This window comes from Roseicella aerolata (assembly GCF_020523605.1).
In the GTDB taxonomy this organism is placed as follows: Bacteria; Pseudomonadota; Alphaproteobacteria; order Acetobacterales; family Acetobacteraceae; genus Paracraurococcus; species Paracraurococcus aerolatus.
Genome location: NZ_JAJAQI010000042.1, coordinates 1 through 48833, shown reverse-complemented (window position 1 = coordinate 48833; position 48833 = coordinate 1). Strand labels below are relative to the sequence as shown.

General features: G+C 70.7%; 48 protein-coding genes. 28 read left to right on the top strand and 20 right to left on the bottom strand.

What is annotated here, in order from left to right; genetic code table 11:
• Positions 1 to 253: 253 nt before the first annotated feature.
• Positions 254 to 1336: an energy transducer TonB gene (locus LHA35_RS22125; RefSeq protein ID WP_226612115.1), complete on the bottom strand. Its 1083-nt coding sequence runs from the start codon at positions 1334 to 1336 to the stop codon at positions 254 to 256.
• On the bottom strand, positions 1333 to 2220 hold the full coding sequence (locus tag LHA35_RS22120; protein ID WP_226612113.1) for a cation diffusion facilitator family transporter: 888 nt from the start codon (positions 2218 to 2220) through the stop codon (positions 1333 to 1335). Before LHA35_RS22120 ends, LHA35_RS22125 begins: the two co-directional genes overlap by 4 nt.
• Positions 2221 to 2480: 260 nt before the next feature.
• Here LHA35_RS22120 and LHA35_RS22115 point away from each other — a divergent pair, with 260 nt between their 5' ends.
• A complete protein-coding gene (locus tag LHA35_RS22115) occupies positions 2481 to 2672 on the top strand; it encodes a hypothetical protein (RefSeq protein ID WP_226612112.1) in 192 nt (63 codons plus the stop codon).
• Between the two features lie 122 nt (positions 2673 to 2794).
• Here the strand turns inward: LHA35_RS22115 and LHA35_RS22110 are convergent, their stop codons facing one another.
• From LHA35_RS22110 to LHA35_RS22100, 3 genes are all read right to left on the bottom strand, one after another.
• A complete protein-coding gene (locus LHA35_RS22110; protein ID WP_226612110.1) occupies positions 2795 to 3571 on the bottom strand; it encodes an NUDIX hydrolase in 777 nt (258 codons plus the stop codon).
• 7 nt (positions 3572 to 3578) lie between these two features.
• Positions 3579 to 4571, bottom strand: a complete 993-nt coding sequence (locus LHA35_RS22105; protein WP_226612108.1) for a Bug family tripartite tricarboxylate transporter substrate binding protein — start codon at positions 4569 to 4571, stop codon at positions 3579 to 3581.
• Positions 4572 to 4677: 106 nt separating this feature from the next.
• Positions 4678 to 5265 carry a calcium-binding protein gene (locus tag LHA35_RS22100; RefSeq protein ID WP_226612106.1) on the bottom strand — a complete coding sequence of 196 codons (588 nt, stop codon included), beginning with the start codon at positions 5263 to 5265 and terminating at the stop codon, positions 4678 to 4680.
• A 353-nt stretch (positions 5266 to 5618) separates the two neighbouring features.
• Between LHA35_RS22100 and LHA35_RS22095 the strand changes: the two genes are divergently transcribed.
• A complete protein-coding gene (locus LHA35_RS22095) occupies positions 5619 to 6338 on the top strand; it encodes a DUF1028 domain-containing protein (protein ID WP_226612105.1) in 720 nt (239 codons plus the stop codon).
• A 98-nt stretch (positions 6339 to 6436) separates the two neighbouring features.
• On the top strand, positions 6437 to 7219 hold the full coding sequence (locus LHA35_RS22090; protein ID WP_226612103.1) for a calcium-binding protein: 783 nt from the start codon (positions 6437 to 6439) through the stop codon (positions 7217 to 7219).
• A 43-nt stretch (positions 7220 to 7262) separates the two neighbouring features.
• On the opposite strand, the gene LHA35_RS22085 is transcribed toward LHA35_RS22090, so the two are convergent.
• The 3 genes from LHA35_RS22085 to LHA35_RS22075 all read right to left on the bottom strand — a co-directional run bounded on the left by LHA35_RS22085 (position 7263) and on the right by LHA35_RS22075 (position 9593).
• Positions 7263 to 7874, bottom strand: a complete 612-nt coding sequence (locus LHA35_RS22085) for a glutathione S-transferase family protein (RefSeq protein ID WP_226612100.1) — start codon at positions 7872 to 7874, stop codon at positions 7263 to 7265.
• Between the two features lie 63 nt (positions 7875 to 7937).
• Positions 7938 to 8486: a UGSC family (seleno)protein gene (locus LHA35_RS22080; protein WP_226612098.1), complete on the bottom strand. Its 549-nt coding sequence runs from the start codon at positions 8484 to 8486 to the stop codon at positions 7938 to 7940.
• A 15-nt stretch (positions 8487 to 8501) separates the two neighbouring features.
• On the bottom strand, positions 8502 to 9593 hold the full coding sequence (locus LHA35_RS22075; protein WP_226612096.1) for a hypothetical protein: 1092 nt from the start codon (positions 9591 to 9593) through the stop codon (positions 8502 to 8504).
• Between the two features lie 320 nt (positions 9594 to 9913).
• Between LHA35_RS22075 and LHA35_RS22070 the strand changes: the two genes are divergently transcribed.
• The 4 genes from LHA35_RS22070 (at position 9914) to LHA35_RS22055 (ending at position 14481) form a co-directional block, all read left to right on the top strand.
• Complete coding sequence (locus tag LHA35_RS22070; RefSeq protein WP_226612089.1) at positions 9914 to 10240, top strand: NIPSNAP family protein; 327 nt, start codon at positions 9914 to 9916, stop codon at positions 10238 to 10240.
• Positions 10241 to 10305: 65 nt separating this feature from the next.
• A complete protein-coding gene (gene speB, locus LHA35_RS22065) occupies positions 10306 to 11199 on the top strand; it encodes an agmatinase (RefSeq protein ID WP_226612088.1) in 894 nt (297 codons plus the stop codon).
• Between the two features lie 449 nt (positions 11200 to 11648).
• Entirely contained in the window at positions 11649 to 12905 is a 1257-nt protein-coding gene (locus LHA35_RS22060; RefSeq protein ID WP_226612086.1) for a type III PLP-dependent enzyme, read from the top strand.
• Positions 12906 to 13062: 157 nt separating this feature from the next.
• Complete coding sequence (locus LHA35_RS22055; protein WP_456316089.1) at positions 13063 to 14481, top strand: homospermidine synthase; 1419 nt, start codon at positions 13063 to 13065, stop codon at positions 14479 to 14481.
• Positions 14482 to 14521: 40 nt separating this feature from the next.
• Here LHA35_RS22055 and LHA35_RS28775 read toward each other — a convergent pair whose 3' ends face one another.
• Together LHA35_RS28775 and LHA35_RS22040 are read right to left on the bottom strand one after the other, a co-directional pair.
• On the bottom strand, positions 14522 to 15400 hold the full coding sequence (locus LHA35_RS28775) for a calcium-binding protein (RefSeq protein WP_264185713.1): 879 nt from the start codon (positions 15398 to 15400) through the stop codon (positions 14522 to 14524).
• 80 nt (positions 15401 to 15480) lie between these two features.
• Positions 15481 to 16461 (bottom strand): zinc-dependent alcohol dehydrogenase family protein, encoded by a 981-nt coding sequence (locus LHA35_RS22040; RefSeq protein ID WP_226612084.1) that lies wholly within the window; start codon positions 16459 to 16461, stop codon positions 15481 to 15483.
• A gap of 93 nt (positions 16462 to 16554) precedes the next feature.
• Between LHA35_RS22040 and LHA35_RS22035 the strand changes: the two genes are divergently transcribed.
• Positions 16555 to 16941, top strand: coding sequence for an ester cyclase (locus LHA35_RS22035; protein WP_226612083.1), 387 nt, complete (start codon positions 16555 to 16557; stop codon positions 16939 to 16941).
• Positions 16942 to 16979: 38 nt separating this feature from the next.
• On the opposite strand, the gene LHA35_RS22030 is transcribed toward LHA35_RS22035, so the two are convergent.
• From LHA35_RS22030 to LHA35_RS22020, 3 genes are all read right to left on the bottom strand, one after another.
• Positions 16980 to 18113 carry a zinc-dependent alcohol dehydrogenase family protein gene (locus LHA35_RS22030; protein WP_226612081.1) on the bottom strand — a complete coding sequence of 378 codons (1134 nt, stop codon included), beginning with the start codon at positions 18111 to 18113 and terminating at the stop codon, positions 16980 to 16982.
• A 9-nt stretch (positions 18114 to 18122) separates the two neighbouring features.
• Positions 18123 to 19100 (bottom strand): Bug family tripartite tricarboxylate transporter substrate binding protein, encoded by a 978-nt coding sequence (locus LHA35_RS22025; protein WP_226612079.1) that lies wholly within the window; start codon positions 19098 to 19100, stop codon positions 18123 to 18125.
• A 109-nt stretch (positions 19101 to 19209) separates the two neighbouring features.
• Positions 19210 to 20229 (bottom strand): Bug family tripartite tricarboxylate transporter substrate binding protein, encoded by a 1020-nt coding sequence (locus tag LHA35_RS22020; RefSeq protein ID WP_226612078.1) that lies wholly within the window; start codon positions 20227 to 20229, stop codon positions 19210 to 19212.
• A gap of 141 nt (positions 20230 to 20370) precedes the next feature.
• Between LHA35_RS22020 and LHA35_RS22015 the strand changes: the two genes are divergently transcribed.
• The 7 genes from LHA35_RS22015 (at position 20371) to LHA35_RS21985 (ending at position 26725) form a co-directional block, all read left to right on the top strand.
• Positions 20371 to 20592 (top strand): DUF2795 domain-containing protein, encoded by a 222-nt coding sequence (locus LHA35_RS22015; protein ID WP_226612076.1) that lies wholly within the window; start codon positions 20371 to 20373, stop codon positions 20590 to 20592.
• A gap of 10 nt (positions 20593 to 20602) precedes the next feature.
• Positions 20603 to 21172, top strand: a complete 570-nt coding sequence (locus LHA35_RS22010) for a type 1 glutamine amidotransferase domain-containing protein (RefSeq protein ID WP_226612074.1) — start codon at positions 20603 to 20605, stop codon at positions 21170 to 21172.
• 57 nt (positions 21173 to 21229) lie between these two features.
• Positions 21230 to 22834: a gamma-glutamyltransferase gene (gene ggt, locus LHA35_RS22005; protein WP_226612073.1), complete on the top strand. Its 1605-nt coding sequence runs from the start codon at positions 21230 to 21232 to the stop codon at positions 22832 to 22834.
• 123 nt (positions 22835 to 22957) lie between these two features.
• Positions 22958 to 23875 carry an ABC transporter permease gene (locus tag LHA35_RS22000; protein WP_226612071.1) on the top strand — a complete coding sequence of 306 codons (918 nt, stop codon included), beginning with the start codon at positions 22958 to 22960 and terminating at the stop codon, positions 23873 to 23875.
• A complete protein-coding gene (locus LHA35_RS21995) occupies positions 23872 to 24741 on the top strand; it encodes an ABC transporter permease (protein ID WP_226612070.1) in 870 nt (289 codons plus the stop codon). The genes LHA35_RS22000 and LHA35_RS21995 overlap by 4 nt, the downstream gene beginning before the upstream one ends.
• On the top strand, positions 24738 to 25721 hold the full coding sequence (locus LHA35_RS21990) for an ABC transporter ATP-binding protein (protein WP_226612068.1): 984 nt from the start codon (positions 24738 to 24740) through the stop codon (positions 25719 to 25721). Before LHA35_RS21995 ends, LHA35_RS21990 begins: the two co-directional genes overlap by 4 nt.
• Positions 25718 to 26725, top strand: a complete 1008-nt coding sequence (locus tag LHA35_RS21985; protein ID WP_226612067.1) for an ABC transporter ATP-binding protein — start codon at positions 25718 to 25720, stop codon at positions 26723 to 26725. Before LHA35_RS21990 ends, LHA35_RS21985 begins: the two co-directional genes overlap by 4 nt.
• A 120-nt stretch (positions 26726 to 26845) precedes the next feature.
• Here LHA35_RS21985 and LHA35_RS21980 read toward each other — a convergent pair whose 3' ends face one another.
• A complete protein-coding gene (locus LHA35_RS21980) occupies positions 26846 to 27724 on the bottom strand; it encodes a calcium-binding protein (RefSeq protein ID WP_226612065.1) in 879 nt (292 codons plus the stop codon).
• A 212-nt stretch (positions 27725 to 27936) separates the two neighbouring features.
• Here LHA35_RS21980 and LHA35_RS21975 point away from each other — a divergent pair, with 212 nt between their 5' ends.
• On the top strand, positions 27937 to 28074 hold the full coding sequence (locus LHA35_RS21975) for a hypothetical protein (protein WP_226612064.1): 138 nt from the start codon (positions 27937 to 27939) through the stop codon (positions 28072 to 28074).
• Here LHA35_RS21975 and LHA35_RS21970 read toward each other — a convergent pair.
• Together LHA35_RS21970 and LHA35_RS21965 are read right to left on the bottom strand one after the other, a co-directional pair.
• Positions 28058 to 28702 carry an MBL fold metallo-hydrolase gene (locus LHA35_RS21970; protein ID WP_226612062.1) on the bottom strand — a complete coding sequence of 215 codons (645 nt, stop codon included), beginning with the start codon at positions 28700 to 28702 and terminating at the stop codon, positions 28058 to 28060. The genes LHA35_RS21975 and LHA35_RS21970 overlap by 17 nt on opposite strands.
• Before the next feature lie 5 nt (positions 28703 to 28707).
• Positions 28708 to 30246, bottom strand: a complete 1539-nt coding sequence (locus LHA35_RS21965; RefSeq protein ID WP_226612060.1) for an ABC transporter substrate-binding protein — start codon at positions 30244 to 30246, stop codon at positions 28708 to 28710.
• A gap of 154 nt (positions 30247 to 30400) precedes the next feature.
• On the opposite strand from LHA35_RS21965, the gene LHA35_RS21960 reads away from it, so the two are divergent.
• From LHA35_RS21960 to urtE, 6 genes are all read left to right on the top strand, one after another.
• The gene (locus LHA35_RS21960) at positions 30401 to 31258 is read left to right on the top strand and encodes a DMT family transporter (protein ID WP_264185712.1); all 858 of its coding nucleotides are present in this window, start codon (positions 30401 to 30403) and stop codon (positions 31256 to 31258) included.
• 239 nt (positions 31259 to 31497) lie between these two features.
• Positions 31498 to 32745, top strand: a complete 1248-nt coding sequence (gene urtA, locus LHA35_RS21955; RefSeq protein ID WP_226612053.1) for an urea ABC transporter substrate-binding protein — start codon at positions 31498 to 31500, stop codon at positions 32743 to 32745.
• 53 nt (positions 32746 to 32798) lie between these two features.
• Entirely contained in the window at positions 32799 to 34373 is a 1575-nt protein-coding gene (gene urtB, locus LHA35_RS21950) for an urea ABC transporter permease subunit UrtB (RefSeq protein WP_226612051.1), read from the top strand.
• The gene (urtC, locus tag LHA35_RS21945; protein WP_226612049.1) at positions 34370 to 35464 is read left to right on the top strand and encodes an urea ABC transporter permease subunit UrtC; all 1095 of its coding nucleotides are present in this window, start codon (positions 34370 to 34372) and stop codon (positions 35462 to 35464) included. Before urtB ends, urtC begins: the two co-directional genes overlap by 4 nt.
• The gene (urtD, locus tag LHA35_RS21940; RefSeq protein WP_226612044.1) at positions 35461 to 36240 is read left to right on the top strand and encodes an urea ABC transporter ATP-binding protein UrtD; all 780 of its coding nucleotides are present in this window, start codon (positions 35461 to 35463) and stop codon (positions 36238 to 36240) included. Before urtC ends, urtD begins: the two co-directional genes overlap by 4 nt.
• 3 nt (positions 36241 to 36243) lie before the next feature.
• Positions 36244 to 36936, top strand: coding sequence for an urea ABC transporter ATP-binding subunit UrtE (urtE, locus tag LHA35_RS21935; RefSeq protein WP_226612043.1), 693 nt, complete (start codon positions 36244 to 36246; stop codon positions 36934 to 36936).
• A 58-nt stretch (positions 36937 to 36994) separates the two neighbouring features.
• Here the strand turns inward: urtE and LHA35_RS21930 are convergent, their stop codons facing one another.
• The 4 genes from LHA35_RS21930 to LHA35_RS21915 form a co-directional block, all read right to left on the bottom strand.
• Positions 36995 to 37882, bottom strand: coding sequence for an MBL fold metallo-hydrolase (locus tag LHA35_RS21930; protein ID WP_226612041.1), 888 nt, complete (start codon positions 37880 to 37882; stop codon positions 36995 to 36997).
• A gap of 72 nt (positions 37883 to 37954) precedes the next feature.
• Positions 37955 to 38491 carry a GNAT family N-acetyltransferase gene (locus tag LHA35_RS21925; protein ID WP_226612040.1) on the bottom strand — a complete coding sequence of 179 codons (537 nt, stop codon included), beginning with the start codon at positions 38489 to 38491 and terminating at the stop codon, positions 37955 to 37957.
• Between the two features lie 259 nt (positions 38492 to 38750).
• Positions 38751 to 39968 carry an amidase gene (locus LHA35_RS21920; RefSeq protein ID WP_226612038.1) on the bottom strand — a complete coding sequence of 406 codons (1218 nt, stop codon included), beginning with the start codon at positions 39966 to 39968 and terminating at the stop codon, positions 38751 to 38753.
• 97 nt (positions 39969 to 40065) lie between these two features.
• On the bottom strand, positions 40066 to 41436 hold the full coding sequence (locus LHA35_RS21915; RefSeq protein ID WP_226612036.1) for an esterase-like activity of phytase family protein: 1371 nt from the start codon (positions 41434 to 41436) through the stop codon (positions 40066 to 40068).
• A gap of 251 nt (positions 41437 to 41687) precedes the next feature.
• Here LHA35_RS21915 and LHA35_RS21910 point away from each other — a divergent pair, with 251 nt between their 5' ends.
• The 6 genes from LHA35_RS21910 to LHA35_RS21885 all read left to right on the top strand — a co-directional run bounded on the left by LHA35_RS21910 (position 41688) and on the right by LHA35_RS21885 (position 48149).
• Positions 41688 to 42500 carry a ferredoxin--NADP reductase gene (locus LHA35_RS21910; protein WP_226612035.1) on the top strand — a complete coding sequence of 271 codons (813 nt, stop codon included), beginning with the start codon at positions 41688 to 41690 and terminating at the stop codon, positions 42498 to 42500.
• 102 nt (positions 42501 to 42602) lie between these two features.
• Entirely contained in the window at positions 42603 to 43748 is a 1146-nt protein-coding gene (locus tag LHA35_RS21905) for a TRAP transporter substrate-binding protein (RefSeq protein ID WP_226612033.1), read from the top strand.
• A 139-nt stretch (positions 43749 to 43887) separates the two neighbouring features.
• Complete coding sequence (locus LHA35_RS21900) at positions 43888 to 45033, top strand: TRAP transporter substrate-binding protein (protein WP_226612031.1); 1146 nt, start codon at positions 43888 to 43890, stop codon at positions 45031 to 45033.
• Positions 45034 to 45112: 79 nt separating this feature from the next.
• Positions 45113 to 45760 (top strand): TRAP transporter small permease subunit, encoded by a 648-nt coding sequence (locus tag LHA35_RS21895; protein WP_226612030.1) that lies wholly within the window; start codon positions 45113 to 45115, stop codon positions 45758 to 45760.
• A gap of 10 nt (positions 45761 to 45770) precedes the next feature.
• The gene (locus tag LHA35_RS21890) at positions 45771 to 47177 is read left to right on the top strand and encodes a TRAP transporter large permease (protein WP_226612028.1); all 1407 of its coding nucleotides are present in this window, start codon (positions 45771 to 45773) and stop codon (positions 47175 to 47177) included.
• A gap of 267 nt (positions 47178 to 47444) precedes the next feature.
• Complete coding sequence (locus tag LHA35_RS21885) at positions 47445 to 48149, top strand: hypothetical protein (RefSeq protein WP_226612026.1); 705 nt, start codon at positions 47445 to 47447, stop codon at positions 48147 to 48149.
• The last annotated feature ends 684 nt before the right edge of the window (positions 48150 to 48833 follow it).

Here is a 48833-nt window from a genome sequence, read left to right as displayed (position 1 = left end):
CCTACGGCTTCCTCGTGGCCGAGCGCTGCCTTTTCCCCCCTCAATCCCGCTTCACCGCGCGGCGGCTCAAGACACCTGCGCTATCCAAAGGCTTCCAGCCGCGCGGTGCCGGTCCGGCCTGAGCGCCACGTGCCGCACTCAATCGCCAGCATTCGCCGCCGCCTCACCGTCGGCCTTGTCCACCTCCTCCCGCGCTGCCCCTGCTGCCTGCAGAAACAGCGTATACGGCCAAGAAGCAAGTGACACAGTAAGACTATCGGTCCAGTCTGAAATGGTAGGATGTGCGGATCGTGCCAGGGACGGGCATGTCGTCCCGCATCGCCGGCTTGAACCGCGACAGCAGCGCCGCCCGCTTCGCGGAGTCGTCGAGCGTGGGATGGCCCGAGCTCCGCAGCAGCTCGACCTCCAGCACACGGCCGGCCTCGGAGATGCGGAGCAGCACGGACACGGTCCCCTGCTCCCCGCGCTGCCGGCTGAGATAGGGGTATTCCGGCTCCGGGTTGCGTACGCCGTCCAGCAGCCCGGGCGGCGAGACCCGGCCCAGCGCCTGGCTGCCGCCGGCGATGCTGGCCTGCGCGCCGGCGCCGGGCGTGGCGGCCATCGGTGGCGGCCCGGGCGCCCGCGCCGGGGGGGCGGCCTGCGCCGGGGCCGGGGCCTGCCTGGCTGGGGCCGGACGGGCCGACGGCGGCGGCGGCGAGGGCATCGGCGGCGGCAGGGGCAGGGCCTCGGCGGTTTCGGGCTCCGCCTCGGTTGCCGGGGCGGACGGCGGCAAGGGCAGGACCTCGGGCGCCTCGGGCTCCACCTGGGCTGGCGGGGCGGGCGGCGGCAGGGCCACCGGCGCGGGCGCATCGGGCGGCACCGGTGGCAGCGCCAGCGCGAGGCTGCCCGGCGCCGGTGGCGGAGGGGCGACCGGCGGCGGGGACACCGCCGGGTCGGGAGGTGGCAGGGCGGCCTCGCGCGGCGGCGCGGGCGCCTCCGGTGGCGGCACGGGTGGCGCGGGCGCGGCGGCCATGGGCGCGGACGGCGGGGGCTGTGCCATGGCCGGCTCGGGCGGGGGCGGCCCCTCGACCGTGGCGGGCTGGCCCGGGGTCTCCGTCGCCTCGCCGGTCGCCAGCGAAGCCTCCTCCGCTTGGTCCCAGAGGAACTCGACGCCCGTCTCCCCCGGCGCGGCAGGGGGCGGCGATCGCTGCAGCAGGAACAGCGCCGCGCCCAGCACCGCGCCGTGCAACAGCAGGGAGGCGAACGGCGCCCAGGCCGGCAGCAGCCGGCGGGAGGCCAGGGCGGGGCGCCCCTCCATCGCCGGCGCGATCGGGGCGGCTTGGGCCAGGGCGGTCACAGCACCAGCACGCCGTGATGCTTGGCCTTGCCCTCGGGCTCGACATGGATGGTGATGGTCGCGCCCTCGATCTCGGCCTTCAGCGCCGCCTCGATGCGGTCGCAGATGGCATGCGCCTGGTCCACCGTCATCTGGCCCGGCACCACCAGGTGGAATTCGATGAAGGTCAGCCGCCCGGCATGGCGGGTGCGGAGGTCATGCGCCTCGATCGCCCCCTCCGCGCTGGTCGAGACGGCGCCGCGGATGCGGGCCAGCAGCCCGGGCTCCACCGCCTCATCCATCAGCCCGCCGACGGATTCCCGCATCAGCTTGCTGCCGGACCAGAGGATGTTGAGCGCGGTCAGCGCCGCCAGCAGCGGATCCAGCCAGAGCAGGCCGGTGGCCGCCACCGCGCCGACACCGATGAGCACGCCGGCCGAGGTCACGACATCGGCCAGCAGGTGGCGGGCATCGGCCAGCAGGGCGGGGGAACGGGCCCGCCGTCCCTCCCGGAAGAGCAGCCAGGCCCAGCCGGCATTGATGGCGGTCGCCACCGCCGAGACCAGCAGGCCGGCCACCGCCTGCTCCGGCGCGCGCGGCGCCTGGAAGGCGCCCCAGGCCTCGTGCAGGATGGCGATGGCCGCCAGGACGATCAGCGCCCCTTCCAGCACGGCGGAAAAATACTCCGCCTTGGCATGGCCATAGGGGTGGTTGGCATCCGGCGGCAGGGCGGCGTAGCGCACGGCCAGCAGCGCCGCCCCGGCGGCCGCGACGTTCACCACGCTCTCCAGCGCATCGGCCAGCAGGGCGACGCTGCCGGTCAGCCACCAGGCGCCGAGCTTCAGGGCCAGCACGATGCAGGCGATGGCGACGCTGGCGGCGGCGTAGCGGAGGACGCGCGTCATCAGGGGGCGACGGACAGGGCGGCCAAGGCGGCGGAGCTCCGGGGATGAGAGGGGTTCATGCCCCGAGCGGCGCGGCCGGGGCAACCCCCTGGGGGCGCGGACGGGCGCCGCCCGCCCCGGCCTGCGGCCGTCCCTGTCCGGCGCGTCATCGGCGCGTCATGCGCGGCGGCCTCAGCCCCGCCCTGGGGCTTGCGCGCGCCAGGAACGGCCCGGGGCCTCCCCCGTTCGACTCCACGGATGATGGAAGGGGGAGGCAACCCATGGCCCAGGACTCCGCCAAGGTGGATGGCGGTACCCCGCCGCGCAACCCCGGCGACCAGTCGGCACCGGGCACGTCCCAGACCGGCATGGTCCCCTGCCCCGCCTGCCACGGCAGCGGGCGCCGGGACGCGGCGGCCTGCCCGGATTGCGGCGGGACCGGGCAGGTGGTGCAGATCGTCGGGGATGCCTGAGGCGATCGCGGACGGGCGCGAAAGCCAGGGCACGTGACGCCGCCCCGCCAGCAACGGCCGCCCGCGGATCGGCCTGCGGCGCGGAATGCGCTTCGCCGCGGCGGGCGGGCGTCCCTCCGCCCTTAGATCGCCGGCGCGTCCAGCACCTCGAAGACCGAGCCGCCGTAATCCGCCTCGGCCGGGATGGTCAGCCGCCAGCCGAGCTCGGTCTGCACCATCTCCGGCATCACCGCGACCACCCGCGCCTGCCGGCTGGCCGCCAGCGCCTCCGCCACGGTCGCGAAGCGCGCCAGCTTTTCCAGGTTCTTGCGGGTGGCGAAGACCAGACGGCGCTTGCCCTGGTTGGCTTCCTCGCAGGCCTGCAGGGGCCGGATCCAGACGCTGTCCTCGCTCTCATGCCCGTCATGCACCGCCACCTGGTCGGGCGGCGCGGCGGCCAGGAAGAACTGCGTGTCGAACCGCTTGCTGCGGGAGGCCGGGGTGATCCAATGGGCGAAATGCACCATGGCATCCATCGCCGGCTCCAGCCCCTCGGCCGCCAGCATGGCCGAGAGCGGCACCTCGCCCTTCGCCACCGCCGCGCGGTGCAGCGCCTCGATCCCCAGCAGACGGGTCGCATCCACCAGCGCCTCGCTGCCGCGCGGGCGCGCCAGCAGCACGCCGCATTCCTCGAAGGTCTCGCGGATGCCGGCGATGCGGAAGCCGTCCATGGGGTCCGCGCCGCCGAGCGCCTTGTCGTCCTCCTCCACCCGGCCGCCCGGGAAGACCAGGGCGCCGCCGGCGAATTCGATCTCCCGGTGGCGGACCACCATGAAGACCTCGATCCCGGCCTCGCCGTCGCGGACCAGCAGGACGGTCGCGGCCGGCCGCGCGGGAACCGGGGGTTTCGCGTCTGTCATCCCATTCTCACTCCGCACGCAGGCCAAGGGCACGGATCAGCGGCGTCCAGCGCGCGCTCTCGGCCTGGATGAAGGCGCCGAACTGCTCCGGCGTGCCGCCGACCACCTCGCCGGCCTGGCGGGTCTGCACCGCCTCCCGCACCGCCGGCTCCGCGGCCACTGCGTTGAAGACGCGGTTCGCCGCGGCGACGATCTCGGCCGGCAGGCCGGCCGGGCCGAGGATGCCATGCCAGACCATGGCCTCGAAGCCCGGCAGGGTCGCGGCCAGCGGCGGCACGCCGGGCACCTGCGCGACGGGTGCGCGGGAGGTGACGGCGAGCGCCTTCACCTTGCCCTCCCGGATGAAGGGGAGCGAGGTGGAGACGGTCATGAAGGTGCTCTGCGTCTCGGCGGCGATGATGCTCCGCGCTACCTCCGCGCCGCTGCGATAGGGCACCGGCGTCATCTTCAGGCCGAGCTCGCGGTTCATGAATTCCTGCGCGAGATGGCCGATATAGCCGATGCCGGGATGGGCATAGGGCATGTCGCCGCGCTGCCGCGCCAGGGCGACGAAGCCGGCCACGTCATTCACCGGAAGGGAGGCCGGGACGACCAGCGCGAGCGGCAGGTTCACCAGATGGCAGATCGGGGTGAAGGCGGTCGCGGGGTCGTAGGGGGTGCTCGGCTGCAGTTCCCGCGCGATGGCATTGGCGCTGAGGTCGGCCATCATCAGCATGGTGCCGTCCGGCCGCGCCTGCGCCACCGCCGCGCCGGCAATGGTGCCGCCTGCGCCGCCGCGATTCTCGACCACCAGGGTCTGGCCGCCGGCATGCGGCGGAAAGGCATTGGCGATGGTGCGGGAGAGGGTATCGGCCGCGCCGCCGGCGCCGAAGGGGACGATGAGCCGCACGGGACGGTCCGGCCATGCCGCCTGCGCCCGGCCCGCGCGCGGCAGGCCCAGCGCGGCCCCCATCGCCAGCAGCCCGGCCTCGCGCCGTCCGATCACCCCAGCCTTGGTCATTATGGTTTTCCCCTTCCGGACGGCGGGACACTGCCCCGCCCTCCGGATGGGCGCAACCGGGCGGCGGCATGCCCCGGCCGGACCGGCCGCGGTGCGCCTTCCCGCCTCAGGCGAAGCTATAGTCGCCGGCGACCAGCAGCCTGCCCGCGTCCTTGTCCGCCTGGGTGACCTGGATGGTCAGCAGATCCACTTGGCTGGCCGGTTCGGAATCGGCCGAGTCATAGATCCGGTAGTACTGGAGCAGCGGGTTCGCTGCGGAATAGCCAGCGAACTCGACATGCGCCTCCGGCGAGTAGCCCTTGAAGACGATCCTGTCCTGGGTGCCGCCGGTGCCGAGGCCATCGAAGCCGCGGATGACATCGCCGCCGCCGGCCGCCGCCCAGCCGGTCGAGGCCGGCGTGAACACGAAGAGATCCGCGCCACCACCGCCCACGAGAACGTCGGCCCCCGTGCCACCGACGAGCGTGTCATTGCCGAGGCCGCCGACCAGGCTGTCCTGGCCGAAGCCGCCGCTGAGCGAATCATGCCCGCCACCGCCATCCAGCCGGTCGGCGCCGAAGGTGCCGATCAGCGTGTCGTTGAAGGCACCGCCGAGGATGGTGTCATTGCCCTCCTGGCCATTGACCCAGAGCGCAGTGGTGGATTTGCGACCGTCATAGAGATCGCTGCCGCTGGTCAACATCGTCAGTGTCATTCAGTCCCCCGTCATCCGCATTGCCCGCCATGCGGCGGGCATTCCCGCAGCGCGACACCAAGCTGGCGCGGTCCATGCCGCCGCCCTGGTCCTGTCGCACCGTAAACCTCGAAGCGGTGTGCGATTTGCATAAAACAACCATAAGTTCAATATACAAATCTTAACAAAGTTAACAGATTGCATGATTTGTATCGGCGGATGATGTCCGCCCGCCGGCGTGTTGGCCGCGCCGCATGGATAGGCGGGCCGCACGGCTCCCCATCCCGGCTCTCGCTGCCTGATCGTGGAGGGAGCCGCCTCCGCATTCCCCGCTGCCTGCACTACCCTGCCGTTGCACGCCAAGGGGATTTCGCATGACCTGGTCCATCCTCGCCCATGACCCGGCGACGGGCGCCTTCGCCGTCGCCGTCGCCACCTGCAATTTCGCCGTCGGGGCGAGTTGCCCCTTCCTCCGCGCCGGGGTCGGGGCGGTGTCCACCCAGTCCTTCACCAATCGCTACCTGGCGCCGGCCATCCTGGACGGGCTGGAGCGCGGCCTGGCGCCGGCGGACGCCATCGAGGGGGCGCTCGCGGGCGACAGGGGGCGGGGCATCCGGCAGGTGCATGTGGTGGACCGGCATGGCCGCAGCGCCGCCTGGACCGGCGGGAATTGCGTGGAGTGGTGCGGCGACAGCCCGGAGGAGGGCTTCTCGGTGGCCGGCAACATGCTGGCCGGCCCGGCGGTGGTGGAGGAGACGGTGGCCGCCTTCCGCGCCGGCGCCCACCTGCCCCTGCCGGAGCGGCTGATGGCGGCGATGGAGGCCGGCGAGGCGGCGGGCGGCGACAGGCGCGGCAGGCAATCCGCTGCCATGCTGATGACGACGGTCGAGGATTTCCCCGACCTCAATCTCCGCGTGGACGACCACCAGGAGCCGCTGCCGGAGTTGCGCCGGCTGCTCGGCCTCTGGCGGGACGTCCGGGCACCCTTCCTGCAGGACGCGCCGCGCAAGGCCGACCCGTCCGGGCTGTGCGACATCGACCTGATCGAGGCGGGGTGGAAGGCACGCGGGGTGCCCCTGCGCTTCCGGCGTTAACAGGGTGCGACATTGATCGCGCAAACGTGGCGTGCGCAGCGGGAGCGGATACTTCAGGTTGTGAATACGAAGTATCGTATTCCCGTCTGGAGCAAGATATGGCCTTTCTCCCCGGCACGCGCCGCAACGACACCCTGCACGGCACCGCCGATGGCGATTGCATCCTGGCCGGGGCCGGCCATGACCTGATCCTGGGCGACGGGCCGGACGGCCCGCGCCCGGCGATTTTTCCGGAGCCGCCCTCCGGCCCGGCGCCAAAGGGCAACATGATCGGCGCCGGCGCGGGCAACGACACCGTCTACGCCGGCTATGGTGCCGACATGGTGCATGGCGGGCATGGCGACGACCTGCTGCTGGGGTGGGGCGTGCTGGCATCCGGCAGCTCCCATGCCGAAGCCTATGCGCGGGATGCGGATGGCAGTGACATCCTGTTCGGCGGCGCCGGGGCAGACACGATCCGGGGGGGCGGCGGCAATGACCTGCTGGCGGGCGGCGCGGGCGATGACCGGCTGGAAGGCGGAGTCGGCGCCGATACCCTGATCGGCGGGGCCGGGGCGGATGTCTTCGTCTTCGGCGCGCTGGATGCCAGGGCACGCATCATGACCTATGACACGCCGGGCGACGTGATCGTGGATTTTACCCCGGGAGAGGACCGGCTCGACCTCTCGGCCTTCGCGGCGTGCCTGCCGGGCGTGCCGGTGGATGTGCTGGCCGAGACCGGCTTCACCGACCCTGCGCGGCTGCAGGTCCGCAGCGTATTCGATGGCAGCAACACCCAGGTGGAGATCCACCTCCCGGGCAGCGCGAGCCTCGGCGTCGATGCGCGCATCACCCTGCTCGGCGAGCACCACCTGACGGCACGGGACGTGATCTTTGCCTGAGCAGCGCGGGCTGCGGGGGGCCTGTCCCGCAGCCCGCCGGTGGTCAGGCCGCGGCGGAAGGACGCGCCTTCATCCGCGCGTGATGCGCGCCGACCGCCTTCAACTCCGGGTTCAGGGGCTGGCCGACATTCGTCCCGAAATCGAGGAAGCAGAAGAGCAGGATGTCGGCGAGGGTCAGCCGCTCGCCGCAGATGAACTCCCGCCCCTGGATCTGCCCGTCCAGCCAGGCGAGCCTCTCCTGCGCCGTCAGCTTCAGGTCGTCCGCCGCCTGCGGGATGCAGCGGATGCGGTTCTGGAAGAGCTTGAGGCCCTCCGCGAAGCGGAAGCCGTTCGTCATCGGCTCGACGATGTTGAGATCGATGCGCCGCACCCACATGCGCGTCTCCGCCCGCTCCCGCGGCGTCGCGCCGATCAGGCTGGTGCCGGGCGTGATCTCGTCCAGGTACTCGCAGATGGCGGTGATCTCGGCCAGCACCGAACCGTCATCGAGTTCCAGGCAGGGCATCTGCCCCGCCGGGTTCTTCGCCATGTAGGCGGGCTGGCGGTTCTCCCCGCCGCGCAGGTCGATGGTGGTCTTCGGGATCTCGATCCCGCGCTCCGCCATGAACATGCGGACGACGCGCGGGTTGGGCCCGACGGAATCGTAAAAGTGCATGCGTTGCCTCCCTCAGCGCCGCCAGTGTCGCGGCGCCGGGGTTGGCCGTAAAGACCCCGGGCCTCAGCGTCCCAGCCAGACCGCCTGCGCCTGCCGCTCGATCTGCGCGACGCGCGCCGCGACCTCCTCGGCGGTGATCGAACTGACCGGGTGGTCGATGACCACCGGCCGGAGGCCCGGCATGCCGAGCGCGGCGCGGGTCAGCGCCGTCTCCCGCTCGAACTCGGTGGTGATGATGCAGGCGGCGGGCACGCCCAGCCGCTCCAGCGCGATGCTGTCCCGCACGCAGCAGGAGCAGCAGGAGCCGCAATCGCCGATCGCGGTCAGCACGATATCGCATTCCGCGGCGATGCGCGCGATCAGCGCCGGATCGGCATCTTTGGAGAAGCTGTGCTTCACATAGTAGTTGGCCGCGGCGAAGCGGAACTGCGGTTCCAGCGCCGCCTGCGCACCGCGCAGCAGCTTGTTGGCGTTCCACTTGCTGTTGTCGAGGATGCCGAGGCGGAGCCCCTCCAGCGCGCCCGGGCGGGGGGCGAGCGGCGTTTCGTCATTGTCCACCCGGCCGCGCGGGTCGAAGACGAAGACCTGGCCGCTGTCGAGCCTCTGGAGCATGATCGGTTCCTCCCGTCAGATCGCGCAGACGCCGCCGGCGCAGTCCGGCCCTTCTGGCGCCTCGGCGGTGCCCACCGGCTTCACCACCGGTGTGTTCATGTGCCCCCAGCCGGGGATGAAGGCGGAAAAGCGCCCGGCCTCGCCGCCCACCACGAAGAGGTGGATGTTGTCCGGGCTCGGCACGATCGGGATGCGGCTGTCCGGGTCCCGCCGGTACCATTTCGGCAGGTTGCGGTTGTAGACGCGGCCGTAGCGGTGGTTCCGCGAGATCAGCCGGAAGGCATTGCCGCTGTGCATCCAGAGATAGTGGCGGATGTCATGCCGGGTCCAGCCATGCCGCGCGATGGTCCGGGCATGCTCCAGGCCGAGCGCCACGGCGCAGTGGCCGGAGAGCACCGCGTTGTTGGAGGCGATGGTGCTCATCGCCGAGCAGAGGGTGTCGAGGATGCCCTCCGGGTCGTTGCACTGGTGGTCGGTGACGCTGTGCGGCGCCTCCGCCGCCATGGCGAAGACCGTGCTGTCCTCCGGCTTCCAGCCCTGCTCCACATGGTAGGACGCGAAGGGCGACTGCGCCTCGTTCTCGCAGATGGCGTAGCTGTACTTCGCGGGGTTGCCGAGGGTGCATTTGTCGAGATCGGGCGGATGACCGCCGCCGACATTGAGCAGGATCAGACGGATGGCGCGGCCGATCGTGGCATTCGCCCGGTTGCCGGGACCGAAGGCATTGCCGCCGCCATTCATCCCGATCTCGCGCGCGACCGGCCCGTTCACGATGACCAGCGGCGCGGCCATATGCGTCGTCGCCTGCACGCCGTTGAGGTTGAAGGCCTGGTCGGTCAGCGCCAGCATCGCCGCCCGCAGCACCGGGGCGTAGGCGGGCAGGCAGCCGGCCATGACGGCATTCACCGCCAGCACTTCCCGCGTCAGCACGCCCCAGCGGGGCGCCACCTTGCATTCCACCGCATCCGGCTCGCCGCCGAGGGCGGCGACGAAGGCCTCCACCTTCTCCCGGCTCGGCGGCACCACGGGCAGGCCATCCGTCCAGCCCTGGGCGTAGTAGTATTCGACGAGGTCGGTGCCGGCCTCGACGGCGGTGGCGATCGACATCCTGGTTTCCTCCGGTTGCCGCCATCCTGCACCGGGTGGCGTCCCGGGACCAGCCGGGGCCTTTTGGCCTCCGCCCGGGCCGGACACCAGCGGATCGCCGTTCAAAACTGAACGGCGATCCGCTGGTGCCTTTTGTTTTTCGAGCAGATGAACGCGTCCGGTCGTTCACGGCCTCCCGCGATCTGCTTTAGCATCCGCAGGCCCTCGCCCGGTCCGCGCAGCAGGTCAGCGCGGACCGGGCGGGGTCATCACGAAGGAGGGGCATCACGCTCGGGGCCGCATTGCGACCTCCGGCGATTTGCTCCAGGGAGGGACCCAGGATGATCCATGAGTTGCGCGTCTATCACTGCCTGCCGAACCGCATGCCGGCGCTGCTGAAGCGCTTCGACACCGTCACGCTGAAGATCTGGGAGCGTTTCGGCATCCGCCAGGCCGGCTTCTGGACCACGCTGGTCGGCCCCTCCAACCATGCGCTCTACTACCTGCTGGCCTGGGAGAGCCTAGCCGAGCGCGAGGAGAAGTGGAACCGCTTCATCGTCGATCCGGAATGGATCGCCGCGCGCACCGCGTCCGAGGCCGACGGGCCTATCCTGGAGCGGGTGGAGAACCTGTTCCTGCAGCCGACCGCCTTTTCCTCGGTGAAGTAGGCCCCGTTCGATGACGGGTGCACCGAAGGCGCGGGCGTCCGGATCGGACGGGAAAGGAGAGTGACATGGCAGGCCCCCCGACCTTCGCGACGCCGCCGGGCTTCCTCGGCATCACGCGGCAGGACCGGGGGGCCGCTGTCTGCATCGCCGGCCTGCCGCTCGATATCGGCACCACCAACCGTGCCGGCACGCGGGACGGGCCGGCTGCCATCCGCCGGGCCAGCCGCATGCTGGTGGATGGCGTCCATCCGCAGCACTGGACCGATCCGCGCGACCTCGACATCGCCGATCTCGGCGAGTTCGAGCTCGCGCTCGGCGACATCCGGGCGAGCCATGCCCTGATCGAGACCCAGGCGGCGGAATGCGCGCATCTCGTGGCGCTCGGGGGCGAGCACGGCATCACCCTGCCGCTGCTCCGCGCCCTCGCCCGCCGCCTCGGCGGCCCGGTCGGGCTGCTGCACATGGATGCGCATCTGGATACCTGGGAGACGAATTTCGGTCAGGCCTTCGCCCATGGCTCGGTCTTCTTCCATGCCATCCGGGAGGGGCTGGTGGAGCCGCGGCGGATGATCCAGATCGGCATCCGCTCTCCCGTGGACCGGGAGACCTGGGACTGGACCCTCGGCCAGGGCGTCACCGTGGTGACGGCGCAGGAGGCGCATGAGACCACGCCCGCCGCCCTCGCGGCCCGGGTGCGGGCCGTGCTGGGCGATGGGCCCAGCTATCTCTCCTTCGATATCGATGCGCTGGATCCGGCCTTCGCCCCGGGAACCGGCACGCCGGAGGTGGGGGGCCTCGCCTCCTGGCAGGCGCAAGGGATCCTGCGGCGCCTCGGCGACCTCGCCTGGGCCGGGATGGATGTGGTGGAGGTGGCGCCGGCGCATGACCAGGCCGAGATCACGGCGCTGGCGGCCGCCACCATGGCCTGGGAATACCTGGCGCTGCTGGCGAAGCCGTAACCCGGCTGGCCGCCGGGCCTTCGCTTCCCCACTGTTGCCGGCAAGTTTCCGGCAATCTTCCTATATTCCCGGCGGCCATGCCTGTAGGTCCGCCGAGGGGCTGAAAAAAAGCATGGCAATTTCCGCCGCCACGCCCTATTTCTCCGGCCGCGCCCGGTCCGTGCCAGGCGCTGACGCCATCGCACGTGCCGCGAGCCCCAGCGGGATCCGTTGATCCGGGGCACAGCAACGACGGGACGCGTCCTTTTCGTCCATGCCGGCGCCGAGAGGCGTCGGGGTCGTGAGGGATTGCCTGTGTCGCTCGAACGGTTCGCCGCGATGCGAAGTCCACACCGCATCGCCTGAAGGCCGCCCCGGCCGCCCCTGCGGCGCCGGCCAAGCCCCCTTTCTGCCTGTTGCCCTGCCGGTGCGCGCCCGCGCGTGCCGGGATGCCGTGAGGACTGCCTGAGATGGACCTGATCCGTGCCCGCGCCGCCGTGGCGCCCCTGCGCCGCGAGTTCGACACCGCGACTGCCCTGCCCAGCGTGGATGCCCTGGTCGCCGTGACGCGGCCGGAGGAGCCGATGCACTGCCTGCGCCCCGCCACCATCGCCGCGGCGGCTTCGGCCTTCGTCCAGGGCTTCCCGGGCGAGACGCTCTATGCCGTGAAGTGCAATCCCGAGCCGGCCGTGCTGCGCGCGCTCTGGGAGGGTGGCGTGCGTCATTTCGACTGCGCCTCGGCGGCCGAGGTGGCGCTGGTCCGGACCATGTTCCCGGAGGCCGGCATCCACTTCATGCATCCGGTGAAGGCGCGCTCCGCCATCCGGGAGGCCTGGCAGCGCCATGGCGTGCAGGATTTCGTGCTGGATACGGCCGAGGAACTGGCCAAGATCCTGGCGGAGACCGGCGCCGGCGCGGATCAGGGCCTGGGGCTGTTCGTACGCCTCGCGCTGCCCAAGGGCGTCGCGCGCTACGACCTCTCGGGCAAGTTCGGCGCCGAGGCCGAGGAGGCCGCGGCCCTGCTGCGCGCCGCGCGGCCGCATGCGGCGCGGCTCGGCCTGCATTTCCATGTCGGCTCCCAGTGCCTGGATCCGCTGGCCTGGCGGCGCGCCATGGAACTGGCCGGCTCGGTGATCCGCGCGGCGGGCGTCCCGGTGGAGGTGGTGGATGTCGGCGGCGGCTTCCCGGTCGCCTACCCGGATGTCACCCCGCCCCCGCTCGGCGCCTTCTTCGCAGAGATCGAGGCGGCCTTCGAGGCGCTCGACCTGCCGGGCGCGATGCTGTGGGCGGAGCCGGGCCGGGCGCTGGTGGCCGGCGGCGGCAGCGTCGTCGTCCAGGTGCAGCAGCGCCGGGGCAGCGACCTGTACGTGAACGACGGCGTCTATGGCGCGCTGTCGGATGCGGGCGCGCCGGGCTTCCAGTTCCCCTGCCGGCTGGTCCGGCCGGAGGGCGAGGTGTCCGGGACGCTGCAGGGCTTTGCGCTGTACGGCCCGACCTGCGACAGCGCCGACCGCATGGCCGGCCCCTTCTGGCTGCCGGAGGATGTGCGGGAGGGCGACTGGATCGAGATCGGCCAGCTCGGCGCCTATGGCGCCTGCCTGCGCACCGCCTTCAACGGCTTCGACCGGGCGCGCCTGGTCGAGGTCCGGGACGGCCCGATGCTGGGCGAGGAGGCCGGCGAGGTGCCGGAGCGGATGGCCGGCGAGACGCTACGCCCGGCGGCCTGACCCTGCCCCGGCGGGCACAAAGGACCCGGGCGGTCGCGGCGCACGCATGCGGGCCGCGGCCGCGCCGGCGGGCCGCCCCCCGACGAAACACCCTGATTGCCGCCGCCGGTCCGCCGCCGGCGGCGTTCCTTCACGCATGCCCTGGAGTGCCTCACCCGTGATCCACGCTTCCTTCTCCGGCCGCCTGGTGATGCTTGGCTTCGGCAGCATCGGCCAGGGCGTGCTGCCGCTCATCCTGCGCCATGTCAGTATCCCGCGCGAGAACATCACCATCGTGACGGCCGAGGAGCGCGGGCGCGAGGTCGCGGAGGAATACGGCATCCGCTTCGTGGTCGAGCCGGCGACGCGCGAGAATTATCGCGACCTGCTGACCCCGCTGCTGGGGAAGGGCGACTTCCTGCTCAACCTGTCGGTCGATGTCTCCTCCGTCGCGCTGATGCGGCTCTGCCAGGAGCTGGACGTGCTCTACCTCGACACCGTGGTGGAGCCCTGGGCCGGCGGCTACACCGACCCGTCCCTCACCCCCTCCCAGCGCTCGAACTATGCGATGCGGGAGGAGGCGATCGCGCTGCGCGGGATGGCGCGCGGCGGCCCGACCTGCATCACCGCGCATGGCGCCAATCCCGGCCTGGTCAGCCATTTCGTCAAGCAGGCGCTGCTCGACATCGCCCGCGACACCGGCGCGCCGGTCACGGCACCGCCGCCGGCCAGCGACCGCGCGGCCTGGGCGAAGATTGCCCAGTCGCTCGGCATCAAGGTGATCCATATCGCGGAGCGCGACACCCAGGTGGCGGGCTTCCCGAAGCGGCCGGGCGAGTTCGTCAACACCTGGTCGGTCGATGGCTTCGTGGGTGAGGGCTGCCAGCCCTCCGAGCTCGGCTGGGGGACGCATGAGAAGGCGATGCCGGCGGATGGCCACCGGCACGGCTTCGGCTGCGACGCGGCGATCTACCTGATGCGGCCGGGCGCCTCCACGCGCGTCCGCACCTGGACGCCGCTGGAAGGCCCCTTCCATGGCTTCCTGATCACGCACAACGAGAGCATCTCGCTGGCCGACTACTACACGGTGCGGCAGGCGGACGGGACCGTCGCCTACCGCCCGACGGCGCACTACGCCTACCACCCCTGCGACGACGCGGTGCTCTCGGTGCATGAGCTGGCCGGCAAGAACTGGCAGATGCAGCCGGAGAAGCGGCTGATGACCGACGAGATCGTCCGCGGCATGGACGAGCTCGGCGTGCTGCTGATGGGCCATGCGAAGGGTGCCTACTGGTACGGCTCCCGCCTCTCCATCGAGGAGGCACGGCGGCTCTGCCCGCACAACAACGCCACCTCCCTGCAGGTGACGGTCGCCGTGCTGGCCGGCGTGATCTGGGCGATGGAGAATCCGCGCCGCGGCCTGGTCGAGTCCGACGAGATGGACCATGACCGCATCCTCGAGATCTGCCGCCCCTATCTGGGGGAGGTCGTCGGCGCCTATTCCGACTGGACGCCGCTGCAGGATCGCGGCGCGCTGTTCCCGGAGGCGCTCGACCGTGAGGATCCCTGGCAGTTCAGCAATATCCGCGTGTTCTGACCCGGGCGGGCCGGTCCGCCGACCGGCCCCTCGGCCGTCCTCAGTTCAGGATGAAATCCTGCGGCCGGAGCTGGTACTGGCCGAGCAGCTCGATCTCCACGGTCGGCGCCTCGGGCGCCGTGACCGGACCATCCGGCGTGCCGAGCGGCGCCGCCACCTGCAGCACCGTCCTGCCCTCCTCGATCACATAGCGCAGCTGCGTCACGGAACTCGCCTGGAAGGGCTCGGTCCCGCGGAATATGAGGGTGGGCGCATCCGGCTCGTACAAGAAGAGGTTCCGGTACGGCGTAAGGTCGAGCCGGTCCTCGCCCTGCCGGAAATCGAGAATGACATCCCGCTGGTCAGGACCGACGCCACCATCGATCTGGAAGGAGGAAACGAAGGGCTCCACGCCGCGTCCGAAGCGGAAGACGTCGGGACCCTCGCCGCCGATCAGCGTATCGAGGCCGATACCGCCGACCAGCGTATCCGCGCCGGCGCCGCCATCCAGCAGATCGCCGCCGCCCCCGCCATAGAGAAGGTCCTTGCCCTCGCCGCCGAACAGCAGGTCCGGCCCGTCCACCGAGACCACCGCACCGCGCCCTGAGGGGCTGCCGCCGAAGGTGCCATAGCCATACACCGTGTCGTCGCCGGCCTCGGCAAGCACGATATCGGCTCCGAAGCCGGCAAGGATCGAGTCATGGCCACCGCCGGCCAGGATCACGTTGTTGCCCGGGCTGCCGCCAAATTCCGGCGGCAAGGGGCCATCCGACATCGGATCATTGTCACCGAACACCGTGTCATTGCCGGCCGCGAGCAGGATGAGGTCGTCCCCCGCGCCGCCGGCCACGGAATCCGCCCCGCCCAGTCCGCGGATGGTGTCCTCCCCCGCGGTACCCCTGAGCGTGTCGGCGCCCGGTGTTCCGGTGATGACAGTCATGCTCCTGCCCTCCCGGCAGCCATGACGCCCACAATTGCTGCCCGGCTGCCCCGGGCGCAAACACGCATGCGCGATGCCGCTCAGGGTTGCAGCACCAGCGCCCCCGTCACCTGGCCGGCGCGCAGCCGGTCCAGCGCCGTGACCGCCTCCGCCAGCGGCAGCACCTCCACCTCCGTCCGCACCGGCACCTTCGGTGCCAGCGCCAGGAAGGCCTCGCCATCGGCGCGCGTCAGGTTGGCGACCGAGCGGAGGATGCGTTCCTCCCAGAGGATGGCGTAGGGAAAGGTTGGGATGTCGCTCATATGGATCCCGGCGCAGACCACCACGCCGCCGCGATCCACCGCCCGCAGCGCCGCCGGCACCAGCGCGCCGACGGGCGCGAAGATGAGGGCGGCATCCAGCGGCTTCGGCGGCACCTCCTCCGAGCCGCCGGCCCAGGCGGCGCCGAGCCCCCGCGCGAAATCCTGCGCCGCGGAATCATCCGGACGGGTGAAGGCATAGACCTCCCGCCCCTCATGCCGCGCCACCTGCGCGACGATATGCGCCGCCGCGCCGAAGCCGTAGATGCCGAGCCGCCGCGGATCGCCCGCCATGCGCAGCGCCCGGTGGCCGATCAGCCCGGCGCAGAGCAGCGGCGCCGCCTCGGCATCGCCATAGGCTTCCGGCAGGGCCAGGCAGAAGCGCGCATCGGCGACCGCGTATTCGGCATAGCCGCCATCGATCTGGTAGCCGGTGAAGCGCGCCTCGGCGCAGAGATTCTCCCGCCCCGAGCGGCAGAAGCGGCAGGTGCCGCAGACATGGCCGAGCCAGGGGACGCCGACGCGCTGGCCCGGCGCGAAGCGCTCCGCCCCGGGGCCGGTCGCGACCACCCGGCCGACGATCTCATGGCCCGGGATGACGCAGGGCTTCGGCGAGGGCAGTTCGCCATCCACCACATGCAGGTCGGTGCGGCAGACCGCGCAGGCGGCGACGCGAAGCAGCACCTGGCCGGGGCCGGGTTGCGGGTCCGGCACCGCTTCCGCCACCAGCCGTCCCGGGCCGTGCAGCCGCATCGCGCGCATCCCAGCCCCCTCCTGCGCCATGACCTGGAAGGTAATCGATTCCGCACGCCCGCCGCGCCACCCTTCCCGCATCACGGTCCCGAGGAGGTCGTCATGGGCTGGTCGGTCGAGAACTGGCAGCGCTTCTGGAGCGCCCCGAGCGCCGAGGTGGCACGCGCCCGCATCCCCACCGTCGTCGTGCCGGAGGTCACCGCCACCTGGCCGCGCAGCGCGCGGCAGGTGCGGGGAGCGGAGGAGTATGCCGGGCGGGTGGTGACGCTGCTCCGCCTGGTGCCGGACCTGCGGCTCGACCTGGCCGAGCAGGCGCGGGAGGGCGATGTGGTCTTCCTCCGCTGGACCGCCCGCGGCACCGGCCCGGACGGCCCCTTCACCGGGATCGGCACGGACCGCCTGCGGCTGCGCGAGGGGCTGGTCACCGACAATCTCATCATGTCCGACATGCCGGTCTTCGAGCACCTCGCGCGGGCGACGGGCGGCTGACGGACTGCCCGTCAAAGCCCGCCGCTACCCGGCCATCGCTACCCGTTCGGCTTCAGCACCTGCCGCAGCACATTGCCCTCGGCCAGCCGGTCGAAGCCGGCATTGATCTCCGAGAGCGGCAGGAAGCCGCTCTTCAGCGAGCCGACCGGCAGCTTGCCGCGCCTGTAGAGACCGAGGAAGCGCGGGATGTCCCGCTCCGCCACGCAACTGCCCATATAGCTGCCGAGGATGCTCTTCTCGTCCGAGACGAGCCCGGCATGCATGTAGGAGAAATTGGCGCCCTGCGCCGGCAGCCCGGCGCTGACCACGCTGCCGCCCCGCGCGGTGATGGCATAGGCGAGTTCCATCGCCCTGATGTTCCCCGCCGTCTCGATGACGGTGTCCACGCCGCCATCGGTCGCCGCCTTCACCTGCTCGGCGCAATCCGGCTCGGTCGCCAGGAAGGTCTCCGTCGCGCCCCATTGCCGGGCCAGGCCCAGCTTCTCCGGATTGGCATCGACCGCGATGATGCGCTCCGCCCCGCCCGCGACGGCGGCGAAGAGCGCATTCATCCCGACGCCGCCGAGCCCCACCACCGCGATGGTGTCGCCCGCCTGCATCCGCGCCGTGTTCAGCACCGCGCCGGCGCCGGTCATCACCGCGCAGCCGAAGATCGCGGCGTCCTCCAGCGGGATGGAGGGGTCGATCTTCACCGCGGAGCGGCGCCCCACCACGGCGTACTGCGCGAAGAGCGAGAGGCCGCTGCCGTGGTTGATCTTCTCCCCGTTCAGGCGGCTGATGCGCTTGGCACCCGAGAGCAGCGTGCCCGCGGCGCGCGCGGCATTGCCGGCGCTGCAGATGTTCGGCCGCCCCCGCACGCAATTGCGGCAGATGCCGCAGGAGGCGACGAAGACCGTGATGACATGGTCGCCCGGCTTCAGGTCGGTGATCCCCTGCCCCACCTCCCGCACGATCCCGGCGCCCTCATGCCCGATGACGACGGGCAACGGCCGCGGGCGGATCCCTTCGATGGCCGAGAGGTCGGAATGGCAGAGGCCGGCGGCGGCGACCTCGATCAGCACCTCGCCCGGGCCGGGCCCCTCCAGTTCCACCTCCTCGATCACCAGCGCCTGGCTGGTGGCATAGGGGCGGGGCTTCCCCTGCTCGAACATGATGGCGGCCTGCATGCGCATGGGTCGGTCCTACTCGACACGGATATTGGCGGCGCGGGCGATCTCGGCATTCTCCGCCATCTCGCGCCGGATGCGGGCGGCGAAGGCCTCCGGCCCCTCGCCGATGGCGATGCCGCCCTGCTCCTCGATCCGTCTGACGAAATCGGGGCGTTGCAGTAGGGCCAGCACGTCGGTGGCGATGCGCCGCAGGATCGGCTCGGGCAGGCCGGCGGGACCGGTGAGGCCGTACCAGGGGCTGGTATCGGGGATGCCGAAGCCCTCCTCCTCCAGCGTCGGCACGCCGGGCAGCGCCGCGACACGCTGCGGCCCGGCGATGGCCAGGGCGCGCAGCCGTCCCTCCCGCGCCAGGGTGATCGCGCCGGCGAGGGTGCTGAAGGTCAGCGGGATGCGCCCGCCGACCACATCGGCCAGCGCCGGCGCGGCGCCGCGATAGGCGACCGGCGTCAGCTCCACCCCTGCCTTGCGCATGAACATCTCGACCGCGAAGTGGCCGGAGGTGCCGTTGCCGGAGGTGCTGCTGGCCATGCCCGGATTCGCCTTCAGCGCCGCCACCAACTCCTTCACGCTGCGCCAGGGCTGGTTCGGCCCGACGAAGAGCACGGTGGGCGAGGCATAGACGAGGACGATCGGCGTGAAGTCGCGCAGCGTGTCATAGGGCAGCCGTGCATAGATGGCGTGGTTGCTGGTATGGGTGCTGGCGGTCAGCAGCAGCGTGTAGCCATCCGGCGGCGACTTCGCGACCAGCTCCGAGGCGATGACCTGGCTGGCGCCGGCACGGTTCTCGATGACCAGCGGCTGGCCCCAGGCCTGCTGCAGCGGGTCCTGCAGGATGCGCGCGGCGAAATCGGTCGGCCCGCCGGCCGGGAAGCCGACGATCAGGCGCACCGGCCGGTCCGGCCAGGCGCCTGATGTCCCCTGGGCGGCCGCGGCGCACGGCAGCAGCGGCAGGGTGGCGAGCGCCGCGAGGCGGCGGCGGGTGAAGCGCATCCTGTTTCCTCCTCCGGGGCATTCTTCGGCCGGCGGCGCAGCGCGAAGGTGCCGCATGTCCCTGGTGACGGGGCGTGGTGCCTCCGGGCCTTCCCCGCGCCGCGCCATCCTATTCCGCCTTGATGCCCGCGGCCTGGGCGATGGCGGTCCAGCGCGCAATCTCGGCGCGGTAGCGCGCCGTGAAGTCCTCCGGCCCCTCCCCCACCGGGATGGCAGCCTGGGCCAGGAAGCGCTCCCGGATCTCCGGCTGGTTCAGCAGGCCGGTGATGTCGCCCGCGATCCGCCGCTGCACCGCCTCCGGCGTACCCGCCGGCACCAGCAACCCGTACCAGACGCCGCAATCCGGGATGTCGAAGCCCAGCTCCTTCAGCGTCGGCAGGTCCGGCAGTGCCGCCACGCGGCTGTCGCCGGCGACGGCCAGCGCCCGCAGCCTGCCCTCGCGCAGCAGCGGCATGGCGCCCGCGAGCGTGCTGAAGGTGATCGGCACGCGGCCCGCCACCACATCCGCGAGCGCCGGCGGGGCGCCGCGATAGGCGACCGAGGTGAGATCGATTCCCGCGGCGCGGCGGAAGGCCTCGCCGGCGAAGTGACCTGGCGAACCGACGCCGGAGACGGCGTAGGAAAGGCCGCGCTGCGCCTTCGCCGCCGCCACCACCTCCGCCACGGACCGCCAGGGCGTGTCCGGCGCGGCGAAGAGCACGGTGGGCGAGATGTAGATCAGCACCACCGGCGCCAGCTCCGCCGGGTCATAGGGCAGGCGCGGCTGGATCGCCGGGTTCATGGTGTTCGGGCTGTTGCCGAGCAGCAGCGTGTGGCCGTCCGGCGCGCTGCGCGCCACCGCTTCCGAGGCGATGATGCCATTCGCGCCGGCGCGGTTCTCGATCACCAGCGGCTGACCCCAGAGCGCCTGGAGATGCGGCTGCAGCAGCCGGGCGGCGAAATCGGTCGGACCGCCCGCGGGATAGCCGATGAGGAGCCGGACGGGCTTCTCCGGCCAGGCGCCCTGGGCGCGGGCGGCGCCCGGGGCGGCGAAGGGCATGGCGAGGCCCGCGGCCAGCAGCGCCCGGCGGCCTGCGGCCGGCAGCGCGCCCGCCCGCGTCCCGGCCGGCCGGCCCTCTTGCTTCGGCATCCGCTCCTCCCGCATCGGCGGCCTTGCCGGCCGCGCTTTCCCCGGCAGCACGATCCGGCCCCGGGCCGGACCCGTCAAGCCGCCGCAACCCCCGCCCCGCGCCGCCGTTCTGCCGGCCTGACCGGAACGGAGGACAGTGCCATGACCCGCGGCCTCGGCGGGCATTCGCCCGCGAATGTCACCCATCACCTGAAGGGCATCCATTTCCCCGCGAAGAAGCAGGACCTGATCCAGCAGGCGAAGAAGAACGGCGCCGAGAAGGACATCATGGATGTGCTGAACGGCATGGAGGACCAGGAATTCGCCAGCATCGCCGAGGTCATGAAGGCCGTCGGCGAGGTCGAGCGCGGCATGCAGAGCTGAGGGACGGCAGATGGCGAACAGCCTGAACGGCAGGAAGGTCGCCGTGCTGGCGACCGATGGCGTGGAGCAGGTGGAGCTGACGGAGCCGGTGAAGGCGCTGCAGCAGGAAGGCGCCGAGGTCCATGTGGTCGCGCCGCAGGGCGGCACCATCCAGGGCTGGAACCACTTCGACAAGGCGGACAGCATCCCGGTGGACAAGGCGCTGGATGCGGCCGACCCGGGGTCCTACGCGGCCCTGGTGCTGCCGGGCGGCGTGATCAACCCGGACCAGCTCCGGCTGCAGCCGAAGGCCATCGCCTTCATCCGACATTTCGTGGAGCAGCGGAAGCCGATCGCGGCGATCTGTCACGGTCCCTGGACGCTGATCGATGCCGGCGGGGTCAAGGGCCGCAAGATGACGAGTTGGCCCTCCCTGCAGGCCGACCTGCGCAATGCCGGCGCGGACTGGGTGGACCAGGAGGTGGTGACGGACCAGGGCCTGGTCACCTCCCGCAAGCCGGACGACATCCCGGCCTTCTGCCGGAAGATGATCGAGGAGTTCCGCGAGGGCCGCCACGGCGGATGGCAGGCGGCCGAGTAGTCTTCCGCCGCCGCGCGCGGCGTGCTGGCATGGCGGGGTCCATTCAGGGAAACCGCCATGCCTCCGGCGCTGCGCAGCCACCGGCCGCTGATCATGGGGCGCCGCGGCGCGGTCGCCACCAACCACCCTGTCGCGACGCAGGCCGGGCTTGACGTCCTGCGGGCCGGCGGCACGGCGGTGGATGCGACCATCGCCATCTCGCTCGTGCTGGGCGTGGTCGAGCCGGCGATGTCCGGCCTTGGCGGCGATGGCTTCTTCAACATCCACCTCGCCGATGGGCAGGCCCTCTGCGTCAACGCGACCGGCGCGTCGCCCCTGGCGGCGACACCGGAGGCCTATGCGGCCGGCATCCCGGTGGCGGGGCCGCGCAGCGCCTCCACGCCCGGGCTGCTGGCCGGGCTGGCGCTGCTGCATGAGAGGCATGGCACCCTGCCCTGGGCGCGGCTGGTGGCGCCGGCGATCGAGGCGGCACGCGACGGCTTCGCCGTGACCCACCATTACCGCTTCTTCGCCGGCGAATGCCTGGCCAAGCTGCGGGCCAGCGCCGGCAGCGCGGCCCGCTTTCTCGTGGGCGGGGCGCCGCCGGCGGTGGGCGAACTGATCCTCCAGCCGGAGCTGGCCGAGACCCTGGCGGAGATCGCCGCCGAGGGCGCCGGCAGCTTCTACCGTGGCCGGCTCGCGGCGCGCCTGGTGGCGGGCATCGCCGCCGATGGCGGGATGGTGGCCGGGGCCGACCTGGCGGCCTGCACGGCCGAGGTCCAGCCCCCCATCACCGTGCCCTTCCGCGGCTTCGAGGTGCGGCAGACCCCGCCCAACTCCACCGGCTTCGCCTTCCTGCAGATGCTGCGCATCCTGGACCGCTTCGACCTGACGGCGCACGGCCAGGGCAGCGCGGGGCTGATCCACCTGATGGTGGAGGCGAAGAAGCGCGCCTTCCTGGACCGCGAGCGCTGGGGTGCCGATCCGCGCGGCCTGGATATTCCCCTGGAGCGGCTGCTCTCGGCCAGGCATGCTGCAGAGCAGGCGGCGCTGATCGACCCGGGGCGGGCCGCCGACCTGCCGGTGCGGCCGGAGCAGACCGGCGATACCACCTATTTCTGCGTGGTGGATGCGGCGGGGAATGCGGTCTCGGCCATCCAGTCCCTCAACTCCGCCTTCGGCAGCGGCGTGACGGCGGGCGACACCGGCGTCCTGATGAACAACCGCATGGCCTACTGGCATCTCGACCCCGGCCACCCGAACCGGCTGCGGCCCGGCATGCGGGTGCGGCACACCATGAACGCGCCGATGGTCTTCAAGGATGGCCGGCTCTGGGCGGTCTTCGGCACGCCGGGGGCGGACAACCAGGTGCAGGTCAACCTGCAGGTCATGCTGGCCATGGCGGTCTTCGGCCTGGACCCGCAGCAGGCGGTGGAGGCGCCGCGCTGGACCAGCAGCCAGCCCGGCCAGGCCGCCAATTACCCCCATGCCGGCGACGCGACCCTGACGCTGGAGGCGGGCCTGGCCGCCGCGGCGCCGGGGCTGGAGGCGCTGGGGCACAAGGTGGCGATCCTGCCCCCGCTGGCGGGGCCGTGCAGCGTGGAGGCGATCCGCGTGCGGGAGAACGGCGTGCGGATGGCCGGCAGCGATCCCCGGCGGGATGGCTGGGCGGGCGCCTACTGACGCGCCCCTCGAAGGCCGGCCCCCGCCCCTCCACCGGGCGCGATGTGCCCAGTGCCTCCTGGGATGGCCTTGGGGCGGGGGCAGCTTGCCGCGCCGCAGCATCGCCCCTAGGCTGTCGGTCCTATGCTCCGCTTCGCCCTCCGCCGGCTTATCGTCGCGCTGCTCGTCGCCCTGACGGTGATGGTGCTGAGCTTCATGCTCACCCGCCTGTCCGGCGACCTCGCCATCTCCATCGCCGGCGCCAGCGCGACCCAGGCGGATGTGGAGATCATCCGCCGCGCCTATGGCCTCGACCGGCCGCTGGTGGTCCAGTTCCTCGACTGGATCGGCCGCGCCGCCATGGGCGATTTCGGCGAGAGCTTCTTCTTCAAGGCACGCGTCGCCGACCTGATCGCGGAGCGCATGCCGATCACGCTGACGCTCGGGCTCACTGGCCTTGCCATTGCCCTCATCGTCTCCATCCCGCTCGGCATGCTGGCGGCGGTCCGGGAGAATACCTGGGTCGACCGGCTGGTGCAGGTGATCGCCATGTTCGGCCAGGCGATGCCGAGCTTCTGGCTGGGCCTGATCCTGATGATCACCCTCGGGCTGCAGCTCGGCTGGCTGCCTATTTCGGGCACCGGCTCCTGGCAACATTATGTCATGCCCGGCATCGTGCTGGCCTTCTCCGCCATCCCGGCCCTGACACGCCTGACGCGCAGCGGCATGATCCAGGCGCTGGGCTCGGACTACATCCGCACGGCGCGGGCCAAGGGGCTCTCGCGCCTCTCCATCCTCGGAAAGCATGCGCTGCGCAACGCCGCCATCCCGGTGGTCTCCATCGCGGCGGTGCAGCTCGGCTTCATGCTCGGCGGCTCGATCGTCATCGAGACGGTCTTTGCCCTGCACGGCGTCGGCTTCCTGGCCTGGGAGAGCATCAGCAAGAACGACTTCCCGGTGGTGCAGGCGGTGGTGCTGGTCCTCGCCCTGATCTACATCGCGCTCACCATGGCGGCCGATCTGCTGAACGCCCTCCTCGATCCCAGGCTGCGCAGCGCATGAGCGGCGCGGTCGTCATGCCGGCGCGTCGGCGCGTCGCCTGGGGCAAGCGGGCGGGACTGGTGATCGGCGGCGTCATCGTCGGCGCGGTGCTGCTGGTGGCGATCCTGGCGCCCTGGATCACGCCGCACGATCCCTTCGTGCAGAATCTCGACAACCGGCTCTCGGTGCCCTTCTGGATGGAAGGCGCCAAGCCCGGGCACCTGCTGGGCACGGACGGCCTCGGGCGGGACTACCTCTCGCGCCTGATCTATGGCGCGCGCATTTCCATGCTGATCGGCCTGCTGACGGTCGTGACCTCGGGCCTGATCGGCACCACGCTTGGCGTGCTGGGCGGCTTCTTCGGCGGCAAGGTGGACGATGCCGTGCTGTTCGCCATCACCTGCCGCCTGGCGATCCCGGTGGTGCTGGTGGCGCTGGCTGTGGTGGGGCTGCTGGGGTCCAGCCTGACGCTAGTGATCCTGGTGCTCGGCCTGCTGCTCTGGGACCGCTTCGCGGTGGTCGCCCGCTCCACCACCATGCAGGTCCGCAACCTCGACTACGTCTCCGCCGCCTGGGCCGCCGGCCTGTCCACGCCGGCCATCCTGTTGAAGGAGATCCTGCCCAACATCGCCAGCCACCTGGCGGTGGTGGCGACGCTGGAGATGGCACTGGCCATCCTGCTGGAGGCCGCCCTGTCCTTCCTCGGCCTCGGCGTGCCGCCGCCCCTGCCCTCCTGGGGCCTCATGATCGCGGAGGGCAAGGACTACATGTTCTTCTCCCCCTGGGTGATCTTCATCCCGGGCGTTGCGCTCTTCATCCTGGTCTTCGGCATCAACCTGCTGGGTGACGGGCTGCGGGACCTGCTCGGCGCGGGGGATACGCGGTGAGCGCGCCCCTTCTCGACATCCAGGGTCTGCGGGTCGAGTTCGGCGACACCGCCGCCGTCCGCGGGGCCTCCTTCACCGTGTCGCGCGGGGAGACGCATTGCGTCGTCGGCGAGAGCGGCTGCGGCAAGTCCGTCTCGGCGCTCGCCGTCATGAACCTGCTCGCCCGCGGCGCCCGCCGCAGCGCGGATCGCCTCGTCTTCGCCGGCCAGGACCTGCTCGCCTTGCCGGAGCGCCGCATGGCGGAACTGCGCGGCGACCGCATGGCGATGATCTTCCAGGAGCCGATGACCAGCCTGAACCCGGCCTATACGGTCGGCTCCCAGATGGCGGAGGTCTATACGCGCCATCGCGGCGGCAGCCGGCGCGCCGCGCTCGACCGCGCGGCGGGGCTGCTGGCCAAGGTGGGCATCACCGCGCCGGGCATGCGGCTCGGCCAGTTCCCGCACCAGCTCTCGGGCGGGCTGCGCCAGCGCGTCATGATCGCCATGGCGCTGATGTGCGACCCGGAGCTGCTGATCGCCGACGAGCCGACCACCGCGCTCGACGTCACGGTGCAGGCGCAGATCCTCAGGCTGCTGGCGGAGCTGCAGCGCGATCTCGGCCTCGCCATCCTGCTGATCACCCACGACCTCGGCATCGTCGCCCGCATCGCCCAGCGCGTCAGCGTCATGTATGCCGGGGAGGTGGTGGAGAGCGCGCCGACCGCCGCTCTCTTCGCCGACCCATCCCACCCCTATACCCGCGGCTTGCTGGCCTGCGTGCCGGTGCCGGGCAAGGTGAAGCGGGAGGAGGCGCTGGGCAGCATCCCCGGCGTGGTGCCGCGCATCCAGCCGGGCTTTGAGGGCTGCGCCTTCCGCGACCGCTGCGCCCATGCGGCGCCGGTCTGCGCCGGCCCCGTGCCGCGGCAGCGCGGCGAGGGCGCGCATGAATTCCTCTGCCGCCTGCCGCCGGGCTGGACGGCGACGGAGCGCGCGGCATGAGCACCGCCACCACCATGGTCCGGCCGCAGGAGACCGCCGCCACCCCGGCGATCGAGGTCCGCAACCTCCGCCGCACCTTCCGCATCAAGGGCGGGCTGCTGGGGAAGGACCGGGAGGTCGTCGCGGTGGACGACGTCTCCTTCAGCGTCCCGACCGGCGGCGTGCTCGGCGTGGTCGGCGAATCCGGCTGCGGCAAATCGACGCTCGCCCGCGTCATCCTCAACCTGCTGCCGCCGACCTCGGGCGAGGTGCTGGTGGAAGGCCGGCGCCTTTCGGCGCTCGATCGCCGGGCCCGGGCGCGGCTGATCCAGCCGATCTTCCAGGACCCCTTCTCCTCGCTCAACCCGCGCCGGCGCATTAAGGACATCGTGGCGATGCCCCTGGTGGCGCAGGGGAACATCCCGGCGCGCCAGGTCAATGACCGCGTGGCGGAGATGCTGACGCGCGTCGGCCTCTCGGCCGAGCAGGGGGAGCGCTTCCCGGCCCAACTCTCGGGTGGCCAGCGGCAGCGCGTGGCGATCGCCCGCGCGCTCGTACTGCGGCCGCGCATCGTCATCTGCGACGAGCCGACCTCGGCGCTCGACGTCTCGGTGCAGGCGCAGATCCTCAACCTGCTGGCGGAACTCCGGCGGGAGCTGAACCTCACCTACCTCTTCATCAGCCACAATCTCGCTGTGGTGGAGCATGTCGCGAGCGAGGTGGCCGTCATGTATCTCGGCCGCATCGTGGAGCGGGCCGAGGCGGATGCGCTGTTCCGCGCGCCGCGCCACCCCTATACCCGCGCGCTGCTGGCCAGCGTGCTGACGCCGGAGCCGGGTCTCGGCGTGCCGGATGTCGGCCTTGGGGACACCCTGCCGGATCCCGCGAACATCCCGCCCGGCTGCCGCTTCCACCCGCGTTGCCCGGTGGCGGAGCCGCGCTGCGCCGTGCAGGTGCCGCAGGCGGTCGCCACCACGGATGGGGCGGCGGAATGCCTGCTGCTGGAGGGCGCGGCGCAGCCCTAGCAGGCTACGGGAGGCCCGTAACGACCGGGCGCATAATTCCGATTTAAAAACAAGCACATCGGGCAAATCGCAGACACGAGTGACCGCTCGCGAGCGTAAATCTGCTCTGCACTCAATTCCCTACAGCAGGAAATCGGCCGCCGTCAGCCAATGGCGGCCGAGCAGTTCGATCTCGCCGGTCGGCGTGGTGGGGATGGTAGCCGCGTCGCCAGGCGGCACCCGGGGCGGCAGCAAAACGGCGAACTGCACGATGGTCCGATCGTCTTCGCGCACCTCGAAACGCACTTGCAGATCGAAGGTGGCGGTGAAACCGCCTGTGCCGAGAAAGACCGCGTCGGGAGTTCCACCCGGGAGAGGGATCGCAGACCCCTGCTCACGGTAGCCGCGAAGATCGAGGAGGTCCTCGCCCTGCCGGAAGTCCACAATGATGTCGCGCTCCCCCTCGCCCAGGCCGGTATCGGCCTGATCCCGGAAAACCGGGCCGGGCGGCGCGAAGCGGAAGAGGTCTCTGCCCGGGCCACCAACCAGGACATCGGCGCCGTAGCTGCCGTACAGCGCGTCCTCGCCCTCCTCACCCATGATCGTGTCGTCACCAGCGCCGCCGTCGAACCCGTCATTTCCGGGCCCGCCGAGCAGGACGTCGGCGGCATCGCTCTCCCGCAGGAACTGGTCTGCGAAGTTCCAGGGGATGTCGAAGAAGGGGCCGCGGCCAAGGATGTAGTCGTCCCCCGGGCCGCCAAGCACCGTGTCGGCCCCGAATCCGGCTTCGATGCGGTCATTGCCCTCCTCGCCGAGGATGACGTTGCCGGCGTCGAAGGCGCCCGAGCCGGAGCGCGCGGTGGAGCCGCCGACGAGATAATCGTTGCCTTCGCCCCCGAGGATCGTATCGACCTCGTCCAGCCCTTCCACCGTATCGGCACCAGCGAGGCCAAGAATGAGATCGGCGCCCGTCGTGCCAAGCAGTGTATCGGGACCGTCAGTGCCGCGAATCAAGGTCATGGCGGGCCTCACCCGTGATTCGATGCTGCAATAACCCTGCCGGCAGGATGCAACCTGGCGAGCCGATAGTCGAGAAGAGGCGGCGCCTGCGCTCGCTCCACGATCGCGCGACCGGAGCAATTGATCGGCAGCTTCGAATGGGATCGACGGCAGCACGCCGTGAACCCTCGGGCACCCGGCGCTTTCACGCCGGGCGAGAGGGGAAAAGGCCGATGTGGATCCTGCTTGTATTGCTGCTGGCGGTCGTGCTGCTGGTGGTGCTCGACCGGATGGAGTTCTTCAGCGTATTCCCGCAACGGCGGGCGACCATCGCCGCCCGCCGCCAGCGCGACCTCACGCCCCCCGAATGAAGGGGTTCCGCTGCCGCTCCTGCCCGAAGGTCGAACCCGGGCCGTGGCCGCAGAGGAAGGCGATGTCATCGCCCAGCGGCAGCAGCTTCTGGTGGATGGAGGCGATCAGCGCCTCGTGGTCGCCATAGGGGAAGTCGGTCCGCCCGACCGATCCCTGGAACAGCACATCGCCCACGATGGCGATGCGCAGCGCCGTGCTGACGAAGACCACATGCCCGGGCGTATGGCCGGGGCAGTGGAGCACCGCGAATTCCTCGCCGGCGATCGAGACCGCCTCACCCTCCGTCAGCCAGCGGTCGGGCGTGACGTTGCGGCATTCGAAGCCGTATTGCGCGCCCTGCGCCTCCAGCCCCTCCAGCAGGAAGCGGTCGCGCTCATCCGGCCCGATGATGGGCGGTCGGCCGGGCAGCGCCTCCTGCAGCGCCATGGCGGCGCCGGCATGGTCCAGATGGCCATGGGTCAACAGGATCGTGCCGATCGTCAGCTTCAGCTCGGCGATGGCGTGCAGGATCCGCTCCGGCTCGCCGCCCGGATCGATGACCACGCCCTCGCCCGTCCGCTCCTCCCACCAGAGCGAGCAATTCTGCTGGAAGGGCGTGACGGGGACGATCGCTGCCTTGAGGCCCATGGCCGCTACTTCCAGCTCGCCAGATAGAAGCGCGGCAGTTCGTCCGCATAGGGCTTGAAGTTGAGCTGGCGGGAGAAGCCGTAGGTCGTGACATAGGTGTGCAGCGGCAGCCAGAAGGCGTTCTCCGTCGCCCGCCTGATGGCCTTGCCGTAGGCTTCCTTGCGGGCCTCCGGATCCATGCTGCTGCCGCCCTCCAGCATGTATTTCTGCATCTCGGCGTCGCGGACATAGTCGTCATTCCCGCCGCCGAAGAAGACCGGCATGATGGCCGAGACGTCGTTGATCGAGTAGCTGCCCCAGCTGCCGAGGAAGAGCGGCGTCGTCCCCTGCCAGCTCCGCTGGATGGCCGCCGCGACCTGCATCTGGGTCAGCCTGGCGCGAATGCCGACCGCCTGCAGGTAGTTCTGCACCGCCGAGCCCCATTGCGGCAGCACATAGCTGACGATCTCGGTCTCGAAGCCGTTGGGGAAGCCGGCCTCGGTCAGCAAGGCACGGGCCTTGGCAGGGTCGTAGTCATAGGTCACGGCGGCGGAGGCATCACAGCCGAACTGGCTGGGGTAGCAGGGCGCCTGCGGCACGCGGGAGCCGCCGGTGACCAGCCGCTCCGCCATGGCCTTGCGGTCGATCGCATGCGAGATCGCCTGGCGCACCTTCACCTTGGTCAGCGGGTTGTCCGCACCGGTCCGCCCCGCCGCGTCGATCGACATGTAGCCGACGCGCATGGATTCCTGGCGGATGGCCTGCACGGTCGGCAGGCGGTTCACATTGTCGAACTGGTCGGGATTGATGTTCCAGATCCAGTCGGCGCGGCCGCTCAGCAGTTCCGTCATCTCGGTCGTCGCATCCGCCACGAAGCGGACCGAGAGCCTGCGGATCGCCGGGCGCCCCTTCGGGCTGCCCTGCCAGTAGCCGTCGAAGCGCTCGAACTCCACCGCCGCGCCCGGCTCGAACTTCGTGATGCGATAGGGGCCGGCGCCGACCGGCTGGCGGGTATAACCTTCTGGCCCCACGCGCTCGCGGTAGGCCTTCGGGTAGATCGGCGTGACGAGGGCGAGGTATTCCAGCGCCGCCGGCGTCGGCCGCTTCAGCGTGACGCGCACCGCAAAGGGCCCGGTCGCCTCCGCCTTCTCGATCCAGGCGTAGTTGCTGGGGGTGGAGACGCGCGCATCCGGGTTTGAGACGGTGTTGATGGTATAGACCACGTCCTCCGCGGTCAGGTCGCTGCCGTCGTGGAACTTCACCCCCTGGCGGATGTCGAGTTCCAGCACCGTCGGCTCGGGGAAGCGCCAGGCCGTGGCCAGCAGCGGCTTCAGCTCGAAGCTTTCGGGGTCGCGGTGCACCAGCGTGTCCCAGCCCTGATGCGCCATGACCAGGCCGGTGCGGAGGTTGTTGTAATAGGGGTCGATGTTCGGCAGCGCGTCGCGCATGACGATGCGCAGCGTATCCTGCGCCTTCTGCGCCATCGCCTGGCGCCCCAGGCCCAGATCCAGGCCGAGGCCGGCCACCGCACCCGCCCCGGCCAGCAGAACATCCCGTCGCTGCATCGTCCGACTCCCCGACTGATGGCGGGGACGGTAGGGGTGGCCGACCGGCGCGGCAAGCGGGCTGGACCACGGGCCGCGCTGGCCGCAGGCTGCGGCGATGCCCCCCTCCGGCCGTACCGATGCCGGCGCCCTGCCGCCAGCCGCCATTGCCCTCATGCTCCTGCTCAGCGCCGTCTGGGGCCTGAACATGGTGGCGGTGAAGGTGACCAGCGCGGGCATCCCGCCGGTGCTGCAGGCCGGGCTGCGCTCCACCCTGGCGGCGCTGATCGTGCCGCTGCTCTGCCGCCCCCTCGGCCTCCGGTTCGGGGACTGGCGGCGGGGCGGCACGCTCGCGGCAGGCGTCCTTGCCGGTGCGCTCTTCGCGGTCGAGTTCATCGCACTCTATATTGGCCTTAGCCTCACCACCGCCTCGCGGGCCGTCATCTTCCTCTATGGCGCGCCCTTCTGGGTGGCGCTCGGCACCCACTACCTGGTGCCGGGGGACCGGCTGACGCGCGCCAAGGCCATCGGCCTCTGCATCGCCTTCGGCGGTCTGGTGCTGGCCTTCGCCGATGGGCTGCGCGCGCCGGTCGGGCCGGATGCGCTGCTGGGCGACCTGCTCTGCCTGGTGGGCGGTGCGCTCTGGGCGGCGACGACGGTGCTGGTGAAGGCATCCTCCCTGCGCAGGGCGCCCGCGGCGCTGGTGCTGCAGTACCAGCTCATCGTCTCGGCGCCGCTGCTGCTGCTCGCCTCCCCGCTGCTGGGCGAGGCCTGGGTGATCGACCCGCAGCCCCTGGTGGTCGGCGCCTTCCTCTACCAGGCGGCCGGCATCGCGGGCGCGAGCTACCTCGCCTGGTTCTGGCTGGTCTCCCGCCATTCCGCCTCCCGCCTCGCCGCCTTCAGCGTGCTAACGCCGGTCTTCGGCGTGCTGGCGGGGGCGCTGCTGCTCGGGGAATCCCTCGGCGTCGGTTTCCTGCTCGCGGTTATGCTGGTGGCGCTCGGCCTCTGGCTGGTCAACCGGCCGGCAGGCTGAGGCGATCCGCCGAATACCCGGATATCCGACTCGGTTATTCCGGCTTTGCTCTCGTGAATTGCAGCGACCGGACCATTTCATGGCGCTTCTGCCCAGAAAACGGGCAGCCGCCGCCCCCGGGCTGCTGAGCCTCCGCCCATCCGGCTGGCACGCATCTCGCTACGTGGAACAGGCGCCCGCGCACCCAAGGGGGGTGGACCGGTGCGTGCCGCCAAGGCCTGATGAGGAACGACAGCCCGATGTCCACGACGTCCCTGACCTTCACGCGCCGCGCCGCTCTGGCCGGCCTCGGCGCCGCACTCGCCGCCCCGGCCATCCGCCCCGCCTTCGGCCAGGGCGCCCCGATCAAGGTCGGCGTGCTGCACTCCCTCTCCGGCACCATGGCGATCAGCGAGACCGCGCTGCGCGACACCGTGCTGATGATGGTCGAGTGGATCAACGGCCGCGGCGGCCTGCTGGGCCGCAAGGTCGAGGCGGTGGTGGTGGACCCGGCCTCCAACTGGCCGCTCTTTGCCGAAAAGGCGCGCGAACTGCTGCAGGTCCACAAGGTGGACGTGACCTTCGGCTGCTGGACCTCCGTCTCCCGCAAGTCCGTGCTCCCGGTCTTCGAGGAGCTGAACGGCATGCTCTTCTACCCGGTCCAGTATGAGGGCGAGGAGGAGAGCAGGAACATCTTCTACACCGGCGCCGCGCCCAACCAGCAGGCCATCCCGGCGGTCGAGTACCTGATGAGCGCGGATGGCGGCGATGCCAAGCGCATCGCCCTGCTCGGCACCGACTACGTCTACCCGCGCACCACCAACCGCATCCTGCGCGGCTTCCTGAATGCCAAGGGCATCGGCAATGCCGATATCATGGAGGAATACACCCCCTTCGGACATTCCGACTGGCAGGGCATCGTCGCCCGGGTGAAGCGCTTCGCGTCCGAGGGCAAGAAGACCGCGATCGTCTCCACCATCAACGGCGATGCCAACGTGCCCTTCTACCGCGAGCTGGGCAACCAGGGCATCAAGGCCGAGGACATCCCCTGCGTCGCCTTCTCGGTCGGCGAGGAGGAGCTGGCCGGCATCGATACCCGCCCACTGGTCGGCCACCTCGCCGCCTGGAACTACTTCATGTCCATCAAGGGTGCGCCGAACGAGGAACTCCTCAAGCTCTGGCAGGCCCACATCAAGAACCCGAAGCGCGTCACGAACGACCCGATGGAGGCCACCTACACGGGCTTCCGCATGTGGACGCAGGCGGTGCAGAAGGCCGGCACCACTGCCGTGGACGCCGTGCGCACGGCGATGATCGGCCAGAAGCTCATGGCCCCCTGTGGCTATGAGGAGGAGATGCTGGCGAACCACCACCTCTCGAAGCCGGTCTTCATCGGCGAGGTGCAAGCGGACGGCCAGTTCAACATCGTCTGGAAGACGCCGAATGCGGTGAAGGCGGAGAACTGGTCGCAATTCATCCCCGAGAACGCGAACCGCCGCCGCGGGTGATCGGCATGGCGCCGGGGCGACCCGGCGCCACTGCCCATCCAAAGAAAAAACACATGAAACGCCCCCTCCTCGGTCTGCTCCTCCTGCTGCTGCTGGCCCTGCCGGTGCGGGCGCAGGATGCCTTCACCGGCGCGCTGCCCGGCCTCGCCGGCGGCTTCGCCGATATCGCCACCGCCGTCGAGCGGCTCGGCGCTGCTGGCGACCCCCGCGCCCTGCCCGTTCTGCGCGCCCTGCAGGAGGGCAGGCTGCAGAAGGCCGGGGACGGCCGCATCCTGCTGCCCGAAGGCGCGGGTTTGGTCGATGCCGCCACCGGCCAGCCGGCCGAGGCCGCCGGCGCCGGCGCCGAGGCCGTGCGCCTGAACAACCGCGTCCGCCAGGCGCTGCGCGGCGCGCTGGGGCGGCTGCAGATCCTCTCGCCCGACCCCGCCGAGCGGCAGGCCGCCGCCGAGGCCGTCTTCCGCAGCCGCAGCGCCGAGAACGTCCCCGTGCTGCGCCAGGCGCTGGCGCGCGAGACGGTGCCACGCATCCGCACGCAGCTCGAGCTGGCGCTGGCCGCCTCGCAGCTCGTCGGCACCGACGAGGCCGGGAAGCGCGACGCCGTCGCCCGGCTCGGCTCGGCGGGCACGGTTGAGGCCCGCGCCCTGCTGCTGGAGGCGCGGGGCGGCAATCCGGACCTCGTCACCGCCATCGACGTCTCGATCGCCACCATCGAGCGCACGCTCTCCCTCCGCCGCGCGGCGGAGACGCTGTTCCAGGGCCTCTCGCTCGGCTCGGTCCTGCTGCTCGCGGCCCTCGGCCTCGCCATCACCTTCGGCGTCATGGGCGTGATCAACATGGCGCATGGCGAGTTCGTCATGCTCGGCGCCTATGCGACCTTCCTGGTGCAGGAGTTCTGCCGGGGCATCCCCTGGCTGGCGCCCTGGTCCCTCGCCCTTTCGGTCCCCGCCGCCTTCCTGGTGACGGCCGCCGCCGGCGCGCTGCTCGAGCGCGGGCTGATCCGCCATCTCTATGGCCGGCCGCTCGAGACGCTACTGATGACCTTCGGCGTCGGCATGATCCTGCAGCAGGCCGTCCGCCTCGCCTTCGGCGCACAGAACCGGGAGGTGCTGAGCCCCGCCTGGATGCAGGGCACGCTGCTGCTGCCGGGCGGCATCTCCGTCACGCAGAACCGGCTCTGGATCATCGTCTTCGGGCTGGCGGTGCTGCTGCTGGTCTTCGCCGCGATCCGGCTGACCCGCTTCGGCCTCGAGATGCGGGCGGTGGTGCAGAACCGGCGCATCGCCGCCACCATGGGCATCCGCACCGGCCGGGTGGACGCCATGACCTTCGCGTTCGGTTCGGGCCTCGCCGGCCTCGCGGGCGTCGCGCTGTCGCAGATCGACAATGTCTCGCCCAATCTCGGCACCGGCTACATCATCGACAGCTTCATGGTGGTGGTCTTCGGCGGCGTCGGCTCGCTGGCGGGCACGCTGGTCGGCGCCATGACGCTCGGCATCGTCAATAAGATGCTGGAGCCCTGGGCGGGCGCGGTCCTCGCCAAGGTCTTCGTCCTCATCGCCATCATGCTGTTCATCCAGCGCCGGCCGAAGGGCCTCTTCGCGCTCAAGGGAAGGGCCGCCGAGTCGTGAGCGCCACCATCGCCACCCCGGCGCCCGGCACCACCGGCCGCCTGACGATCCGCCTGGTGCTGATCGGCGCCATCCTGGTGCTGGCCGTGCTGCCGGTGCTGAACCAGCTGCCGGCCGAGAGCACGCTGCATGTCTCGGACTTCATCGTCAGCATCACCGGCAAATGGATCACCTATGCCGTCCTGGCGCTGGCCATCGATTTGGCCTGGGGCTATGCCGGCATCCTCTCGCTCGGCCACGGTGCCTTCTTCGCCCTCGGCGGCTATGCCATGGGCATGCATCTGATGCGGCTGATCGGGCCGCGCGGCGTCTATGGCCACCCCACCCTGCCGGACTTCATGGTCTTCCTCGGCTACCAGGAACTGCCCTGGTACTGGCTGGGCTTCGAGCATTTCCCCTACGCCGTCCTCATGGCCATGGCCGTGCCGGGCGTGCTGGCCGCCATCCTCGGCTTCCTCGCCTTCCGCAGCCGCATCACCGGCGTCTACCTCTCCATCATCACCCAGGCGATGACCTACGCCCTGATGCTGGCCTTCTTCCGCAACGACATGGGCTTCGGCGGCAACAACGGCTTCACCGATTTCAAGGAGCTGCTGGGCATGCCGCTCAATACGGACAATGCCCGTGCCGTGCTGTTCTATGCCTCCCTCGCCCTGCTGGTCGTCGCCTTCCTGGCCTGCACCCGCATCACGCAGTCGAAGCTCGGCCGGGTGCTGGTGGCCATCCGGGATGCCGAGAGCCGGGTGCGCTTCCTCGGCTACGACGTGACGCGGCACAAGCTCTTCGTCTTCGTGCTCTCGGCGGCGCTCGCGGGCCTCGCCGGCGCGCTCTATGTCCCGCAGGTCGGCATCATCAATCCCGGCGAGTTCAGCCCGGGCAACTCGATCGAGGCCGTGATCTGGGTGGCGGTCGGCGGGCGCGGCACGCTGGTCGGCGCGGTGCTCGGCGCCTTCTCGGTCAATGCGCTGAAGACCTGGCTGACGACGGTCGCGCCCGATCTCTGGCTCTTCGCCCTCGGCGGGCTCTTCGTCGCCGTCACCCTCTTCCTGCCCCGTGGCCTGATCGGCCTGTTCGCGAAGGCGCCGAAATGAGCGACGGTTACAGCCCGCCCCTGGGGCGCAGCAAGGACAGCAGCGCGCCGGTCCTCTACCTGGACGGCGTCTCGGTGGTCTTCGACGGCTTCCGGGCGCTGAACAACCTCTCGCTGGTGGTGGATGCGGGGGAGCTCCGCGCCATCATCGGCCCGAACGGTGCCGGCAAGACGACCATGATGGACGTCATCACCGGCAAGACGCGCCCGACCGCGGGCGTGGTCCGCTTCCGCGACCACGACCTGACCCGACTGGACGAGGCGACCATCGCCAATCTCGGCATCGGGCGGAAATTCCAGAAGCCGACGGTCTTCGACGCGCTGACGGTATTCGAGAACCTGGAGCTGGCGCTGAAGGCCCCGCGCGGTCCCTTCGCCTGCCTGGCCTGGCTGCTGAGCGGCGAGGCGCGCCGGCGGATCGAGGCGACGGTCGAGGAGATCGGCCTCACCGCCCGCATGCATGACCGCGCCGCCATCCTCTCCCACGGCCAGCGGCAATGGCTGGAGATCGGCATGCTGCTGATGCAGGACCCGGAGCTGCTGCTGGTCGATGAGCCGGTGGCCGGCATGACCGACCAGGAGACGGAGCACACCGCCGCCCTCCTGGTCCGCATCGCCGGGCAGCGCAGCGTCGTCGTGGTGGAGCACGACCTCGAATTCGTCCGCGCCCTCGGCAGCAAGGTCACCGTGCTCTGCGAGGGCTCGATGCTGTCGGAGGGCAGCATCGACCATGTGCAGAACGACCCGCGGGTCATCGAAGTCTATCTGGGGCGCTGAGCGATGCTGCGCGTCGAAGCCATCGACCTCTCCTACGGCGCCTCCCGCTGCCTGCGCGGCGTCTCGCTGCAGGCCGATCCCGGCCGGATCACCTGCGTGCTCGGGCGCAACGGCGTCGGCAAGTCCAGCCTGATGCGGGCGATCGTCGGCCTGGAGCGGATCCAGGGCGGCCGGATCCTGTGGGAGGGCAAGGATGTCGCCGCCATGGCGCCAGCCGATCGCGCCCGCGCCGGCATCGGCTATGTCCCGCAAGGCCGCGAGATCTTCCCCTTCCTGACGGTGCAGGAGAACCTGGAGACCGCGCTGGCCGCCGCCCCGCGCGGCTCCAAGGTGCCGGAGGAGGTCTTCGCCCTCTTCCCCATCCTGAAGCAGTTCCTGCGCCGGCGCGGCGGCGACCTCTCGGGCGGGCAGCAGCAGCAGCTCGCCATCGCGCGGGCGCTGACCGCGCGGCCGCGGCTGCTGATCCTGGATGAGCCGACCGAGGGCATCCAGCCCAGCGTCATCAAGGACATCGCCCGCGTCATCCGCCTGCTGGCGCGGGAGAAGAACTTCGCCGTGGTGCTGGTGGAGCAGTACTACGAATTCGCCCGGGATCTGGCCGACCGCATCGCCGTGATGGTGCGCGGCGAGGTGGCGCTCGGCGGCCCGGTCGAGGAGCTGGAGGATGAGGCGGTGCGGCGGCTGCTGACGGTCTGAGCGGGAGGCCCTTCCCGGTCCCTCGGCGAGGATCGCAGGGGCGGCGGCGCAGGGCCGGTCAGGGCAGCGCGCCGCCCCGCATCTTCACCGGGATCCTCAGATAGCGCACGCCATTCGCCTCCGCCGGCGGGAAGCGCCCGGCGCGCATGTTCACCTGGATGGACGGCAGCAGGAGCGCGGGTGCTGCCAGCTTCGCATCCCGCGCCTGGCGCATCGCCACGAATTCCTCCTCCGTCGAGCCCTCCTTCACATGCGGGTTGCGCGCCCGCTGCTCCGCGACGGTGCTCTCCCAGGCGAAATGGTCGCGCCCTGGCGCCTTGTAGTCATGGCAGGTGAAGAGCCGCGTCTCCGGCGGCAGGGCCAGCAGCTTCCCGATGGAGCACCAGAGCGCTCGCGCATCGCCGCCCGGGAAGTCGCAGCGCGCCGTGCCGTAATCCGGCATGAAGAGCGTGTCGCCGACAAAGCAGGCATCAGCCACCAGATAGGCGATGCAGGCCGGCGTATGGCCGGGCACATGCATGACCCTGACCGGCAGGGTGCCGATGGTGAACTCCGCCCCATCGGCGAAGAGCACGTCGAAATCGCCGCCCCCGGGCGCCACGTCGTCGGCGCCGAAGACCGGGCGGAAGATCTGCTGCACCTCCCGGATATGCTCGCCGATGCCGATGCGCCCGCCGGCCTTCGCCTTGATGTAGGGGGAGGCGGTCAGGTGGTCGGCATGCACATGGGTCTCGAGCATCCAGGCAAGCTCGACGCCCTCCTCCCGCAGCGCCGCGAGCACCGCATCGGCGCTCCTCGTCTCGGCCTCGCCGCTGCGGTTGTCCCAGTCCAGCACGGGGTCGATCACGGCGCCGATGCGCGTCGCCGGGTCCCAGACCAGATAGGTAACGGTGTTGGTGGCCTCGTCGAAGAAGGCCCGGATCGCCGGGCTGCCCTGTCCGCCCATCGCATCCTCCCGCGCTGGGGACGAAGGATGGCCGAAACCCGGCCGGGCGGCACGGCAATTCCGCCGGCGGGGTCAGCCCGGGACGTCGCGGTCGCCGGCGCCGATGCTGCGCTGCATAAAGACCACATCCAGCCAGCGGCCGAACTTCACCCCGGCCGATCTCAGCACGCCCGCCCGCTGGAAGCCCAAGGAGAGGTGCAGGCCAATCGAGCCAACATTGTCGCTATCGCCGATGACCGCGAACATCTGCCGGAACCCCGCCTGGTCCGCGCGCTCCAGCAGCGCCGCAACCAGCGCCTTGCCCACCCCCATGCCGCGCACGTCGTCGCGGACATAGACGCTGTTCTCCGCGGAATAGCGATAGGCGGAGCGCATGCGGAACTGGTTGAAATAGGCATAGCCGATCAGCCCCGGCGCCTCACCCGGCAGTTCCTGCCCTTCCGCCACCAGCCAGGCCCAGCCGCGCGTCTGGGTGTCCGCCATGCGCGCGCCCATCTCGGCCTCGGTCGGCGGCACTTCCTCGAAGGTGCCGGTGCCGTGCAGCACGTGATGCGCGTAGATGGCGGTGATTGCCGGCAGATCGGCCGGCACGGCATCGCGGATGAGCATTCAGGCGTCCTCGATCTGTCCGGCCGGACCGTCCGTCCTCTGCAGCGGCTTGCGTTCATGCCCGAGCGCCAGGCCGCTGCAGATCATGGGTTGAAGAGCGGAGTCATGCTGCGGGGCGCTCACGCTCCGCAGCGATCTGCTCTAGCGGCCGCCCCGGTTACGGACAAGGGTGTCGCCAGCGCCGGCCGCGACGGGCAGGCCCGCCGGCCTGCCCGGTGCCACCCCGCCGCCGGCTGCGGTCCGGGCGCGCAGCCCGGCCTCAGACCGGCAGGCCGAGCGCCCCGGCGAGCCGCGTGGCGAGCGCGAGCAGCGCGCGGTCGCGCCCCGGTGCGGCGACCAGCGAAAGGCCGAGCGGGATGCCGGCATCCCGGGCGGCCGGCAGCGTCACTTCGCACAGCCCCGCCAGGCCGGCGATGGCGGTAACGCCCATGGTCAGTTCGCGCACCGCATTCTGCTCCGCCTGCGTCGCCTCGAGCTTCGGCGCAACGGCCGGGCTCGTCGGGTAGGCGAGCACGGCGCCGCCCGCCAGCAGCGCCCGTGCCCGCGCGCTGAAGCCTTGGCGGAAGGCGCGCCCGGCGGCAGCCCTGGCGGGGTCCATGGTGCGGGCGGCCTCGAAGCGTTCCTTCACGCCGGGACCGAATTCGGGATTGGTCGCGGCGACCCAGCTCCCGAGCGTCGACCAGGCTTCCTCCGCCTGCGCGCAGCGGAAATGCTCGTAGAGCACCTGCAGCCCCTCCGGCGCGATGCCGATGGGAATGGCGGGCCCGAGCAGCCCTTGCAGAACCCGGAAGGGCTCGGCCAGGGCCAGCACCGTGCCCGGCAGGGCGTTGATCCAGGGTTCCTCCGGCTTCAGCAGCGGGCCGAGCGCGGCGCCGGGGAGGCTGTCCTCCGGCAGCAGGACATCGCCGACCTTCGCCAGCACGCCGGCGCGCGAGGCGAACCAGCCGGGCGTGTCGAAGCTCGGGCCGAGGCCGCAGGCGCCGGCCAGGCTGACCGCGCCCCAGCTCGGCCGGATGCCGAAGGTGCCGCAATAGCTGGCTGGGATACGGACGGAGCCGCCGGTATCCGACCCCATGGCGAAATCGACCAGTCCGGCCGCGACCGCGGCGGCCGAGCCGCAGGAGGAGCCGCCGGGGAAGCGGTCCGGCGCCGCCGGGTTGATAGGCGTGCCGTGCCAGACATTCTCGCCGGTCAGGCCATAGGCCAGTTCGACCGTCCTGGTCTTGCCGCGCAGGAAGCCGCCGGCCTGCAGCAGCGCCTGCACCGCCGGCGCGGTGGCGGCGGCCACCGGATGGGTGCGGGCCCAGTCCGGATTGCCATAGGTCGTCGGCCAGCCGGCAAGGTCGTAGAGATCCTTGATCGCGAAGCTCAGCCCGGCGAGCGGCCCCTCTGCCGCTCCGCGCAGCTCCGCGCGCGGCCCTGGCACGAAGGCCCCGACGCTGTCGGTGAAACCAGCCTCATTCCCTACTGCCGCCATGTCCGCTCACCCTGATGAGAGCACCAGCATGTCGTGCCGTCCCCCGCCGCACAACGGCAGGCGCCATGGCCGGGGTGCCCCGGCCATGGTGAGGCGGTCAGCGCGCCCGCAGCAGCTCGGGCACGCGCAGCAGGATGAACTCGTTGTCGTCGGCACGGGTCAGGTGCCGGCCGGCGCTGAAGGGCAGGTTATTGTCATTCGCCACGATGATGTGGTCGGCATCGACCATCGCCACATTCTCGATGGTGAAGAAGGGGAAGGTAAAGTTGTCGCGGGGAATGCCCTCGCCCAGATCGCCGCGCTGGCGGGCCAGGCCCTCCGGATCGCGGATCGCCATCAGGTCGATATGGCCGAGCTTCCTCACGAAACCCTCGGCATCCGGCGCGCCGAGGTCGATGACATAGACCCGCTTGAAGCGGGCCGGCGCCGGAAAGCAGGCCGGAGGCGTCTGGCCGGTCGCGCAGGCGCGGGAGGGGGCGCCTTCGCCGTTGTCGCGTTCGATCACGAGGGCGCGGCGCTCATCGATCATGTTGAGGTCGCCGATCGCGGTTGCGCCCGCCTCCAGCCGGTACTTGAGCGACCGCCCCGTCCAGGCGGCGCGCTCGGTCGAGAATTCGAGAAGCCGCAGGAAGGGGCCCTCCGGCTGGTCGGAATTCGCCGCGAAGATCGGCTGTTCCAGCAGGGCCCAGAGCGTCCTGCCGTCGGGCGTCAGCGCCATGCCCTCGAAGCCGCCGGAGCGGCGGGCGCGGAAGGCCACGCCCGTGCCGGGGCTGGCCGCCACCTGCAGCGCCGGATGGTCGGGCGAGATCAGGCGCTGGCCGTCGAGCTGCGTCTCCACCACGCGCTGCACCACGCCCTCCGCATTCACCTGGATCAGGAAGGGCCCGAATTCCTCGCCGATCCAGAAGCTGCCATCCGGCATGGGCTGGATGCTCTCAGGGTCGAAATCGGCGCCGGTCAGATGGCGCGACTCGGAGAATTCGGCGGCGATCCGGAAGGGCACGCGGCGGTCACGGTCGGAGAGGAAGACCGTCCGCTCGACCACCACCTGGCCGCTCCGCCAATCCGGGCGGAGGCGATGCAGCATGAGCAGCGCATCGGGGCTGTTGCGCTTGTTGCCGAAGCCGTTGTCAGTCAGCACCCAGTAGCTGCCGTCCTCGGCCGGCTTGATGCCGGAGAAGCCCTGCACCGGCTGGCCCTCGAAGGGAAGGGCGAGGCCGGTGGGCCGCTGGCCGTAGGTCGCGCCGGTCTGGCCGGGGATGCTGCCGACCCGGTCGGTGCGCAGGGCCTCGGGCCCGGTGAAGCGGCCGGAGACGGCGAAGGCGGCGGGCGCCCCGGCCGGGGGCGCGACGAAACTGGCGGCCGGCAGGACGGCATGGCCGGCGAGCATCGCCTCGAAGCGCTGGTCGGCGCGGGCCTGGCCGGCGACGGCCGCGACGAGGCCGGCGGCGAGAAGGAACGCACGCATGCGGAAACCCCCCAATGGTTTGGCCCGGGCGCTTTAGCCGCCTTCCATTGCAAGCCTTTGGCAGTACCGTGACGCTCCCGCGACAGCCGGATGGGCAGGCGGCCGCGCCGCCGTGCCGGTCCCGCCCGGTCCGGTCCGGTCCGGTCCATTGCGGGATTCACGCCCGTGCCGCCAGGGTTTGCGCCCGCGCAAGGCTGGATTGCGCCATCTCCTGTTGCGCTGCGCCGCACAACCCCGCATCTAGGCTGGCCATGGACGCCCTGCCCCTCGCCCCTGCGAAGCCCACCATCCCGCCCGCCTTCTTCGGTGAGACGGTGACCTGGGTCCATCACTGGACCGACCGGCAATTCTCCTTCCGCTGCACCCGCGACCCCGCGCTGCGCTTCGTGGCCGGGCAGTTCGCGATGATCGGCCTGATGGTGGGCGGCAAGCCGCTGGTCCGGGCCTATTCCATGGTCAGCCCGCCCTGGGACGAGGAGCTGGAGTTCCTGTCCATCAAGGTGCAGGACGGCCCCCTCACCTCCCGCCTGCAGCACATCAAGGTCGGCGACACGGTGCTGATCGGCAAGAAGCCGACCGGCACCCTGCTGGTGGAGAACCTGCTGCCCGGCAAGACCCTGTGGATGGTCTCGACCGGCACCGGCATGGCGCCCTTCATGTCCCTGATCCGCGAGCCCGAGGTCTACGAGAAGTACGAAAAAGTCGTGTTGATGCACGGGGTGCGCGAGGTGAAGGAACTCGCCTATCACGACTACATCGAGCGGGAGCTGCCGGAGCACGAATTCCTTGGCGAGATGCTGCGGGGCAAGCTGCTCTACTACCCCACCGTGACGCGCGAGCCTTTCCGGACCCAGGGCCGGGTGACGACGCTGATCGAGACCGGCCAGGTCTGCGCCGATCTCGGCCTGCCGCCACTCTCGCCCGAGCATGACCGCGTCATGCTCTGCGGGTCGGAGGCGATGAATGCCGATGTCAAGGCGCTGCTCGAAGCCCGCGGCTTCGTCGAGGGCTCGAACAACGAGCCCGGCACCTATGTGCTCGAGAAGGCCTTCGTGACGAAATGACCACCTGCCCCATTGCGGGGTGATCACCTGTTCATTAAGTGCGCCGCAGTCGATGAGGCAGCGGCGTGCCCGGCTCGCCCCTGCCCAAGCAGGGAAACAGCCATGTCCGCGAAAGACACGCCCGAGCCCGGCCGCCGCGGCCTCCTCAAGGCCACTGCCGTCGGCGCCGCCGGCGCCGCCGTGCTGGCCACGCCCAATGTGAGCCGTGCCCAGACCGTCACGCTGCGCTTCCAGTCCACCTGGCCGCAGCGCGACATCTTCCATGAATTCGCCCAGGACTATGTCAGCCGGGTGAATGCCATGGCCGGCGGCCGGCTGCGGCTGGAGCTGCTCGCGGCCGGCGCCGTGGTCGGCGCCTTCCAGCTGCTGGATGCCGTCTCCTCCGGCACGCTCGATGGCGGCCATGGCGTCTCGGCCTACTGGTTCGGCAAGAACAAGGCCTTCAGCCTGTTCGGCACCACCCCGCCCTGGTTCGGCGATGCCAACCAGCTGCTCGGCTGGTTCTATCACGGCGGCGGCGAGGCCCTGTACAAGGAGCTGCTGGGCGACATCCTGAAGGTCAATGCCGTCGGCTTCCTCTCCGGCCCCATGCCGACCCAGCCACTCGGCTGGTTCAAGCAGCCGATCGAGCGCGCCGACCAGATCCGCGGCCTGAAATACCGCACCGTGGGCCTGGCCGCCGACCTGATGAACGAAATGGGCGCGGCCGTCGTCTCCCTGCCGGGCGGCGAGATCGTGCCGGCGCTGGAGCGCGGCGTGATCGACGGGGCGGAGTTCAACAACCCCTCCTCCGACCGCGTCCTCGGCTTCCCCGACGTCGCCAAGGCCTACATGATCCAGAGCTATCACCAGAAGGTGGAGAGCTTCGAGATCCTGTTCAACAAGGGCCGGTACGAGTCTCTGCCGGCCGAGTTGCAGGCGGTGATCCGCCACGGCGCCGAGGCGGCCTCGGCCGAGATGTCCTGGAAGCTGCAGGACCGCTACAGCCGCGACCTGCTGGAGATGTCTCAGCGGCAGGGCGTGCAGGTGCGCCCCACCCCGCGCCCGGTGCTGGAGGCCCAGCTGCAGGCCTGGGACCGGGTGATCCAGCGGCTGGAGGGCGACAATTCCTCCCCGGCCAACGGCCCCTTCTTCAAGAAGGTCTGCGACAGCCAGCGCGACTGGTGCCGCCGGGTGGGCAATTTCTTCCTGCGCTACGAGGCGAGCCCGGTGGTCTCCTACAACCACTTCTTCGCGCGCCAGGGCTGATCCCTTTGCGGCGGGCAGGGCTGAGCGCCTGCCCGCCGTAACATTGCGCGCGGCGCAGGCGCCTCCATTTGATGTGCAGCGGGTGCCCGGCGGCATGCAGGGTTCCGGCGGCGCGTCCGCGCAAGGGAGGCAGAACAAGATGGGATCGATCACGTCCAGGGCCGCCGGCCGGCGCGGCCTGCTGCGCACCGCCGCGCTGGGTGCCGCCGGTACGGCGGTGCTGGCCACGCCAAATGTCAGCCGCGCCCAGACCGCCGTGCTGCGCTTCCAGTCCACCTGGCCGCAACGCGACATCCTGCATGAATTCGCCCAGGACTACGTGACCCGCGTCAACCAGATGGGCGGCGGGCGGCTGCGGCTGGAACTGCTGGCGGCCGGCGCCGTGGTCGGCGCCTTCCAGATGCAGGACGCGGTCTCCACCGGCACGCTGGATGGCGGCCATGGGGTGACGGCCTACTGGTTCGGCAAGAACAAGGCCTACAGCCTGTTCGGCACCGCCCCACCCTGGTTCGGCGATGCCAACCAGCTGCTCGGCTGGTTCCATTATGGCGGCGGCGAGGCCCTGTACCGCGAACTGATCCAGGACATCACCCGCGTCAATGTGGTCGGCTTCCTCTCCGGCCCCATCCCGACCCAGCCGCTCGGCTGGTTCCGCCAGCCGCTGGAGAGGGTGGAGCAGGTGCGCGGGATGAAGTTCCGCACCGTGGGCCTGGCCGCCGACCTGATGGCCGAGATGGGGGCGGCGGTGGTCTCCCTGCCGGGCGGCGAGATCGTGCCGGCGCTGGAGCGCGGGGTGATCGACGGGGCGGAGTTCAGCAACCCCTCCTCCGACCGCGTGCTCGGCTTTCCCGACGTCGCCAAGAATTACATGATCCAGAGCTACCATCAGCGCGTCGAGTGCTTCGAGATCCTGTTCAACAGGACGAAGTTCGACGGGTTGCCGGAGGAGCTCCGCGCCGTGCTGCGCTATGCGGCGGAGGCGGCGTCCTCCGACATGTCCTGGAAGCAGCAGGACCGCTTCTCGCGCGACCTGCAGGTGATGGTGCAGCAGAGCGGCGTGAGCGTCCGCCAGACGCCGCGCCCCATCCTGGAAGCGCAGCTGCAGGCCTGGGACCGGGTGGTGGCGCGGCTTGAGGCCGATAATTCCTCCCCGCATGCCGGGCCCTTCTTCAAGAAGGTCTGCGACAGCCAGCGGGAGTGGTGCCGGCGCGTCGGCAATTTCGCCCTGCGCTATGAGGCCAGCCCGGTTCAGTCCTATAACCACTTCTTTGCTCGCCAGGGCTGAGCGCAGCCCCGCCCCGCCGCCGGCCATGGTGGCGGGGCGGGGCTGGCGCGCATGGCGAATTGAAAGGGAAGACGGGATCATGCAGCGCCTGCTGCTCGGCATTGATCGCCTGAGCACCCTGGTCGGCCAGACCTTCGCCTGGTCGATCCTCGTCCTGACCGGCGTCGTCGTCTATGAGGTCTTCGTCCGCTACGTCTTCCGGGCGCCGACCTCCTGGGGCTACGACGTCTCCTACATGCTCTATGGCACGCTGTTCATGATGGCGGGCGCCTATGCGCTCTCCCGCAACGGCCATGTGCGCGGCGATTTCCTGTACCGCGGCTTCCCGCCGCGGCGGCAGGCTTGGTTCGACCTGATCCTCTACATCCTGTTCTTCTTCCCGGCGATCTTCGCCTTCATGATCTCCGGCTGGTTCTTCTTCGCCGACAGCTTCCGTCAGAACGAGCGGAGCATGTTCTCCCCAACCGGGCCGGTCATCTGGCCCTTCAAATTCCTGATCCCCGTGGTCGGCCTCCTGCTGCTGCTGCAGGGGCTGGTCGAGGTGGTGCGCTGCCTGCAATGCATCCGCAGCGGCGCCTGGCCGCGGCGCCTCTCGGATGTCGAGGAGATGGAGCAGCAGATCCTGGCCGCCGCGGCGGAGAAGGACCCCGAGGAACTGGCCCGCGAGATGGCGCGGACCGGCCACATTCCCGGCGAGCGCGCCGGCGACGACAACAGCGGACGGTGAGGCCCGATTCATGAGCGACGGCGCGCTGGGCCTCACCCAGCTCTTCCTCTTTCTCTTCTTCATCATGCTGGGCTTTCCCATTGCCTTCACCCTAATGGCGATGGGGTTGTTCTTCGGCTATCTCGGCATGCAGGAGCGGATCTTCGACCTGCTGATCCAGCGCACCTATTCGGTGATGGCGAATGACGTGCTGATCAGCGTCCCGCTCTTCGTCTTCATGGGGTACATCATCGAGCGGGCCAATATCCTCGACCGGCTGTTCCGCTCGCTCCAGATGGCCTCGGGCAACATCCCGGGCTCGCTGGCGGTCGCGACGCTCGCCACCTGCGCCCTCTTCGCCACCGCCACCGGCATCGTCGGCGCAGTGGTGACGCTGATGGGCCTGCTGGCGCTGCCGCCCATGCTGCGCGCGGGCTACGATCCCCGGCTCGCCACCGGCGTCATCTGCGCGGGCGGCTGCCTCGGCATCCTGATCCCACCCTCGATCATGCTGATCCTGTTCGGCGCGACGGCGGGCGTCTCCGTGGTGCAGCTCTATGCCGCCGCCTTCATCCCGGGCGTGATGCTGGCCGCGCTCTACATCCTCTATGCCATGGGCATCGCGGTGGTGAAGCCGCACTACGCGCCGCGCCTGCCGCCGGAGGAGGTGAACATCCCCTTCCAGGCGATCCTCTTCTCCCTGCTCACCTCCTTCCTGCCGCTCGCCCTGCTGATCGCCCTGGTGCTCGGCGCCATCCTGATGGGCCTCGCCACGCCGTCCGAGGCGGCGGCGATGGGCTCGCTCGGAGCCGTCCTGCTTGCCATCGCCTATCGCAGCTTCACCTGGGCCAAGCTGAGGGAAAGCGTGTTCCTGACGGCGCGGACCTCGGCCATGGTCTGCTGGCTCTTCGTCGGCTCGGCGATCTTCTCCTCGGTCTTCGGCTATCTCGGCGGGCAGCAGCTGGTGGAGGAGTTCTTCAAGTCGCTGCCGCTGAACCAGTTCACCTTCATGCTGCTGGCGCAGTTCCTGATCTTCCTGCTCGGCTGGCCGCTGGAATGGACCGAGATCATCGTGATCTTCGTCCCCATCTTCCTGCCGCTGCTGGATGATTTCGGGGTGGACCCGCTCTTCTTCGGCGTGCTGATCGCGCTGAACCTCCAGACCAGCTTCCTCTCGCCCCCGGTCGCCATGGCGGCCTTCTACCTGAAGGGCGTGGCGCCCAAGCATGTCCGGCTGGAGGACATCTTCCGCGGCTGCATGCCCTTCATCTTCATCGTCCTCTTCTGCATGGCCTGCGTCTATGTCTTCCCGCAGCTCGTCACTTGGCTGCCCGAGCAGCTCTATGGCGGCGGCGGTGCTGGCGCACTGCCCCTCACGGTGGATGCGCCGCCCCCCGGCGGCTTCCAGGAGGAGGAGATCCTGCTGCCCTCCGACTGAGCCGCCGCCCCCATTGCACTGCGCTGCGATGGGGTCCGCAGCGGCGCGGCAGAGAACCGGCGCCGGTCCGCATTCATGCGGGCCGGCCCGGGACCTGGTCCCGCCACGCGGGCGTATCCCGGCTGCGGCGGCATGCGAAATATTGCGTGATCCGCACTTGCGAATCGGTTGCAGAGAAGTCGCGCCTGAATCGCATTTTTTGATACACTGCGAGCACGCGCGACATGCCGGTTCGTTGCGTGACGTGTCGCTTTGGAAGGGTGACCTATGGATGCTGCCCTGCGCGACAGCGCAGCGAAATGGCTGGCCGAGGCGGTGGAGACAGGACAGCCGCTTGCGCCGCTCCCTCCCGTCGCGACCCCCCGCAGCATGCTGGACGGACAGCGGATTGCCGCACGCGTTCTCGACATGCTGGATCTCACCTCCTGCGGCCTGCGCCTCGCCAGCCCGACCAATGGCCGCCCCGTCCCCGGACCGGTGCTGGATGGACGGCTGCTGAAGGACGGCAGCACCATCGCGCTTGCCGTGCTGCGCCACCCGCGGGCCAGCGCCGCAGTGGTCGGGGTTCTGGCGGAGGACCTGCCGCGGCGCGGCGACGAGTTGCCGAATTTCGCCAGCCTGCATCCGGCCATCGATGTCGGGAGCTGGCGCTGGAGCGAACCACCTTCCACCGGTGCCCTGGCCGCGGCCGATCTGGCGGGGCTGGGCTACATCGTGACCGGCAAGGGAAAGCGCATGGCGCCGATGCGGGTCCGCGCTTCCCTGACCCCGGTCGGGACCTGGCGGCGCGGCGAGGAGGTGGATCTGGAGGAGGCGATGCTGGCGGCCGCGCTCGCCGCACGGCGTGCCGGCGGCCTGCCGCAGGGCGCCGTGCTGGTGGCATCCGTCGGCCCCTCGCTTGAGCCGGTGGCGGGGCTGGAACTGCAAGCCTCCTTGGGACGGCTGGGCCGGGTGCAGGTGAGTTTCAGCTAGAGCAGATCGCGGAGGAGCGTGAGCGCCCCGCAGCGTGAATCTGCTCTACGGACAACGGTCTACAGCGGATTGGCGTTCAGTTTTGAACGCAATCCGCTGTAGATCGGATCGCCGAGGAGCGGGAGGTTGCCCCGCGAAGAATGATCCGCTGCGGGCGGCGTTCAGAAGGGAGCGCCATCCGTGGGAGCATTCCTCGGGCTCCGGAGAGCCTCGACTCGCCTCCCCCGCGCGGAGCGCCCCCTGTCTTCCGGCGGAGCGTCATCTGGGTTCGAGAAGGCATCCCTGGCCGCCCACTCCCGTGCGGCCGGATGGCCGCCACGCAACAGGTCACGCCCAGCCTCCCTGCCGCGGAGGACGATGCGCCATGCCCCGGCCTCGCCAGGCGACGGGACACGACCGCAAACGGCATGCCAGGGCGATCTGGCCCTTAATCTTACTGTGTCACTTGCTTCTTGGCCGTATACGCTGTTTCTGCAGGCAGCAGGGGCAGCGCGGGAGGAGGTGGACAAGGCCGACGGTGAGGCGGCGGCGAATGCTGGCGATTGAGTGCGGCACGTGGCGCTCAGGCCGGACCGGCACCGCGCGGCTGGAAGCCTTTGGATAGCGCAGGTGTCTTGAGCCGCCGCGCGGTGAAGCGGGATTGAGGGGGGAAAAGGCAGCGCTCGGCCACGAGGAAGCCGTAGG

What these genes read in the sequence shown, in the direction of transcription:
- LHA35_RS22010 (WP_226612074.1), top strand. Translation starts at nt 20,603, where the DNA reads ATGGCGAACAGCCTGAACGGCAGGAAGGTCGCCGTGCTGGCGACCGAT.
- LHA35_RS21960 (WP_264185712.1), top strand. Translation starts at nt 30,401, where the DNA reads ATGCTCCTGCTCAGCGCCGTCTGGGGCCTGAACATGGTGGCGGTGAAG.
- LHA35_RS22080 (WP_226612098.1), bottom strand. Translation starts at nt 8,486, where the DNA reads ATGCTCCAGAGGCTCGACAGCGGCCAGGTCTTCGTCTTCGACCCGCGC.
- LHA35_RS21925 (WP_226612040.1), bottom strand. Translation starts at nt 38,491, where the DNA reads ATGCTCATCCGCGATGCCGTGCCGGCCGATCTGCCGGCAATCACCGCC.
- LHA35_RS21905 (WP_226612033.1), top strand. Translation starts at nt 42,603, where the DNA reads ATGTCCGCGAAAGACACGCCCGAGCCCGGCCGCCGCGGCCTCCTCAAG.
- LHA35_RS21975 (WP_226612064.1), top strand. Translation starts at nt 27,937, where the DNA reads ATGTGGATCCTGCTTGTATTGCTGCTGGCGGTCGTGCTGCTGGTGGTG.
- LHA35_RS22085 (WP_226612100.1), bottom strand. Translation starts at nt 7,874, where the DNA reads ATGCACTTTTACGATTCCGTCGGGCCCAACCCGCGCGTCGTCCGCATG.
- LHA35_RS22090 (WP_226612103.1), top strand. Translation starts at nt 6,437, where the DNA reads ATGGCCTTTCTCCCCGGCACGCGCCGCAACGACACCCTGCACGGCACC.
- LHA35_RS21965 (WP_226612060.1), bottom strand. Translation starts at nt 30,246, where the DNA reads ATGCAGCGACGGGATGTTCTGCTGGCCGGGGCGGGTGCGGTGGCCGGC.
- urtD (WP_226612044.1), top strand. Translation starts at nt 35,461, where the DNA reads ATGAGCGACGGTTACAGCCCGCCCCTGGGGCGCAGCAAGGACAGCAGC.
- speB (WP_226612088.1), top strand. Translation starts at nt 10,306, where the DNA reads ATGGCAGGCCCCCCGACCTTCGCGACGCCGCCGGGCTTCCTCGGCATC.
- LHA35_RS22060 (WP_226612086.1), top strand. Translation starts at nt 11,649, where the DNA reads ATGGACCTGATCCGTGCCCGCGCCGCCGTGGCGCCCCTGCGCCGCGAG.
- LHA35_RS21995 (WP_226612070.1), top strand. Translation starts at nt 23,872, where the DNA reads ATGAGCGGCGCGGTCGTCATGCCGGCGCGTCGGCGCGTCGCCTGGGGC.
- LHA35_RS21890 (WP_226612028.1), top strand. Translation starts at nt 45,771, where the DNA reads ATGAGCGACGGCGCGCTGGGCCTCACCCAGCTCTTCCTCTTTCTCTTC.
- LHA35_RS22075 (WP_226612096.1), bottom strand. Translation starts at nt 9,593, where the DNA reads ATGTCGATCGCCACCGCCGTCGAGGCCGGCACCGACCTCGTCGAATAC.
- LHA35_RS21985 (WP_226612067.1), top strand. Translation starts at nt 25,718, where the DNA reads ATGAGCACCGCCACCACCATGGTCCGGCCGCAGGAGACCGCCGCCACC.
- LHA35_RS21900 (WP_226612031.1), top strand. Translation starts at nt 43,888, where the DNA reads ATGGGATCGATCACGTCCAGGGCCGCCGGCCGGCGCGGCCTGCTGCGC.
- ggt (WP_226612073.1), top strand. Translation starts at nt 21,230, where the DNA reads ATGCCTCCGGCGCTGCGCAGCCACCGGCCGCTGATCATGGGGCGCCGC.
- LHA35_RS21915 (WP_226612036.1), bottom strand. Translation starts at nt 41,436, where the DNA reads ATGCGTGCGTTCCTTCTCGCCGCCGGCCTCGTCGCGGCCGTCGCCGGC.
- LHA35_RS21930 (WP_226612041.1), bottom strand. Translation starts at nt 37,882, where the DNA reads ATGGGCGGACAGGGCAGCCCGGCGATCCGGGCCTTCTTCGACGAGGCC.
- LHA35_RS21920 (WP_226612038.1), bottom strand. Translation starts at nt 39,968, where the DNA reads ATGGCGGCAGTAGGGAATGAGGCTGGTTTCACCGACAGCGTCGGGGCC.
- LHA35_RS22025 (WP_226612079.1), bottom strand. Translation starts at nt 19,100, where the DNA reads ATGCGCTTCACCCGCCGCCGCCTCGCGGCGCTCGCCACCCTGCCGCTG.
- urtA (WP_226612053.1), top strand. Translation starts at nt 31,498, where the DNA reads ATGTCCACGACGTCCCTGACCTTCACGCGCCGCGCCGCTCTGGCCGGC.
- LHA35_RS22030 (WP_226612081.1), bottom strand. Translation starts at nt 18,113, where the DNA reads ATGCGCATGCAGGCCGCCATCATGTTCGAGCAGGGGAAGCCCCGCCCC.
- LHA35_RS22020 (WP_226612078.1), bottom strand. Translation starts at nt 20,229, where the DNA reads ATGCCGAAGCAAGAGGGCCGGCCGGCCGGGACGCGGGCGGGCGCGCTG.
- LHA35_RS21980 (WP_226612065.1), bottom strand. Translation starts at nt 27,724, where the DNA reads ATGACCTTGATTCGCGGCACTGACGGTCCCGATACACTGCTTGGCACG.
- LHA35_RS21895 (WP_226612030.1), top strand. Translation starts at nt 45,113, where the DNA reads ATGCAGCGCCTGCTGCTCGGCATTGATCGCCTGAGCACCCTGGTCGGC.
- LHA35_RS22120 (WP_226612113.1), bottom strand. Translation starts at nt 2,220, where the DNA reads ATGACGCGCGTCCTCCGCTACGCCGCCGCCAGCGTCGCCATCGCCTGC.
- LHA35_RS22115 (WP_226612112.1), top strand. Translation starts at nt 2,481, where the DNA reads ATGGCCCAGGACTCCGCCAAGGTGGATGGCGGTACCCCGCCGCGCAAC.
- LHA35_RS22070 (WP_226612089.1), top strand. Translation starts at nt 9,914, where the DNA reads ATGATCCATGAGTTGCGCGTCTATCACTGCCTGCCGAACCGCATGCCG.
- LHA35_RS22105 (WP_226612108.1), bottom strand. Translation starts at nt 4,571, where the DNA reads ATGACCAAGGCTGGGGTGATCGGACGGCGCGAGGCCGGGCTGCTGGCG.
- LHA35_RS22040 (WP_226612084.1), bottom strand. Translation starts at nt 16,461, where the DNA reads ATGCGCGCGATGCGGCTGCACGGCCCGGGACGGCTGGTGGCGGAAGCG.
- LHA35_RS28775 (WP_264185713.1), bottom strand. Translation starts at nt 15,400, where the DNA reads ATGACTGTCATCACCGGAACACCGGGCGCCGACACGCTCAGGGGTACC.
- LHA35_RS22015 (WP_226612076.1), top strand. Translation starts at nt 20,371, where the DNA reads ATGACCCGCGGCCTCGGCGGGCATTCGCCCGCGAATGTCACCCATCAC.
- LHA35_RS21910 (WP_226612035.1), top strand. Translation starts at nt 41,688, where the DNA reads ATGGACGCCCTGCCCCTCGCCCCTGCGAAGCCCACCATCCCGCCCGCC.
- LHA35_RS22035 (WP_226612083.1), top strand. Translation starts at nt 16,555, where the DNA reads ATGGGCTGGTCGGTCGAGAACTGGCAGCGCTTCTGGAGCGCCCCGAGC.
- LHA35_RS22095 (WP_226612105.1), top strand. Translation starts at nt 5,619, where the DNA reads ATGACCTGGTCCATCCTCGCCCATGACCCGGCGACGGGCGCCTTCGCC.
- urtE (WP_226612043.1), top strand. Translation starts at nt 36,244, where the DNA reads ATGCTGCGCGTCGAAGCCATCGACCTCTCCTACGGCGCCTCCCGCTGC.
- LHA35_RS22000 (WP_226612071.1), top strand. Translation starts at nt 22,958, where the DNA reads ATGCTCCGCTTCGCCCTCCGCCGGCTTATCGTCGCGCTGCTCGTCGCC.
- LHA35_RS22110 (WP_226612110.1), bottom strand. Translation starts at nt 3,571, where the DNA reads ATGACAGACGCGAAACCCCCGGTTCCCGCGCGGCCGGCCGCGACCGTC.
- LHA35_RS21885 (WP_226612026.1), top strand. Translation starts at nt 47,445, where the DNA reads ATGGATGCTGCCCTGCGCGACAGCGCAGCGAAATGGCTGGCCGAGGCG.
- LHA35_RS22100 (WP_226612106.1), bottom strand. Translation starts at nt 5,265, where the DNA reads ATGACACTGACGATGTTGACCAGCGGCAGCGATCTCTATGACGGTCGC.
- LHA35_RS21970 (WP_226612062.1), bottom strand. Translation starts at nt 28,702, where the DNA reads ATGGGCCTCAAGGCAGCGATCGTCCCCGTCACGCCCTTCCAGCAGAAT.
- urtB (WP_226612051.1), top strand. Translation starts at nt 32,799, where the DNA reads ATGAAACGCCCCCTCCTCGGTCTGCTCCTCCTGCTGCTGCTGGCCCTG.